A 55,948-nucleotide genomic window follows, 5' to 3' on the forward strand; every position below is an offset into this window, starting at 1 on the left:
ACTCGGCAAAATGACCCCGTAACTTCGGGAGAAGGGGTGCCCCGGTAGTGTGAATAGCACGAGGGGGCCGCAGTGAAAAGGCCCAAGCGACTGTTTAGCAAAAACACAGGTCTGTGCGAAGCCGCAAGGCGAAGTATACGGGCTGACGCCTGCCCGGTGCTGGAAGGTTAAGGGGAGCGGTTAGGGAGTAATCCCGAAGCTGTGAACCGAAGCCCCAGTAAACGGCGGCCGTAACTATAACGGTCCTAAGGTAGCGAAATTCCTTGTCAGGTAAATTCTGACCCGCACGAATGGCGTAACGACTTGGGCGCTGTCTCAACGAGAGATCCGGTGAAATTTTAATACCTGTGAAGATGCAGGTTACCCGCGACAAGACGGAAAGACCCCATGGAGCTTTACTGCAGCTTGATATTGGATTTGGGTACGATCTGTACAGGATAGGTGGGAGCCTTTGAAACCTGAGCGCCAGCTTGGGTGGAGGCGCCGTTGGGATACCACCCTGATCGTATCTAGGTTCTAACCTGGTACCGTAATCCGGTATGGGGACAGTGTCAGGTGGGCAGTTTGACTGGGGCGGTCGCCTCCTAAAGAGTAACGGAGGCGCCCCAAGGTTCCCTCAGAATGGTTGGAAATCATTCGAAGAGTGCAAAGGCAGAAGGGAGCTTGACTGCGAGACCTACAAGTCGAGCAGGGACGAAAGTCGGGCTTAGTGATCCGGTGGTACCGCATGGAAGGGCCATCGCTCAACGGATAAAAGCTACCCTGGGGATAACAGGCTTATCTCCCCCAAGAGTCCACATCGACGGGGAGGTTTGGCACCTCGATGTCGGCTCATCGCATCCTGGGGCTGAAGTAGGTCCCAAGGGTTGGGCTGTTCGCCCATTAAAGCGGTACGCGAGCTGGGTTCAGAACGTCGTGAGACAGTTCGGTCCCTATCTGTCGTGGGCGTAGGAAATTTGAGAGGAGCTGTCCTTAGTACGAGAGGACCGGGATGGACGTACCGCTGGTGCACCAGTTGTTCCGCCAGGAGCATGGCTGGGTAGCTACGTACGGACGGGATAAGCGCTGAAAGCATCTAAGCGTGAAGCCCCCCTCAAGATGAGATTTCCCAGCATGTAAGACCCCTTGTAGACGACGAGGTAGATAGGTTGGAGGTGGAAGTGCAGCAATGCATGGAGCTGACCAATACTAATCGGTCGAGGGCTTATCCTAAAAGCTTTCTTACAGAAAGCTTGCTACGGAAGCATATGCTTATATAAAATGTAGATTCGTTTCGTATCTAGTTTTCAGGTGATCAAGCACTTGAACGTTTGGTGGCGATAGCGGAGGGGTTCCACGCGTACCCATCCCGAACACGACCGTTAAGCCCTCCAGCGCCGATGGTACTTGGACCGAAGGGTCCTGGGAGAGTAGGACGTTGCCAAGCGAAGGACCACTGTTGATAACATCGACAGTGGTTTTTTTGTTCCTCCGCTCCTGTTGATAAGGGGCTTTTTTCATCCACAGGCTCCAATGTTTTTGACATTCCTTCATCTGAATTATGCACAGATAACGTTTTCGACTCCCCGTTTCGCCAAAAAACCATCCACAAATACACAAAATGATCCCCATAACCCACAGATGATCGTGAATAACCACGACAAGAATCCTGTTCTTTATATTAGTTGTCCCCAGGTAAACAGGATAGATTGCAGGATGGATTGACTTTGCACACAGGTTTTGCCATACTCGTCTTTGAATTCAATGATTGTCAGGACGATGATGCTCTGACTGAATTCGCAGGCACATCCTTAATAGGCGAGGTGGAAGCATGGAAATCCGGAATTTACGGGAAGATGAATTTGAGCAGAGTACTCGGCTAAGCGAATATGCTTTTCAATACAAGATGACTCCCGATCAGAAGCAGCTGGCCAAAGAACGATTTAAACCTGAGCAGGTGTGGGGCATTTTTGACGAAGATGAGCAACTGGCGGCTAAGCTGGTGTTAATCCCGTTTACGGTATCGGTTCAAGGTGAGAGTTTTCCTATGGGCGGGATTGCGAGCGTTTCCACATGGCCGGAAAACCGCCGGCAGGGTTATATTAAGCATCTGCTGACGCACGCGCTGCAGCAGATGAATGAGAACGGGCAGGTCTTTTCCATGCTGCATCCTTTTTCCTACCCGTTTTACCGGAAATACGGCTGGGAAATGTTCAGTGAGTACAAGAAATATGTCATTTCTACCGATAAATTGCCGGCAAAGGTCATCACTGAAGGTGCGATTCGGCGGGATATCAAGGACGTGGATGTTCTGGATACGGTCTATGCTGCATTTTCCAAACGTTATAATGGATTAATGGTTCGGACGCGGGAATGGTGGACCCGTTCGGTATTGGACGAGGATGGACATACCGCGGTATATTATTCGGCATCAGGTGCGCCGGAAGGATATGTTCTTTATAAGGTGGAAAACAAGGAGTTTACCATCGATGAACTCGTTTATGTCACGGATGAGGCACGCCGTGCGCTATGGACATATATCGCCAATCACGATTCAATGGTGACGCAGGTAATCGTCAATTTTATACCGATGGATGATAGTCTTACATATCATTTGGCCGATCCACGTATAAACCAGGAAATTGTCCCATATGGGATGGCCCGTGTCGTAAATATGAAGAAACTCGTCGAAGCTTATCCTTTTACAGCCTCCGGCGAGGGGGGATGCGAGCATCTAACTATTCAGCTGACGGATATGTATGCACCTTGGAATGAAGGCGTTTGGAGTTGGTCGTTCTCATCGGACGGAACCGCATCGGTCTCTCCCCTGGATTCATCTCAAGAACAGCAGGAAGAGGTCCTTAGCTGCGACATCCAGGCACTGACCGTCATGCTGACGGGGTTCAAACGGCCGGCTGAGCTATACCAATCCGGACGAATTGCAGGCAGTGCGAAGGCAGTGAGCATCCTGGAAGCGCGGATCCCCGTCCGACAGACCTTGTTTATGGACTTCTTTTAATTATGGAATAAAATACCTTTCTGTACAATTCTAATGAGACGGGATCCGGTCAGAATAATAGCCCTCTGCATACGCTGCAGGGGGTTATTTCGTATTGGTGCGGTATAAAAAGAAGGAGAACGTCAAAAATGAAAATACACCCTCTTGGCAAAACGTGAGAATATGTTATAATTTAGATCAAAGAAAGTCAAAGTCAACGTAAATTCAAATGTATGTTTGTTTACGGTTGAACTCACAATAGTGAATGCGCAAGGTTTAGATCAGTTATAACATATTCACCGGGTTAAGATCCAGATTCGAGCCCACGACCATTGGTTAAGTTTAAAGGAGATGGTTTGGGTATGCGAACGGACTAACGAATGACCATGAAGGTCTTGACGTTTTAACGTAATGGAGGATGAACAATGCGTAATATCTCTGATATTATTGAACAATATCTGAAGGGTATTCTGCATGATAGTCCCGAAGGAATGATTGAAATTCAGCGCAACGATCTGGCTGATCAGTTCTCATGCGTTCCATCCCAGATCAACTATGTGATCAGTACACGATTCACGCTGGAAAAAGGTTATCTTGTGGAAAGCAAGCGCGGTGGCGGAGGGTATATCCGGATTCAACGGATTGAACTCCCGCAATACTCGGCGCTTCATACGCATCTCCACCAAACGATTGGGGAACGCATCGATCAGAACGTGGCCGAAGGGCTGATCTATCAGTTGGAGGAGGCACGCATCCTTAGCAAACGCGAAGCGAGCATTATGCGCGCCGCGATATCCAGAGAGTGCCTGATGATCAAGCTTCCTTACCGGGATGAGATACGTGCTCGGCTGATGAAGGCGATGCTGATTTCTTTGTTAGGCAAATAGGCTTACGGAGAAAAAGGAGGTACATCGGTATGCTTTGCCAAGAATGTGGTAAGAGACCGGCGACTCTCCATTTTACCAAGATTGTGAATGGTGAGAAGACGGAGTTTCATTTTTGCGAATCCTGTGCCCGGGAGAAAGGGGAAATGATCCCCGGAACCTCTGGCGGATTTTCTATACACAGCCTGCTGTCTGGTCTCATGGACATTGACATGGCCGGCAAAGGGGCGGCAAGCAGCGCCAAGGCTGCTCAATCGCTGAGATGTGAAGAGTGCGGGATGACGTACTCGCAGTTCAGCAAAATCGGCCGGTTCGGCTGCAGCTCCTGTTATAAGTACTTCGGCAACCGCCTGGACCCTTTGCTCAAAAGAGTTCACGGCAGTACCGTACATGTCGGCAAGCTGCCCAAGAGAGGCGGCAGCAAAATTCAAGCCAAACGGAAAATCGACGGCTTGAAGCTCGAGCTTCAGCAGCGTATTCATGAAGAGGAATTCGAAGAGGCTGCGAAGCTGCGCGACCAGATCCGTATGCTTGAGAAAGAATTGTCGGAACAGTAAAGTTCACTCGAAGGAGGAGGAATGCGTGATGCCAAATCTCCGGTTCACCGAGAAAGCGCTGAGCGATTGGATGCGCGGCCAGGCCGATGCTTCCGAAATCGTCATCAGCAGCCGGGTTCGGGTTGCGCGCAACCTGCAGCATCTTCCTTTTCCGCTATTGGCCACCCGCCAGCAGTCGGAGGAAGTGCTCAAACGTCTGACGGGTATTCCCAGTGATCACCTTCAGTCTTTTGGAACTTTTTATACCGTGGAGCTCGACCACATCGATCCGCTGGACAAAAGGGTGCTGGTAGAGAAGCATTTGATCAGCCCCAATTTGGCGAATGAATCCCAGAACGGCGCGGTGATCCTCAGTGAGGACGAATCGGTCAGCATTATGATTAACGAAGAGGACCATCTTCGCATTCAATGTCTATACCCCGGTTTTCAAATCCGCCAAGCGTGGGAGAAGGCCTCGAGCATTGACGATAAATTTGAGGAATACATCGATTACGCCTTTGACGATAAGCACGGGTACTTGACCAGCTGTCCAACCAATGTGGGCACAGGCCTGCGGGCTTCGGTCATGATGCACCTCCCGGCGCTGGTGATGACCCAGCAGATCAACCGGATTTTATCCGCCGTTTCACAAGTTGGGCTCACCGTTAGAGGAATTTACGGGGAAGGCAGCGAAGCAATAGGTAACCTGTTCCAAATTTCGAATCAGATTACATTGGGACAGACCGAGAATGAAATCATCGACAACCTCCACAGCGTCGTGCTGCAGATTATTGAGCATGAGAAAAATGCACGCACGCGGCTTATGAACGATTCCAGACTCCGCATTACCGACCGCATCAAACGGTCCTACGGGATTTTATCCTACGCGGAAGTGATGGATTCGAAGGAGGCGGGGCAGCGTCTCTCCGACGTGCGCCTTGGGGTTGACCTCGGGATTCTCGAAGGACCGTCCATTTCGGTGATGAATGAACTGAATGTGATGACCCAGCCGGGCTTCCTGCAGAAAACCTACGGTCACGATATGAACACTGAAGAACGCGATATTTACCGGGCGAAGCTCATCCGGGAAACCCTCGGAAAGCGCTGAGCCTTTATGATATACAGCTTTACGATGAAGGACGCAAGTGTAGAAGCGATGATAAAACTCATGGAGGTGCAGGAGATATGATGTTCGGAAGATTTACGGAACGTGCGCAGAAGGTGCTGGCATTGGCACAAGAGGAAGCGGTTCGTTTAGGGCATAACAACATTGGTACGGAGCATATTTTGCTCGGACTGATCCGGGAAGGGGACGGCATAGCCGCTAAAGCTTTAATCGGACTCGGACTTGGCCTTGAAAAAATCCAGGATGAAGTGGAGACGCTCATCGGACGGGGACAGGAACAGCCGACGAATATCGCTTATACCCCTCGCGCCAAAAAAGTAATTGAGCTGTCCATGGACGAAGCGCGCAAACTGGGTCATACGTATGTGGGCACAGAGCACATCCTGCTCGGCCTCATTCGCGAAGGCGAAGGCGTGGCCGCCCGTGTGTTGAATAATCTCGGCATCAGCCTGAATAAGGCACGCCAGCAAGTGCTGCAGCTGCTGGGCAGCAGCGAAGCTGTATCCAGCCATCACGGCAACCAATCCAACGTCAGCACGCCGACGCTCGACAGCCTGGCCCGTGACTTGACTGCGATTGCCAAGGAAGGCAACCTGGATCCGGTTATCGGACGCAGCAACGAAATCGAAAGAGTCATCCAGGTCCTCAGCCGCCGGACCAAAAACAATCCGGTGCTGATCGGTGAGCCGGGGGTTGGTAAAACCGCCATCGCCGAAGGCCTGGCGCAAAAGATCATCAACAACGAAATCCCGGAAACGCTGCGTGACAAACGCGTGATGACGCTGGACATGGGATCGGTTGTAGCCGGTACGAAATACCGCGGCGAGTTCGAGGACCGCTTGAAGAAAATTATGGATGAGATCCGCCAAGCGGGCAACATCATCCTCTTTATCGACGAGCTGCATACGCTGATCGGTGCCGGCGGCGCGGAAGGTGCTATCGACGCATCCAACATTCTGAAGCCGTCGCTTGCCCGGGGCGAACTGCAGTGCATCGGTGCCACTACGCTGGATGAGTACCGCAAATATATCGAGAAAGACGCCGCTCTGGAGCGCCGTTTCCAACCGATCACGGTGGATCAGCCGTCTCCGGAAGAAGCGATTCAAATTTTGTTCGGCCTGCGCGACCGCTATGAAGCGCATCACCGCGTGAAGATTACGGATGAGGCGATCGTGGAAGCCGTGAAGCTGTCGGACCGCTACATTTCCGACCGGTTCCTGCCGGATAAAGCGATCGACCTGATCGACGAGGCGGGCTCCAAAGTAAGGCTTCACACATACACCATTCCGCCGAATCTGAAGGAACTGGAAAGCCGGCTTGAAGATATCCGCAAGGAAAAAGATTCGGCCGTGCAAAGCCAGGAATTCGAGAAAGCGGCAGCCCTTCGCGATACGGAGCAGAAGATCCGCGAAGAGCTGGACGTTACAAAGAACCAATGGAAAGAAAAACAGGGCCGTACGGACTCCGAAGTGACGCCTGAGGATATCGCCCAGGTTGTGGCCAGCTGGACCGGTATTCCGGTCAGCAAGCTGAAGGAAGAAGAAACGGAACGCCTGCTGAATATGGAGACAATCCTGCACGAACGCGTTATCGGCCAGGAAGAAGCCGTCAAGGCGGTCAGCCGCGCGGTAAGACGTTCCCGTGCCGGTCTGAAGGATCCGAAACGTCCGATTGGATCGTTCATCTTCCTTGGACCTACGGGTGTCGGTAAAACCGAGCTGGCCCGTGCTCTGGCCGAAGCGATGTTCGGCGACGAAAATGCGGTAGTCCGCATCGACATGTCCGAGTACATGGAGAAACACTCCACGTCCCGGCTGGTCGGAGCGCCTCCGGGATACGTCGGCTATGACGAAGGCGGCCAGCTGACTGAAAAAGTACGCCGCAAGCCGTACTCGGTCGTTCTGCTGGACGAAATCGAGAAGGCGCACCCTGAAGTGTTCAACATTCTGCTTCAAGTGCTGGAGGACGGCCGTCTGACCGATTCCAAGGGCCGCGTGGTGGACTTCCGCAACACGCTGATCATTCTGACCTCCAACGTCGGTGCAGAAGCGATCAAGCGGAACTCCACGATGGGCTTCACGGCAGCCGCTGACGCGGGCGCCGATTACAACAACATGAAGGATAAAGTGATGGGAGAGCTGAAGAAGAGCTTCCGTCCGGAGTTCCTGAACCGGATCGACGAAATCATCGTCTTCCACTCACTCGAAGAGAAGCACATCGCCGAAATCGTGACAACGATGACCGAAGAGCTGCGTAAACGCCTGCGCGAATTCAATGTCGACTTTATCCTGACGGATAAAGCCAAGGCATTCCTCGCCAAAGAAGGCTACGACCCGGCATTCGGTGCCCGTCCGCTTCGCCGGGCGATTCAGAAGCATATCGAGGATCGTCTGTCGGAAGAATTGCTCACGGGCCATGTGTCCAAGGGCGACTCGCTGATCATCGATGAAGAGAACGGCGCGCTGACGGTCAGCAAAAACGAAAATGTATCGGCCAATACACAGTCGTAAATGAGCCGGTGACCTCATAAGAAGCCTGAAACACAAGGGATTGCCCCGCCGGTTTTTATGGACCCGGCGGGTCGGTCCCTTTTTTATTTGTTTCGCAGTGATAAATCAATGTAAAGTTTTTGGATAGACTTTACGATAAATCTTAATAAATGGTAAACTTAAAATAATGCCAAAATTCTGAGGTAACGACATAATTAGACAAATTGGCGGCAGCAAAGGAGAGAGCATGGCCAAATCGAAAACGAAATTTTACTGTACCGAGTGCGGCTATGAAGCTGCCAAGTGGTACGGAAAGTGTCCGGGCTGCCAAGCCTGGAACTCGATGGTAGAAGAAACGGAAAGCATCATCAAGACGCAGGGGATGAATTCCCCGCTTTTTCATAGTAAAGAAAAGCCGCTTTCGATCATAAATATAGAGAGCAGCCAGGAAGCTAGGGTGCTGACCGGGATCGGCGAGCTCAACCGCGTTCTGGGCGGCGGGATCGTTCCCGGATCGCTCATTCTCGTCGGGGGCGACCCCGGCATCGGCAAGTCGACCCTGCTCCTGCAAACGTCGCACGCTCTGACGCAGTCCGGCCTGCGCGTGCTGTACGTGTCCGGTGAGGAATCGGTCCGTCAGACCAAGCTCCGGGCGGACCGCCTCGGCGCCCTGTCGCCGGAACTGTACGTTCTGTGCGAGACCAATATGGATCTGATCGAAGAGGCGATCGAGAGTGTAAAGCCTCAGTTTTTGGTGATCGACTCCATCCAGACGGTCTACATTCCCGAGGTGACCAGCGCGCCGGGAAGCGTGGCGCAGGTCCGGGAATGTACGGCCCGGTTTATGCGGGTAGCCAAGGGGCTCGGCATCGCCACCGTCCTTGTGGGGCATGTTACAAAGGAAGGGGCCATCGCCGGACCGAGGCTGCTGGAGCATATGGTGGACTGTGTGCTTTATTTTGAAGGTGAGCGTCATCATACCTACCGGCTGTTAAGAGCCGTTAAGAACCGCTTTGGATCGACTAATGAGATCGGCATTTTCGAGATGAACGAGGTCGGGCTGGTCGAAGTGGGAAACCCGTCGGAGCTGTTTCTGTCCGAGCGCCCGCTCGGCGTGGCGGGATCCACGGTCGTGGCCAGCATGGAGGGCACCAGACCCGTCCTGGTCGAGCTTCAGGCCTTGATCTCTTCCACGCATTTTCCGTCACCCCGGCGCATGTGCACCGGGATCGACCATCACCGGATGGGACTGATCATTGCGGTGCTGGAGAAGCGGATGGGCATGTTCCTGCAGAATCAGGATGCGTACCTGAACGTGGCGGGGGGCGTCAAGCTGGACGAACCGGCGGTCGATCTCGCCATCGCCGTCAGCATCGCCTCCAGCTTTCGGGATATTCCGACAAAGCCGTATGACGTCATGTTCGGCGAAGTCGGGCTGACCGGCGAAGTCCGGGGCGTCTCCCGTGTGGAACAGCGCGTCCGGGAAGCGGAGAAGCTGGGGTTCAAGCGGATTATTTTACCGGAGAAAAGTTTGAAAGGATGGAGGCACCCCAAAGGTATTGAAATCATCGGAGTGAGTACCGTTGCAGATGCACTAGCGGTCGCGTTAGATTAGGGGGCAAATGAAGATGAAAGAACCGAGCCAATTGGAGAAAATGAACGATTTATTGAAGCTCGTGGCACCCGGCACGCCGTTTCGCGACGGCCTGGAAAACGTGCTGCGCGCCAAAACCGGGGGACTGCTGGTGGTCGGCTACAGTCCCGAAGTGATGGAGGTTGTGGACGGTGGCTTCTCCATCAACTGCGATTTCTCGCCCAACTACTTATATGAGCTGGCCAAGATGGACGGGGCCATCATTTTGAGTGAAGACCTGAAGCGGATTCTGTATGCCAACACCCAGCTGATTCCGGACTCGTCCATATCTTCGATCGAAACGGGGATTCGGCACCGGACGGCCGAGCGGGTCGCCAAACAGACCGGCAAGCTGGTCGTGTCGATTTCCCAGCGCCGGAACATCATTACCTTGTACCAAGGGACGCTCCGCTACGCGTTGAAAGAGATCGGCGTCATTCTGACCAAAGCCAACCAGGCGCTTCAGACGCTGGAGAAGTACCGGGCGGTGCTGAACCAGTCGCTGACGAACCTGTCGGCTTCCGAATTCGAAGAGCTGGTCACCGTTCCCGAAGTGGTCAACGTCATTCAGCGTGTGGAGATGGTTCTGCGCATCAAGATGGAAATCAAGCGATACATCAACGAGCTGGGGAACGAAGGGCGCCTGATCAGCATGCAGATGGAAGAGCTCGTGAGCAACATGGAGGAAGAAGCCTGGCTTCTGTACAAAGACTATGCCCGTGACGACAACGATGAGAAGATCCGCGAGATGATCGCCGGACTGAAACGGGCGACCGACGACGAGCTGCTCGATATCCACTATGTCGTCCGCCTGCTGGGATATCCGTTGTCGGCTGCAACCTCAGAAGAGTCTGTAGCACCCCGTGGTTACCGCATCCTCAATAAAATTCCACGTCTGCCGAACGTCATCATTCACAACCTGGTGGAACGCTTTGAACGGCTGCCGCATATCATGATGGCTACGATCGAAGAATTGGATGAAGTGGATGGAATTGGCGAAGTCAGAGCCCGCAATATTAAAGAGGGACTGAAACGCTTGCAGGAACAAGTATTCATTGACAGACAAATTTAAATGCCATACAATCAATGGATGACATGGGGGTACTACGATATTTGAGGTGAGAAAATGTTTACGAAATCAATTCCGAACATGTGTACCTTGGGTAACTTGTTTCTCGGAATGGTAGGGATTATGCTGGCCCTAGACAACAAGCTGAGCTTGGCGGCCATCATGATTATCATTGCAATGCTTCTCGACGGATTGGACGGCCGGGTGGCCCGGGCGCTCAATGCACAGAGTGAGTTGGGCAAGGAACTGGACTCCCTCTCGGATGTAATTTCCTTTGGTGTTGCACCCGCTCTTATCATGTACATTTCTTGTTTCCACGATATGCATCATGCGCTGATCTGGACGGTAACCGCCGTATTTCCCATGTGCGGGGCGCTTCGGCTTGCCCGTTTCAACGTCCAATCAGGCAGCCCGGGATACTTTATAGGTCTGCCTATACCGGCAGCGGGCGGTGTGCTTGCTACATTATCTTTGTTCCGTGATGATATTTCCGCCCCCTATATGATCATCGCCATGCTGCTGCTGTCATACCTGATGGTCAGCACGGTCCGGTATCCGAACTTCAAGAAAATCGGCTTTCCGAAGAAGGCGATGATGTACGCGCCGTTCGTCATCCTTGCCGGAGTTGCGGTCGCCGTCACGTTCCCGGATCAGCTCTCCAAGCTGATTTTCCTGCCGTTGGTGCTGTATGCCGCTTACGGTGTGAAGGAGAACGTGAGAAGGTTGTCGCGGAGACGCCGGCGCCATCGCGAGCAGTCCGATAAAGTGTTCAACGACCACTCCTCATAAACGACGTCCTGTTTAATAGAACGGGATGTAAAAATAAAAAGCATTTATTTCCTGCCCGGAGCAGCGAGATAAATGCTTTTTTTGATGTATAAAAAATCTTGTCTTCTATGACATGTTAAACAGACCGAGGGTAGAGCATTTTTGCGATTCCTTCCGGACCACTTCATCCATATTGATATCGAGCAGATTGCACAGCGCCGACATATAGAACAGGTTCCGCCCCAGCTCGGTGCTGATCACCTCGCGGCAGTTCTCGCACAGCTCCCCTTGGACATGGGTCCGTACCGTTTCCTTGGCTTCCTCGAGGTTCAGTCCCGGAGCAAAGGTTTGTTTGGTGGCATGAAGTTCAATACAACCGCAATCGGTAATCGCCTTGGCGACGGACCGGTTAACGGAGGCACTGCTTTGTCCATTCTTTGACAATACATCCAGCAGACTGCGGTGACGGAGCAACAGTTCGGAAACCTGATCTTGAAAGTCTTGTAAACTTGGTGTGCCCATGTAACCTATTCACCTCTAACCTCTAGTTTTTTGAATTGAACTTATTATATTCCAGTCAATTCCCCATTTTCAACCAAAAACGAGACTTCTGTAGGATGGTACAAAAGAAAGGTTCAGCCGTCCAATAAAAATTGGAATATACAGGATTAGGTTGCTGCAAAATGGACCATACTGCTAATGAAATCTGCAACTATTAAAAATATGGATTTAAGGAGGTGAGGGAACTGATGCTGAGGAAATCGATCACGGCATTTGCCGGATTATGCGGGGCATGGATCGGATACTCGCTGCATCATGCAGCAGGCTGGTCGTTCCCTGGAATTGGAATTGATGATTCGCTGTGGGGCAGCCTGATGTTCGCTGTGGTTGGCGCAATTTTATTTATGTTGATTGGTTCCCTGTGTGCTCAAGCTGTATCGTATCGTCTGCATTCGTTTATCGCTTCGTTCTCGAACACGCCGATGAATGAACTGGCGGCCGGAGCGTCGGGTCTGATCGGAGGACTGCTGCTGGCTCTATTAATCTACCCCAGCCTTGCCTGGATTGGACATGCCGGGGATTTGCTGGCTGTCGGCGTGACGTTTGTGTGCGGTTATATGGGACTCCGGATTGGCTTGGAAAAGAAAGAGGAGCTCGCTTCCCTGTGGACTTCTGGCAAATGGAGCCGGGGCGAGCTGCCGGAGGAACGCCGGATTGAGGAGCATAAAATTCTCGATACGAGCGTCATCATCGATGGCCGGATCGCGGACATCTGCAAAACCGGTTTTATCGAAGGAACGATCGTCATTCCCGAATTCGTACTGGAAGAGCTTCAGCATATCGCGGATTCCTCGGACCTCTTGAAGCGGAACCGCGGACGCAGAGGACTCGATATTTTGAACAAGATCCAGAAGGAACTGGACGTCAGGGTGCTGATCTATGAAGGGGATTTCGAAGAAATTTCCGAAGTGGACAGCAAACTGGTGAAGCTCGCCAAAGTGCTGCAGGGCAAAGTGGTGACCAACGATTTTAACCTGAACAAGGTGTGCGAGCTGCAAGGCGTATCCGTACTGAATATTAACGATTTGGCCAACGCCGTGAAGCCGGTCGTCCTGCCGGGGGAAGAAATTATGGTGCAGGTGATCAAGGACGGCAAAGAGCATGGCCAGGGAGTGGCTTATCTCGACGACGGAACCATGATTGTGGTTGAAGGCGGACGCGACTATATAGGCAATATGATGGAAGTGCTGGTAACGAGCGTGCTGCAGACCTCCGCGGGGCGGATGATCTTCGCCAAACCGAAACTGTTGGAAAAAGCCCAGTAAACGCGGTATGATGGGGGTATACTCTTTTTCGGTCAGTTGTTGAGGAGGCTTTGCATCGACTTGGGCACAGAGAATCAGGTGGGCGTCATTGTGGTATCCGCGGGCCGCGGCTCCCGGATGGGGACGCAGGAAAGCAAGCAGTACCTTATGCTTGAAGACAAGCCCATCATTATGCATACGCTTGACATTTTTGAACAAATGCCGCTGGTGAAAGAAGTGGTCCTGGTCACCGGTGCGGACGATATTCCGCGCTGCGAGCAGTGGATCCAGGATTACGGACTTGGTAAAGTAACCAAGGTCATCGCCGGCGGAAGCGAAAGACAACAATCCGTATACAACGGCTTGATGGAAATTGGCACAGAATGGGTAATGGTTCATGACGGGGTTCGCCCGTTCGTGGAACCTGAACACATTGAGGCATGCTACCGGAAGGCACTCCAGGAAGGAGCGGCCGTGCTGGCGGTGCCGGTGAAGGATACCATCAAGCAGGTGAACGATTCGGGGACGATTCTGGCGACCCCTGATCGCCGGAGTCTGTGGGCCATTCACACCCCACAGGCTTTTCGTCTTTCCGATTTGAAAAGGGCTCATGAACGCGCCGCAGCGGACGGCTTCGCCGGCACCGACGACTCCATGCTCGTGGAGCGGCTGGGCATTCCCGTGGCGGTTGTGGAAGGCAGCTATACGAATATCAAAATTACGACGTCGGAAGATTTGGAGTACGCCGCATTTATGCAGAAACGCAAGGGAGAGAAAAAGGGATGATACGTGTAGGACAAGGGTTTGACGTTCACCAGCTGGTGGAGGGCAGGCCGTGCATCATTGGCGGAGTCACGATTCCGTACGAGAAGGGACTGCTGGGACATTCCGACGCGGACGTGCTGCTGCATGCCGTTGCAGATGCGATTTTGGGTGCGCTTGCGCTGGGGGACATCGGCAAGCATTTTCCCGATACGGATCCGGAATTCAAGGACGCGGACAGTTTGAAGCTGCTGCTGCATGTATGGGGCCTCGCCAAGGAGCGGGGGTATCGCCTGGGCAACATCGATTCGACCATTATCGCCCAGCGTCCGAAAATGGCTCCTTATATTCCGCAGATGGCTGAAGTCATCGCCAAGGCGCTGGATGCCGACGTGACGCAGGTCAACGTGAAGGCGACTACGACGGAGCAGCTCGGATTCACCGGTCGGGGAGAAGGCATTGCAGCCCAATCGGTTGTATGCTTGATCCAAGATGTGCTATCATCTTGAAGGATTTAAGCTGGAATAGGGTAAAGTATTTCTGAACGGACTTTTATTGATCAATGATATGACGGAGGGGATCAGGATGAGCAAAGTGCGCGTACGTTATGCACCGAGTCCAACCGGACATTTACATATTGGCAATGCCAGAACGGCGCTGTTTAACTATTTGTATGCCCGTAACCAGGGCGGAGAGTTTATTATCCGAATCGAAGATACGGACGTGAAGCGGAATATCGAAGGCGGCGAAGAAAGCCAGCTGAAGTATTTGAAATGGCTTGGCATGGACTGGGACGAAAGCGTTGATGTGGGCGGGGCGTACGGCCCTTACCGCCAGACCGAACGTCTGGACATTTACAAGAAATACTGGCAGGACCTGCTGGACCGCGGCTTGGCTTACCGCTGCTATTGCACCGAGGAAGAGCTGGAGAAGGAACGGGAAGAGCAGATCGCCCGCGGCGAGACGCCGCGCTATTCCGGCAAGCACCGTGACTTGACGCCTGAGCAGTGCCAGGCATTCGAAGCGGAAGGCCGGGTGGCCAGCATTCGCTTCCGGGTACCGGACAATAAAACGTACACGTTCAACGATATGGTCAAAGGAACGATTTCTTTCAATACCCAGGACACCGGTGACTTTGTCATTGTGAAAAAGGACGGCATTCCGACTTACAACTTCGCGGTGGTGCTCGACGACCATCTGATGGAAATTTCCCACGTCCTGCGCGGGGAAGACCATATTTCCAACACGCCGCGCCAGCTGATGATCTACGAGGCGTTCGGCTGGGAGCCGCCGCAGTTCGGTCATATGACGCTGATCGTGAATGAGAACCACAAGAAGCTCAGCAAGCGGGATGAATCGATCATCCAGTTCATCGAGCAGTACGACCAGTTGGGTTACCTCCCGGAAGCAATGGTGAACTTTATCGCCCTGCTGGGCTGGTCTCCGGAAGGCGAAGAAGAGATTTACAGCAGAGAAGAGCTGATCAAGATCTTCAATCCGGACCGCCTGTCGAAGAGCCCGGCCGTGTTCGATCAGAACAAGCTGGCTCACCTGAACAATACGTACATTAAGAATGCCGATATCGACCGGATTACGGAGCTGGCGATTCCGCACTTGCAGCGGGCGAGCCGCCTTCCGGCCGAACTGGATGAGGAGCAAAAGGCCTGGACGCGCAAACTGGTCGCCCTCTATCAGGAGCAGATGACAGCCGCATCGGATATTGTCGATCTGTCGGAGGTGTTCTTCCGCTCTCATCTGGAAATCGATCAGGAAGCCCTGCCAGTACTGGCTGAGGAGCAGGTACCTACCGTATTGTCCGCGCTGCTGGCGAAGATCGAAGCTTCGGAGGAGTATACCGCTTCGCATATTGCCGCGCTTATCAAAGAGGTTCAGAAGGAGACCGGCGTGAAAGGCAAGCAGCTCTTTATGCCGATCCGCGTCGCGCTAACCGGCCAGATGCATGGCCGCGATCTGAACGAGACGATCTTCCTGCTGGGCCGCGGACGCGTTATCGAGCGGTTGAAATCGCAAATTAAGGGAGCATAGGTGGATTCTTTCTTGTAATCACAGCATATTCTAACCCATAAGCTCCCTGAAACACTTCTTGTCAGTAAGACGACTTATCGGCTATAATTACAAGCAAAATCTATTCGGCCCCGCTGTTACAGGGAGTGCCGAATGATCCAATGTGCGATCAGCGAAGATCAGGAGAAGTACATTGATCACGCCATTGACAGAGAGGGTGACCGCAAGGGAGGCGCAAGTTTTCCTTTAGGCTGGAAGTTACCTATTGGCCGGCAGTGGAAATGCACCTGTGAGCTGCATGGATGAGCGGAGGAGGATCTCCCCCGTTAGACTGTGCCGGACGTCCGCCGTTATAAGGACAGAAAGTGGGGCTTTTCGTTTGCGATGCAGTCTGCCGGAATTATCGGCGGGCACGTCAGCAGCAAGGCCCAAGCAGAGTGGGACCGCGCGTATAACGTCTCTGCAGCATGATGCTGCAGGGGCGTTTTTTGTTGAAAGAATCTTCGCTGAGCGTGTTGGGCTTCGATGAACAAGCGTCGATGAAGAAACGTCGATGATCGCTTTTGTTGTCAGGACGAGAAGGGGTTGTGCCTCCACGTAACGATGGAGAACAGAAGAAGCAAAGAGGGGAACGGATATGTTCAAGCAAATGAAATCGGATATCCAAACCGTATTCGAGAATGATCCGGCGGCCAGAAGTCTGTTCGAGGTCATTTTCACCTATTCCGGACTGCATGCCATCTGGGCTCATCGGGTTGCGCATGCACTGTACAAACGCCGGTGGTTTACGCTGGCGCGCGTGATTTCCCAGGTCAGCCGTTTCATGACGGGGATCGAGATCCATCCCGGAGCGAAGATCGGCAAGCGCCTGTTCATCGATCATGGCATGGGTGTGGTCATCGGGGAGACCTGTGAGATCGGGGACGACGTCGTCATTTACCAGGGCGTTACCCTCGGGGGCACCGGGAAGGAAAAAGGCAAACGGCATCCGACTATCGGCAACAATGTCGTCATTGCGTCAGGCGCGAAAGTGCTGGGTTCGTTTACGGTCGGAGACCAGTGCAACATCGGAGCCAACTCGGTCGTTCTGAAGGAAGTCCCCTCGAACAGCACGGTGGTGGGCATTCCGGGAAGAATCGTGAAGCAGGACGGGCGCCGGGTGGACCGTCTCAGCCACCAGCTGCCTGACCCGATCGTCGATTCGCTGCGCAGCATGCAGCAGGAGATCGAACAGCTTCGCGGTGAATTGGAAAGACTACAAACGGAAAACAACCAGCTGCAGCAGGAGGAAACCCCGGCTGGAGCACGTTCGAAATAAAGAAGCAGCGAATTTCATGGATGAAAGGAAATGTGGATATGTCCCTTCAAATTTATAATACGATGATCCGGGCGAAAGAAGAGTTTGTGGCGAAGCAGCCGGGAAAGGTGAACATGTACGTGTGCGGTCCGACCGTATACGACTACATTCATATCGGGAATGCGCGTCCGATGATCTTTTTCGACGTCGTTCGCTCATATCTGGAGCAGATCGGCAACGAAGTCAATTACGTGGTGAACTTCACGGACGTGGACGACAAGCTGATCCGCAAGGCCGAACAGATGAACAGCACTGTGCCTGTGGTGGCGGATACGTTTATTAAAGCGTACTACGAGGACCTCGACGGGCTGGGCATCCATAAGGCGACGATCAACCCGAGGGTGACGGAGAACATGGATAACATCATCGCCTTTATCAAGGAGCTTGAAGACGAAGGCTTCGCTTATGAAAAAGGGGGCGACGTGTTCTACCGGACCGGCAAGTTTGCGGGTTACGGCAAGCTATCGCATCAGAAGCTGGAGGAGCTGCAGTTCGGCATCCGGATCGGCGTCGACGAGCGGAAGGAAAGCCCGGAAGACTTCGTGCTTTGGAAGGCGGCGAAGCCGGGAGAGATTTACTGGGCAAGCCCTTGGGGTGACGGCCGCCCTGGCTGGCATATCGAATGCTCGGCCATGGCCCGCCGCTACCTTGGCGACACCCTGGATATCCACGGAGGCGGACAGGACCTGCAGTTTCCGCATCACGAGTGCGAAATTGCGCAGTCGGAAGCTTTGACCGGCAAGCCGCTGGCCAACTACTGGATGCATAACGGGTACATCAAGATCAATAACGAAAAAATGTCGAAATCGCTCGGAAACGGCATTTTGGTCAAGGATCTGCGCGCCCAATATAAAAAAGAAGCGATCCGCTACTTCATGCTGTCCACGCATTACCGCAATCCGCTCAACTTCAACAGCGAAACGATGGATCAGGCGATGAAGAGCGTGGAGCGGATCGCCAACGCCGTCACGAATATGAAGCACCGCCTGAATACGGTGGCTCCGGACGGAAACGGTCCGGTCCGCGAATCCGTGCAGCAGAAGCTGGATGCGATTCTGGCTTCCTACTATGAAAAAATGAACGATGATTTCAATACGCCGGATGCGATTACCTCCGTATTCGAATGGGTCAGTGAAGCCAACCTGCTGCTTCAGGAGCCTGTGGCGAACCCTGCGGAACTGAAGGCGATGCTGGCGGCTTTTGACGAATTGAACGCGGTGCTGCGGCTCTATTTCGAGGAAAAGGCCGAGCTTCTGGACGAGGAAGTGGAGCAGCTGATCGCCGAGCGTGCCGAAGCCCGCAAGAACAAAAACTGGGGCCGCGCGGATGAAATCCGCGACGAGCTCGCGGCCAAGGGAATTCTGCTGGAGGATACGGCGCAGGGCATGCGCTGGCGCCGCAAATGAGCGGGGCGGACGGCAACGAACTGCTGCCGGAAAGTGCGGGAAGCTGGATGTTCAGCTACCCGCCATCCAAGCCGGCCCGGCTGATTCCGCCGATCGTCTTGGCTTATATTGGCGATGCTATCTATGAGGTGGCCATCCGCCAATATTTGATTTCCAAGACGAACCTGCGGCCCAATCAGCTGCACCGTTCGGCGACCGGACTCGTCTCAGCCAAGGCCCAGAGCCGGATTGTCGGTGCGCTGGAGGAGATGCTGACCGAAGAGGAACGCGACGTGGTCCGCCAAGGCCGCAACGCCAAGTCGGGCACCATTCCGAAAAATGCCGACGTGCTGGAATATCGGCATGCCACCGCGTTCGAGTCCCTGATCGGATACTTGTACTATACCGGGCAGTTCGAGCGCATGCAGGAGTTAATCGACACGGGGATCAAGTTTATAGAGCAGCAGCCCAAGAAGAAATAAGACGGCAGGCCATCATAGGCAATAAGAATCAGGAGGAAAATCGATGGAGGAAGAAATCATTGCCGGGAAGCATTCGGTCACCGAAGCGCTTCGATCCGGGCGGACGATCAATAAAATATGGATTGCGGAAAATGCCCAAAAGCATCTGACGCAGCCGATCATTTTCGAGGCCAAAAAGCTTGGCGTCGTCATTCAGCAGGTGGACAAACGTAAGCTGGACCAGATGGCGCCGGGTATGCAGCATCAAGGGGTAGTGGCGCAGGCGGCGCCTTACGCCTACGCCGAAGTGGAGGACATCCTGCAGGCCGCGGAAGCCAAGGGGGAATCGCCGTTCATCTTGCTGTTGGATGAGATCGAAGATCCGCACAATCTCGGCTCGATTCTCCGGACCGCAGACTGCACCGGCGTTCATGGGGTAATCGTGCCGAAACGCCGGTCGGCGCAGGTTACCGCGACCGTGTCCAAGACGTCCGCCGGCGCCGCCGAATACGTCCCGGTCGCACGCGTCACGAACCTGGGGCAGACCATTGAGGAGCTGAAAGAGAGAGGAATTTGGGTCGTCGGTACCGACGTGTCGGCTTCCTCCGAGATGTACGACACGAATGTGTTTGACGGCCCCGTCGCCGTGGTCATCGGTAACGAAGGGAAAGGCATGGGCAGACTGATCCGCGAAAAATGCGATGTTTTGGTGAAACTCCCCATGAAAGGTCAAATCAACTCGCTTAACGCTTCCGTGGCCGCGGGAGTCGTGATGTACGAAGTTCTGCGCCGGCGCCGCACCCAAGGTTAGCCGGAATGGCGGCTTTGCGCGATGTGCTTCTGGTCGATGGCTATAATATGATCGGCGGATGGCCGTCCCTTGCAGAGCTGTCGCAGATCAGCATGCAGGAGGCCAGGGACGAGCTGCTGGCCAGGCTGGCCGATTACCAGGCTTTTTCCGGAAGAAAAGTGATCGCGGTATTTGACGCCTACCGGGTGCCGGGTCTGGGCAAGTCCTTTTCGCAGAGCAAGGTCCAGGTGTACTTTACGAAGGAGAAGGAGACGGCGGACGAATGCATTGAGCGTCTCGTTGGAGAGCTGACCCGGCGAAGCAGGCAGATCTATGTGGCGACCAGCGATTTGATCGAACAGCATGTCATCTTCGCGCGGGGAGCGCTTCGCTTGTCCGCCAGGGAGCTGCTGATCGAAGTGGAGAACAGCGAGCAGATGATCCAGAAGCGGATCAAGGAAGATCAGGCCAGATCGACGCGCAATACGCTGGACAGCAAGCTGTCGCCGGACATCCGCGAAATCTTCGAACGATGGCGGCGGGAATAGCCAACTTTTGTATGAAATGACAAATTTGCAGCTCTTGACAATTTTGCTATCGCTGTTCTTTTTTGGATAATCCGTGGTTGACGGCTCGGAGAGCATCATTTATACTGTTCGTATATTTCACGAGTAACGGGTACCTTGCGTTGCAGCCGGGGGGTTTCTTGGTGAGCGTCGACCTTAAAGAGTTAATGTTATCTGATTATGATTACAAGACGGATGAGGACGTAGTCGAATATTTCCGCGAGGGTGACAGTGAAGCGCTGGAATACTTGATCAACAAGTATCGGAATTTCGTGCGGGCCAAAGCCAGATCTTATTTTCTGATCGGCGCCGACCGCGAGGATATCATCCAGGAAGGCATGATCGGTTTATACAAATCGATCCGTGATTTCAGAGGGGACAAGCAGTCCTCGTTTAAGGCTTTTGCCGAGCTGTGCATTACGAGGCAGATCATTACGGCGATCAAGACCGCGACGAGACAGAAGCATATCCCGCTGAATTCTTACGTGTCGTTGGACAAGCCTATCTATGATGAGGATTCCGACCGTACGCTGCTTGACGTGATTTGCGGCTCGCAGGTATGCGATCCGGAAGAGCTGATTATTAACCAGGAAGAGTTCGTCGGACTCGAGGACAAGATGTCCGAGATTCTGAGCGACTTGGAGCGCAAAGTGCTGATGCTGTATTTGGATGGCCGCTCCTATCAGGAAATTGCGGTGGATTTGAAACGGCATGTGAAATCGATCGATAATGCTCTGCAGCGGGTCAAGCGCAAGCTGGAGAGATATTTGGAAGTTCGCGACAATTGAACAGACGCTAAGGTGAAGAAAGGCTCGTAAGGAGTCTTTTTTTATTCACACCGGAAGTGCCGAGGTTTAACCTCTGGACGAATGAATCATACTGGTAAATGAATGCAGGCGGCTTATGATGAGAAAAAAGGCTTGAAACGACAGGGAATCGTGGTTTTTAAACGCGTATTGACAAGGCCATTCTTTCGTTGACATGGTTTGACCCTTGTGATAAAGTGTTTTAGGTAGGCCTAAATTCGCGTGTTTTAATGAATGAGAGAGCAAAGGCTTCGGCACGAGCTTAATCGTTCATTTCGCAGGAACGGTTTTTTTTCTTTTCAGCGATGAAAAGTTTAGGCTGTTTCCTACTAGGGATCAATATTGACTCTTCTGAAATAGAAGGACGTCTTCGGGAGGTGCACAGCATGCGGGTAATTATCACTTTGGCTTGTACGAATTGCAAACAAAGAAACTATACGACGACCAAAAACAAGCGAAATCACCCCGACCGCATGGAGATGAAGAAATTTTGCAAGTTTTGTAACGAGCAAACTCCTCATCGCGAAACCAGATAGTTTTTTGGAGGTGTAGTCGGCGTGAAAGGTTTCAAGTCTCTGTTTTCCTTTTTCTCTGAAAGCTGGGCGGAACTTAAAAAAGTTCGCTGGCCTAATCGTAAAGAGTTGACGAATTACACGCTTATCGTACTTGGCACCATTGCGATCGTCACGATTTATTTTTGGGTTCTAGATATCGGCATTTCCGCTGTGATCGAAGCGATTATTTAAGAAGGGTCCCGGGTGGCTTGATATGGAAAAAAGATGGTACGTAGTTCATACCTACTCTGGGTATGAGAATAAGGTCAAAGCCAATTTGGAAAAACGTGTTGAGTCCATGGGCATGGAAGACAAGATTTTCCGCGTTCTTGTTCCGATGGAAGAAGAAGTGGTAAACAAGGACGGCAAGAAAAAGGTCGTCATGAGAAAGGTTTACCCCGGATATGTCTTGGTGGAAATGATCCAGACTGACGATTCCTGGTACGTTGTACGCAATACGCCAGGGGTTACGGGATTTGTCGGTTCGACGGGTTCGGGTTCCAAGCCGACGCCTTTGCTTCCGGAAGAAGTGGAACAGATTCTGAAGCATATGGGTATGGAAGAGCCGAAGCCGAAGATCGAATTCGATATTAAAGAATCCGTACGTATCAAAGTTGGTCCTTTTGCGAATTTTGTTGGCTCGGTAGAAGAAATTCTCGTCGACAAGAGCAAGCTGAAGGTACACGTCAACATGTTTGGACGGGAAACCCCGCTTGAGCTGGATTATACTCAGGTGGAGAAGATATAAAGTTCTTCAGGTTTCTTGTGGGAGGGCTTCGAGGCCCGCTAACCACTTTTGAAGGAGGTGTCTTACATGGCAAAGAAGGTAATCAAGGTTGTTAAACTGCAAATCCCTGCAGGTAAAGCGAATCCGGCGCCGCCAGTAGGTCCAGCATTGGGTCAAGCAGGTGTCAACATCATGGCATTCTGTAAAGAATTCAACGCTCGTACCGCTGATCAAGCTGGTCTGATCATTCCGGTTGAAATTTCGGTATTTGAGGATCGTTCCTTTACGTTCATTACCAAAACTCCACCGGCTGCAGTTCTGCTTCGCGTAGCTGCCAAAATCGAGAAGGGTTCCGGCGAACCTAACAAGAAGAAAGTCGCTACCGTTAAACGCAGCACTGTCCGTGAAATCGCTGAGCAAAAAATGCCTGACCTGAACGCAGCTTCCGTTGAAGCAGCTATGCGTATGGTTGAAGGTACTGCGCGCAGCATGGGTATCACAATCGAAGACTAATTCGGTTTTTCTTGCGACACCCGGCCTATGAGGCCGGCACATGTGGGAGGAATATCCGCTAAAACCACAAAGGAGGAACAAACATGGCTAAACATGGTAAGAAGTATGTTGAAGCTGCCAAGCTGATCGACAGTGAAGCAGTATACGAGCCAGCAGAAGCTGTAGAGCTTGTGAAAAAGGCTGCGACTGCCAAGTTCGACGAAACCGTTGAAGTTGCAGTTCGTTTGGGCGTTGACCCACGTAAACAAGACCAAGCCGTTCGTGGTGTCGTTGTCCTGCCTCATGGCACGGGTAAAACACAACGCGTATTGGTATTTGCGAAAGGTGACAAAGCGAAGGAAGCGGAAGCGGCTGGCGCAGATTTTGTTGGCGATCAAGACATGATCAACAAGATCCAACAAGGCTGGTTCGAATTCGACGTCTGCGTCGCTACACCTGATATGATGAGCGAAGTCGGTAAACTGGGCCGTCTGCTCGGTGGTAAAGGCCTTATGCCTAACCCTAAAGCAGGAACAGTTACGTTCGATGTTGCCAAGGCTGTTCAAGAAATCAAAGCCGGTAAAATCGAATACCGTCTGGACAAAGCAGGTCAAATTCACGCACCGATCGGTAAAGTATCCTTTGATGCGGTCAAACTGAATGAGAACCTCAAATCTCTCATCGACGCACTCAACCGTGCTAAACCAGCTGCTGCAAAAGGTGTTTATCTGAAGGGGATCGCCGTATCCTCGACGATGGGACCAAGCGCACGCGTGAATACAGCAACCTTTAAATAAGTTATCGTTGACTCGTTCTGAGTTATCTGTTACTATATAAAAGTTGTTGTTTAGGTCCTTGTGACCGACCACTAAAGTTGAATATGCTTACCGTAGACAGTAGGTGCCTAAGGGCTTAATTTCCTACCGAGGTGTTGTGATAGAATATATATGATTTTCCTGCGCTTTGCCCGGACAATCATCATTCATCAGGCCTTCGTAAATCTACGGAGGCTTTTTACTTGCCTATGAAATCGGAGAAGCCAAGAGTACTCAGACTCGAAGCGGACTCCGACGTAGATCGAACTGGCGGCCGGCAAGTCCGGCTGGACAGTCATTGAAACTTTCAGGAGGTGTAGACATTGGCAAACGCAAAAGTGATTCAAGCGAAACAAGAAGCTGTAGATGCGGTAACTGCGAAATTGCGCGAAAGTGCAACGACAGTAGTGGCCGACTACCGTGGATTGAACGTTGCCCAAGCTACCGAACTGCGTAAGCAGCTTCGCGAAGCGGGTGTTGAATTCCAAGTGTTGAAGAACACTTTGCTGCGCCGTGCGACTGCCGCTGCTGAGCTGACTGAACTGGACGAAGTATTGACCGGTCCAACAGCTATCGCATTCAGTGCAGAAGACGCCGTAGCACCAGCTAAAATCCTTAACGATTTTGCTAAGAAGAACGAAGCTTTGAAACTGAAAGGTGCCGTGGTTGAAGGCCGTGTAGTCGGCGTTGACCAAATCAAGGCGCTGGCAGAACTGCCATCCCGCGAAGGTCTCCTTTCCATGCTCCTCAGCGTGCTTCAAGCTCCAGTTCGCAACTTCGCGCTTGCAGTTAAGGCTGTGGCTGAGAAAGAAGAACAAGGAGCGTAAGCTTCCCGTTCTGACAGCTTAAAAGCAAACAAAAAATAATTTTATTATAAAATGGAGGTTCAACCATGAGTAAAGAGCAAATCTTGGAATCAATCAAAGGTATGACTGTTTTGGAACTGAACGACCTGGTTAAAGCAATCGAAGAAGAATTCGGCGTAACTGCTGCAGCTCCAGTAGCTGTAGTTGGTGGCGGCGCTGGCGCAGCTGAAGCTGCTGAGCAAACTGAATTCGACGTAATCCTGGCTAACGCTGGTGCTTCCAAAATCAACGTTATCAAAGCCGTTCGCGAAATCACAGGTCTTGGCTTGAAAGAAGCTAAAGAACTCGTTGACAACGCTCCAAAACCACTGAAAGAAAAAGTGGGTAAAGAAGAAGCTGAATCCGTTAAAGCTAAATTGGAAGAAGCAGGCGCTACTGTAGAAGTGAAGTAATTCCTTCTCAGTTGAAGCACATAGCAAACCCCTTGATCATTCAAGGGGTTTGTTTTTGTAAAACCGCATCCCTTGTGACTAAACGACTAGAACCAGGGGATCCTGTGTAATGAAACCAAGGATTCGGAGGGAAAGCATGTCACAGCATTACTATTCCAACCAGCCCGAAGCCGGACATGACCGGCGGAGTCTGGAAGAGCGACTGCGGGGTGCAGTCTACAAGTTCACGAGCGATGCCGGGGTGTTTTCCAAGAAGGGAATTGATTTTGGCAGCAAGGTGCTGATCGAAGCGATGGATATTCCGCAGGGGGCCGAGGTTCTGGATGTGGGCTGCGGGTACGGTCCTATCGGACTGGTGGCGGCAAGACTGGCCGGGGATGGGCATGTGACGATGCTGGATGTGAACAGCCGTGCAGTGGAACTCGCCAAGGAAAATGCCAGGCTGAACGGAATTACGAACGTGACGATTCTGGAGAGCGATCTGCTGCAGCAGGTAGATGGGAAAGCTTTCGATGTCATCCTGACCAATCCGCCGATTCGTGCCGGCAAGGAAACGGTGCATCGGATTTTCGAGCAGGCGTATGAGCATCTTCGTGAAGGAGGAACCTTGTGGATCGTGATTCAGAAGAAGCAGGGGGCACCGTCGGCAAAGGCGAAGCTGGAGAGCTTGTTCGCACAGGTGGAGGAAGTCACCAAGGATAAAGGGTACCGGATTTTTAAGGCTACAAAATCTTTTCAGTAATATGCAATAGGACTATTGACTTGAAAAATCATGTGTGATATTATTATAAAATGTCAGTATTAGGATAGGCTTCTTGTCTTTAGTTGGCTGAAATGTCAATAGTTTTTATGCGGAGATATGCATAAAATAGGGCATGTCCACGTATAATATGTACATTTTGGGCAAATCTACTGGATATGAAGTCACTTCTATGTTTAGAAGGCAAGACCATGGATAAGTTGCTCTTTGTTCGAAAGCATTCGGGTAAGGGCTTTTCTTTATTTGTGGATGAATCCTCTGCATGAATCCATTATAAGGTTCCAAACAGAGGTTCGCAATCAATTTTTAAAGTGAGTAGACATGAGGGGTGAGTTAAAGTTGGCAGGACATCTTGTTCAGTATGGTCGACGCACTCGGCGAAGTTATGCACGAATTAATGAAGTACTTGAGATTCCGAACCTGATCGAAATCCAACAGAAATCATATGAATGGTTTTTGGAGGAAGGATTGCGCGAAATGTTCCAGGATATCTCGCCAATTCAGGATTTTACGGGCAATTTGGTGCTGGAGTTCATCGACTACAGCCTGGGCGAACCCAAATACACCGTCGATGACGCGAAAGAGCGTGACGTGACGTATGCGGCACCGCTTCGGGTGAAAGTACGGCTCATCAACAAAGAAACCGGAGAAGTCAAAGAACAGGAAGTATTCATGGGAGATTTCCCGCTGATGACGGAGACCGGTACATTTATTATCAACGGTGCAGAACGGGTCATTGTCAGCCAGTTGGTACGCTCTCCTAGCGTCTATTTCAGCACGAAAGTCGATAAAAACGGTAAGAAAACCTACACTGCAACGGTGATTCCAAACCGTGGTGCCTGGCTCGAACTGGAGACGGATGCGAAAGACATCATGTATGTCCGGATCGACCGTACCCGTAAAATCCCGGTTACCGTTTTGCTGCGGGCGCTTGGTTTCGGCAGCGACGCCGAAATTTTGGACCTGCTCGGCAACGACGAATACATCCGCAACACGCTGGACAAAGACAACACCGATTCCACGGAAAAAGCGCTCATCGAAATTTACGAACGCCTCCGTCCGGGCGAGCCGCCTACCCTCGACAATGCGAAGAGCTTGCTGGTAGCGCGCTTCTTTGATCCAAAGCGTTATGACCTGGCCAATGTCGGCCGCTATAAAATCAATAAAAAGCTGCATATCAAGAACCGTCTGTTCAACCAGCGTCTTGCTGAATCACTGATCGATACCGATACCGGTGAGATCATTGCCGAAGCCGGACAAATGGTGGACCGCCGCCTCCTTGACGAAATCCTGCCGCACCTGGAGAAGAATGTCGGACACAAGACGTACCATGTTGCCAATGGTGTGCTTGATGCCGATGACATTCCGATGCAAAGCATCGACGTATTCTCCCCGATCGAAGACGGCAAGGTCGTCAAAGTGATTGCAAACGGGAATATTGATAAATCGGTTAAACATATTACGCCTGCTGATATTATTTCCTCGATCAGCTACTTTATTAACCTGCTGCATGGCATCGGCGACACGGACGATATCGACCACCTTGGTAACCGTCGTCTGCGTTCTGTCGGTGAACTGCTGCAGAACCAGTTCCGTATCGGTCTGTCCCGTATGGAACGCGTCGTACGCGAAAGAATGTCCATCCAGGATGCGAATGTCATCACGCCGCAAGCCCTGATCAACATTCGACCGGTTATCGCGTCGATCAAAGAGTTCTTCGGAAGCTCCCAGCTGTCCCAATTTATGGACCAGACCAACCCGCTTGCTGAACTGACGCACAAACGCCGTCTGTCTGCGCTCGGACCCGGCGGTTTGACGCGTGAGCGCGCGGGCTTTGAAGTCCGTGACGTCCATCACAGTCACTACGGCCGGATGTGTCCAATCGAGACGCCGGAGGGTCCGAACATCGGTTTGATCAACTCCTTGTCTACGTTCGCACGGATTAACGAATACGGCTTTATTGAAGCTCCGTACCGTTGGGTCGATCCGAAGACGGGGATTGTAACAGACCAGATCGACTACCTGACGGCCGATGAGGAAGACAACTATGTGGTCGCACAGGCGAACGCAGTGCTGAATGAGGACGGCAAGTTTGCGGATGAAATGGTTATCGTCCGTTACAATAAGCAGTCCGACAACATTTTGCCGATGCCGAGCGAACGCGTGGATTACATGGACGTTTCGCCGAAACAGGTCGTATCGGTCGCAACGGCGCTCATTCCGTTCCTCGAGAACGATGACTCCAACCGCGCCCTGATGGGATCGAACATGCAGCGTCAGGCTGTGCCGCTTCTCGTGCCTAAAGCTCCGCTTGTAGGTACAGGAATGGAACACAAGTCTGCAAAAGATTCCGGGGTATGTATCGTTTCCAAATATGACGGTGTAGTTGAACGTTCTTCCGCCAACGAAATCTGGGTGCGCCGCATCGAGACCGTGGACGGCAAAGAAGTCAAAGGCGACATCATTAAACATAAATTACACAAATTTATGCGTTCGAACCAAGGCACATGCATCAACCAGCGTCCGATCGTGAAGAGAGGCGACGTCATCAAGAAGGGCGACATCCTCGCGGACGGACCTTCGACGGAAATGGGCGAGTTGGCTCTTGGTCGTAACGTTGTCGTAGCATTCATGACCTGGGAAGGTTATAACTACGAGGATGCCATCCTCCTCAGCGAGAAGCTGGTGAAGGAAGATGTGTACACTTCGATTCACATCGAGGAATACGAATCTGAAGCGCGCGACACCAAGCTCGGACCGGAAGAAATTACCCGCGATATTCCGAACGTAGGCGAGGAAGCTCTTAAGAACCTCGACGAGCGCGGCATTATCCGGATCGGTGCCGAAATCAGCGCCGGCGACATTCTCGTCGGTAAAGTTACTCCGAAAGGCGTAACGGAGCTGACGGCGGAAGAACGCCTGCTGCACGCCATCTTCGGTGAGAAGGCGCGTGAAGTGCGCGACACCTCCCTGCGCGTACCGCATGGTAGTGACGGGATTATCGTGGACGTCAAAGTGTTTACCCGTGAGAACGGCGACGAGCTGCCTCCTGGTGTAAACCAACTGGTTCGGGTGTACATCGCTCAGAAACGTAAAATTTCTGAAGGTGACAAAATGGCCGGTCGTCACGGTAACAAAGGGGTCGTAGCCCGCATCCTGCCTGAAGAAGATATGCCGTTCCTGCCGGACGGTACGCCGGTACAGGTCGTACTGAACCCGCTGGGGGTACCTTCCCGGATGAACATCGGGCAGGTTCTGGAAGTCCACTTGGGCTTTGCGGCCATGCGTCTTGGTATTCACGTGGCTACGCCGGTATTCGACGGTGCCAATGAATATGACGTATTTGACACCATGGAAGAAGCCGGCATGCAGCGCAACGGTAAGACGCGTCTGTACGACGGCCGCACGGGCGAGATGTTCGAACGTGAGGTTACCGTCGGTGTCATGCACATGATCAAGCTGGCCCACATGGTTGACGATAAAATCCATGCCCGTTCAACTGGACCATACTCGCTCGTTACGCAGCAGCCTCTGGGTGGTAAAGCCCAGTTCGGCGGACAGCGCTTCGGTGAGATGGAAGTTTGGGCGCTGGAAGCATACGGCGCCGCATATACACTGCAAGAGATCCTGACCGTCAAATCCGACGATGTGGTCGGCCGGGTGAAAACCTACGAGTCCATCGTTAAAGGCGAGAACGTTCCGGAACCGGGTGTTCCTGAATCGTTCAAGGTTCTGATCAAAGAGCTTCAATCCCTCGGTATGGATGTTAAGATCCTGAGCGGTGACGAGCAGGAGATCGAGATGAAAGAGCTCGATGATGAAGACGAGGCAGCCGGCGATAAGCTGAGCCTCAACCTGGAAGGCGAAGAAGTCGGAGTGGAATAAAGACCGTGTGAAGGCGGGCGGGGATACCGTCCGTCCTCATTCACGGTTTAAATCATTAGGACTAGGTTAAGGAGGGTTGCTCCTTGTTGGACGTTAACAATTTCGAATTCATGAAGATCGGGCTTGCATCCCCGGAAAAAATTCGTTCATGGTCCCGCGGAGAAGTGAAAAAGCCGGAAACCATCAATTACCGTACGCTCAAACCGGAGAAAGAAGGCCTGTTCTGCGAACGGATTTTTGGACCGCAAAAAGACTGGGAATGCCATTGCGGCAAATATAAGCGTGTCCGTTACAAAGGCGTAGTCTGCGATCGCTGCGGCGTAGAAGTTACCCGCGCGAAGGTGCGCCGCGAACGGATGGGCCATATTGAGCTGGCAGCTCCTGTATCCCATATCTGGTACTTTAAAGGCATTCCGAGCCGTATGGGTCTCGCTTTGGATATGTCGCCAAGATCTCTGGAAGAGATCATTTACTTTGCATCTTATGTAGTAACCGACCCTGGAGATACGCCTCTGGAGAAGAAACAGCTTCTGTCCGAGAAAGAATACCGCAGCTACCGTGAAAAATACGGCTATGGTTTCCAAGCGGGTATGGGTGCTGAAGCGATCAAGAAGCTGCTGCAGGATCTCGATATCGAAAAGGAACTCGAGTTTCTGAAGGAAGAGCTGCGCACGGCTCAAGGCCAACGCCGTAACCGTGCGATCAAGCGTCTGGAAGTCATCGAGGCTTTCCGCAACTCCGGCAACAAACCAGAGTGGATGATCATGGACGTATTGCCGGTTATCCCTCCGGAACTGCGCCCGATGGTACAGCTGGACGGCGGACGCTTTGCAACGTCTGACCTGAACGACCTGTACCGCCGCGTGATCAACCGGAACAACCGCTTGAAGCGTCTGCTTGACCTGGGAGCTCCGGACATCATCGTTCAGAACGAAAAACGGATGCTGCAGGAAGCGGTTGACGCCCTGATCGACAACGGCCGCCGCGGTCGTCCGGTTACTGGACCAGGCAACCGTCCGCTGAAATCCCTCAGCCACATGCTGAAAGGTAAGCAAGGACGTTTCCGGCAAAACCTGCTCGGTAAACGCGTTGACTATTCCGGTCGTTCCGTTATCGTCGTCGGTCCGTACCTGAAAATGTATCAGTGCGGTCTGCCGAAGAAAATGGCGCTGGAACTGTTCAAGCCGTTTGTCATGAAAGAACTTGTAAACAAGGGCCTCGCCCATAACATTAAGAGCGCCAAACGTAAGGTTGAGCGCGTAAGTCCGGAAGTCTGGGACGTTCTCGAAGAAGTCATTAAAGAGCATCCGGTTCTGCTGAACCGTGCCCCTACGCTTCACCGTCTCGGTATCCAGGCGTTTGAACCGATCCTGGTGGAAGGTCACGCGATCCGTCTGCATCCGCTCGTATGTACGGCTTACAACGCCGACTTCGACGGTGACCAGATGGCGGTTCACGTTCCGCTGTCCGCAGAGGCACAGGCTGAAGCCCGTATCCTCATGCTGGCATCCGGCAACATTTTGAACCCTAAAGACGGTAAACCGGTCGTAACTCCTTCGCAGGATATGGTTCTCGGATCCTTCTATCTGACCATGGACAACAAGGAAGAGAAAGGTTCCGGCATGATCCTGAGCTCTGTGAACGAAGCCGTATCGGCTTACCAACGCGGAACCGCAGGTCTGCATGCACGGGTAGCCATTCCGGTAAAAGCGCTCGGCAAAACGAGCTTTACCGACAAGCAGCAGGACGCAATGCTCTTGACGACCGTCGGACGCATCATTTTCAACGAAATTTTCCCGAGCAGCTTCCCGTACATTAACGAAGCAACCCGCGACAATCTGTTCAACGGGACCCCGGAAAAATATTTCGTCTATGAAAAAGGCGCGGACATCCGCGAGCGCATGTACGACCTGCCTATAAGCAGCGCTGTTGGTAAAGAGTATCTGGGCCAAATCATTGCCCGCTGCTTCGAGATTTACCACACGACGGAAACTTCCGTTATTCTGGATAAAATCAAGCAGCTCGGCTTCACGTATTCGACGCGTGCCGGCGTAACCGTTGCGGTATCCGACGTTATCGTTCCTGATGAGAAACAGGCGATCCTGAAGGAATCCGACGAGAAGGTTGCTGTCGTTACGAACCAATACCGCCGCGGCTTGATTACGAACGAAGAACGGTACGACCGCGTTATCGATATTTGGTCCAAGGCGAAGGATGACATTACGGACATCCTGATGAAATCCATGGACCGCTTTAACTCCATCATGCTCATGGTTGATTCCAAAGCACGGGGTAACAAATCGCAGATTACTCAGCTCGGCGGTATGCGGGGTCTGATGGCGAACCCATCCGGCCGGATCATCGAACTCCCGATCAAATCCAACTTCCGTGAAGGCCTGACCGTCCTCGAGTACTTCCTGTCGACGCACGGTGCCCGTAAAGGTCTGGCGGATACCGCGCTGCGTACAGCGGACTCCGGTTACCTGACACGCCGTCTGGTTGACGTTGCCCAGGACGTTATCGTCCGTGAAGAAGACTGCGGTACCGATAAAGGCTTTACCGTCAGCCGGATTCAGGATGGTAAAGAGGTTATCGAGGATCTGTATGACCGTATTGAAGGACGCTACTGCTTCGAGACGGTTCGTCATCCGGAAACCAAGGAAATTCTGGTTAACCGCAACGAGCTGATCGATTCGGATAAAGCGAACCTGATCGTCAACTCCGGCGTAACAAAACTGCAAATCCGTTCGGTACTCAGCTGCCGTGCCCGTCATGGCGTATGTAAGAAGTGCTACGGACGCAACCTGGCCACAGGCAAATTCGTGGAAATCGGGGAAGCTGTCGGCATCATCGCGGCGCAATCCATCGGTGAACCAGGAACCCAGCTTACCATGCGTACGTTCCATACCGGTGGTGTCGCAGGGGACGATATTACCCAAGGTCTTCCGCGTATTCAGGAGCTTTTCGAAGCCCGGAATCCGAAAGGTCAAGCAACCATTAGTGAAATCGACGGCGTCGTGAAGGAAATCCGCGAAGCGAAAGACCGTCGTGAAATCGAAGTCCAAGGTGAAGCGGAAACGAAAGTGTACTCCGTTACTTACGGTTCCCGTCTGCGCGTAAGCGAAGGTCAGGAAATCGAAGCCGGCGACGAGCTGACAGACGGTTCCATTGACCCGAAAGAAATGCTGCGCATTAAAGGCATCCGCGGGGTGCAGAACTACATTCTGCAGGAAGTACAGCGCGTATACCGTAACCAGGGCGTAGAAATCAATGATAAGCACGTCGAAGTAATGATCAAGCAGATGCTGCGTAAAATCCGTATCGTCGATGCGGGAGATACACCGCTTCTTCCTGGATCATTCACCGACATTCATGAATACGAAGCAGCGAACAAAGAAGCAATCCTGTCCGGAAAAGAGCCTGCGGTGGCCAAACCGGTTCTGCTCGGTATCACCAAGGCTTCCCTGGAGACCGATTCCTTCTTGTCCGCGGCATCCTTCCAGGAGACGACCCGCGTCCTTACCGATGCGGCGATCAAAGGCAAGGTTGACCAGCTGCTCGGCCTGAAAGAAAATGTCATCATCGGTAAATTGATCCCTGCAGGTACCGGTATGAACCGTTACCGCAGTGTCAAATTCGATGATCCGAACATCGAAGATCAGGACTCCAAGGAGCTTGAAACGGCAACAGTAGAGTAATAGACTGCTAATCAGGCGGTTTTGCGCGGAGGCGGCATGAAAAAAGGCTGCTTCCGCGAAAACTTTCCTGAAACATTCTTGACATCGCCTAATGCAAGTGCTAATATAGCAAAGGTGCGTGAGTAGTTAAGTACCCCTGTGCTTTTGGAGGAATCGCAAGATGTCTAATGATAAAGGATTACAGGATGCTCATGTCAAGATCGGTGCCAAACAAACGATGAAACTCGTAGAATTGGGCCAAGCCGCCGAAGTGTTTGTGGCGGAAGATGCGGAACACCGGCTCGTTTCAAAGGTTGAAGCTCTTTGCACTAAGCATGGAGTGAAGATCACCTATGTGGATACTATGCATCATTTGGGTAAAGCATGTGGAATTGAAGTGGGCGCAGCGATGGCCGCTATCGTTAAATCATAGTTGTAAGGAACGTTTTTGTTGGGGAAATCAACAGAGTTCTTCCGGCAAAGACTTTTCATTTGTTCTTTTATGAACCGCCTGGGTCTGTGGACTTAAAAAGAGGTTTGTAATGAGGATAAGTATTATGGGAAGGGGGTGGCTAACATGCCAACAATTAACCAGCTAGTTCGTAAAGGACGTCAAGCTAAGATCTACAAGTCGAAGTCCCCTGCATTGCAGAAAGGATACAACGCTCTGAAGCGTGAAGAGACAGGACTTAGCGCTCCTCAAAAACGTGGTGTCTGCACCCGTGTAGGTACAATGACTCCGAAGAAACCGAACTCCGCGCTTCGTAAATATGCCCGTGTTCGCTTGACGAACCGCATCGAGGTGACTGCTTACATTCCGGGGATCGGACACAACCTGCAAGAGCACAGTGTGGTATTGGTTCGCGGTGGACGGGTAAAAGACCTTCCAGGTGTTCGTTACCATATCGTTCGCGGTGCGCTTGATACTGCAGGTGTGAACAACCGGATGCAAGCTCGTTCCAAATACGGCGCGAAACGTCCGAAAGCTAAAAAATCGTAATTGATTTCTATAAGATTTCAAGACTTGAGAAAGGGGGATATCCATGCCACGCAAAGGTCCAGTTAGTAAGAGAGACGTATTGCCAGATCCGGTGTACAACAGCAAACTGGTTACACGCCTTATCAACCGCATCATGCTGGATGGTAAAAGAGGTGTTGCCCAAAGCATCCTTTACAATTCGTTCAAGCTGATTCAAGAACGTACGGGTAAAGATCCTATGGAAGTGTTTGAAGCAGCCATCAAAAATATCATGCCAGTACTGGAAGTTAAAGCTCGCCGTGTCGGCGGTGCCAACTACCAGGTGCCGATTGAAGTAAAACCTGAAAGACGTACGTCTTTGGGATTACGTTGGCTCGTGAACTACTCCCGCAACCGCGGTGAGAAGACAATGGAAGAGCGTTTGGCGGCTGAGATCATCGACGCTTCCAACAACACAGGCGCTTCCGTTAAGAAACGCGAGGACACTCACAAAATGGCTGAAGCGAACAAAGCGTTTGCTCACTACCGCTGGTAGAATTCGGCTCAATAAATTACACTTCAATTTTGAAGGGAGACTATTTTCATGGCAAGAGAGTTCTCCTTGAAAAATACACGCAACATCGGGATCATGGCGCATATTGACGCTGGTAAAACGACCACCACAGAGCGGATCTTGTTCTACACAGGCCGTACGCACAAAATCGGTGAAGTTCACGAGGGTGCAGCTACAATGGACTGGATGGAGCAGGAACAGGAGCGCGGGATCACGATTACTTCCGCTGCGACGACCGCTTCGTGGAAAGGTCACCGCGTTAATATCATTGACACCCCAGGGCACGTTGACTTCACAGTTGAAGTTGAACGTTCCCTTCGTGTATTGGATGGGGCAGTAGGTGTTTTCAGTGCGAAAGAGGGCGTTGAGCCTCAGTCTGAAACCGTATGGAGACAGGCTGACCGCTACGGCGTTCCGCGGATCGCATATGTAAACAAGATGGATATTATCGGTGCCGACTATTTGAACGTCGTTAACGACATGCGCGATCGTCTGCAAGCGAACGCAGTAGCGATTCAATTGCCGATCGGTGCAGAGAACGACTTCGTAGGCATCATTGACCTGGTTGAGCAAAAAGCTCATATGTACAAAGACGACCTGGGTCAAAACATTGAGGTGGTCGACGTTCCGGCCGAGTTCCAAGACAAAGTCGCAGAACTTCGCGCTGAACTGATCGAAAAAGTCGCAGAACTCGACGAAGACTTGACAATGAAGTATCTGGAAGGTGAAGAAATCACCATTCCGGAGCTGAAAGCAGCCCTCCGCAAAGGGGTTTGCGAAGTTAAGATCTTCCCGGTTATCTGCGGTTCCTCTTACCGCAACAAAGGGGTTCAGCTGATGCTGGACGCTGTTATCGATTATCTGCCAGCTCCAGTTGACGTACCATCGATTCAAGGTCACCTTGAAGACGGTACGGAAGTTGAGCGTCATTCTTCCGATGAAGAACCGTTCGCTGCTCTGGCGTTCAAAATCATGACAGACCCTTATGTGGGTAAACTGACATTCTTCCGCGTATACTCTGGTATCCTTCAATCCGGCTCTTACGTATTGAACGCTACCAAAGGCAAACGCGAACGTATCGGACGTATCCTTCAGATGCACGCGAACAGCCGTCAAGAGATCAGCGAAGTTTACTCCGGTGACATCGCGGCTGCCGTAGGCTTGAAAGATACCGGTACGGGCGACACACTCTGCGACGAGAAAGCTCCGGTTATCCTGGAATCCATGAACTTCCCGGATCCGGTTATCGAAATCGCGGTTGAGCCTAAAACCAAAGCCGACCAAGACAAAATGGGCGTTGCTTTGGGCAAATTGACAGAAGAAGATCCTACGCTGCGTGCTCATACAGATGAAGAAACTGGCCAAACAATCTTGGCTGGTATGGGTGAGCTTCACCTCGACATCATCATTGACCGTATGCGTCGTGAATTCAAGGTAGAAACCAACGTGGGTAAACCACAGGTTGCATACCGTGAAACCTTCCGTCAAGCTGCACGCGTTGAGGGTAAATTCGTTCGTCAGTCCGGTGGTCGTGGTCAATACGGTCACGTCTGGGTTGAGTTCGAACCTCTCGAAGCAGGTACTGGCAGCCAGTTTGATAGCAAAATCGTCGGTGGCTCTGTACCAAGAGAATACGTCCAGCCTGCACTGAATGGTATCGAAGAAGCCATGAAGAATGGTGTTCTTGCCGGCTTCCCGCTTGTAGACATCAAAGCTACAATCGTAGACGGTTCCTACCATGATGTCGATTCCAATGAGATGGCGTTTAAGATTGCCGGTTCCATGGCGCTTAAAGCGGCTAAAGACAAGTGTAAACCTGTCCTGCTCGAGCCAATCATGAAAGTCGAAGTTACGGTGCCTGAAGAATACATGGGCGACGTAATGGGTATGCTGAACTCCCGCCGCGGACGTATCGAAGGTATGGATAGCCGTTCCGGTGCTCAGATCATCCGTGCGAAAGTGCCTCTTTCCGAAATGTTCGGATACTCGACGACACTTCGTTCCGGTACCCAAGGACGCGGCGTGTTCTCCATGGAACTCTCCCACTACGAAGAAGTTCCTAAGAACATTGCTGAAGAAATTGTTTCGAAGTCCAAAGGATCTGACGAGTAATTTCTGCTTTTGAGTTTTAAACCCTGACCGGTACGATTACATCCAGAACTGCTTGCATAAACACCGGTCAGTTCAAACATAAAACCTATATTCAATCCATTTAAGGAGGAATTGTTCAAATGGCAAAGGCTAAGTTTGAACGTACTAAACCGCACGTTAACATCGGAACTATCGGTCACGTCGACCATGGTAAAACAACTCTGACTGCTGCTATCACGACTGTATTGTCCAAAACTTACGGTGGTGCTGCAGTAGCATTCGATCAAATCGACAAAGCTCCAGAAGAGCGCGAACGCGGTATCACAATCTCCACTGCACACGTGGAATACGAAACACCTAACCGTCACTATGCACACGTTGACTGCCCAGGTCACGCCGACTATGTTAAAAACATGATCACTGGTGCTGCTCAAATGGACGGAGCGATCCTGGTTGTATCCGCAGCTGACGGCCCAATGCCGCAAACTCGCGAACACATCCTGCTCTCCCGTCAGGTAGGCGTACCTTACATCGTTGTATTCCTGAACAAATGCGACATGGTTGAAGACGCTGAACTTCTTGAACTGGTTGAAATGGAAGTTCGTGACCTGCTGAACGAATATGAGTTCCCAGGCGACGACACTCCAATCATCCAAGGTTCTGCTCGTGAAGCTCTGCAAAACCCAGACGGCGAGTGGGCACAAAAAATCATCGAAATGTTCAACATCATCGATGAGTACATCCCTCTTCCAGAGCGCGACACTGACAAACCTTTCCTTATGCCAGTCGAGGACGTATTCTCCATCACTGGTCGTGGTACGGTTGCTACAGGCCGTGTAGAACGCGGAACTGTTAAAGTGGGCGACGAAGTTGAAATCGTTGGTATCGCTGAAGAAACTAAGAAATCCGTCGTTACGGGCGTTGAAATGTTCCGTAAATTGCTGGATTCCGCTCAAGCTGGTGACAACATCGGTGCCCTGCTTCGCGGTGTAGACCGTAACCAAATCGAGCGCGGTCAAGTACTTTGCAAACCGGCTTCCGTTAAACCGCATACTGAGTTCGCTGCTCAAGTATACGTTTTGACTAAAGAAGAAGGTGGCCGTCATAAGCCTTTCTTCACTGGATACCGTCCTCAGTTCTACTTCCGTACAACGGACGTAACTGGTGTGGTTAACCTTCCAGAAGGAACTGAAATGGTTATGCCTGGCGACAACATCACTGTAACCGTTCAACTGATCGCTCCAATCGCGATTGAAGAAGGAACGAAGTTCACGATCCGTGAAGGTGGACGTACAGTAGCTGCTGGTGCCATCGCAACAATCAGCAAATAATTAAAAGGCAAATTGCCTTCTATATAGCAACGATGTGCTGGAACGAGTAACGCTGTGTTGTAAACGCAAGAGATACAGAGGAATCCTCTCCTAGCGGGAGGATTCCTTTTCTTTATATATAGGAAGAAAAGAACAACAACACCTTTTCATTAAAAGCTTGCATTATGCCCATTCTTTATATATAATAGTGAATGTTGTTCTGAGACGTTGCGATGATGTGAGAGGTTACTGACACACCCGGCCCCTTTGCCATGGAGCGGTGGGTTAGAAAATTTTCACGGAGTATGTCCGATACCAAATTGGGCGATAGAAGGAGGGACTAAAATGGCAAAGCAAAAAATTCGTATTCGTTTGAAAGCTTACGATCACAGAATTCTTGATCAATCCGCTGAGAAAATCGTTGAAACTGCAAAACGTTCGGGTGCTGGTGTATCTGGACCGATTCCGCTTCCAACTGAGAAACAAATCATTACTATTCTCCGTGCGGTACACAAGTATAAGGATTCTCGGGAGCAATTCGAAATGCGCACACACAAGCGTCTGATCGACATTGTTAACCCAACTCCACAAACTGTGGATGCTCTTATGCGCTTGGACCTGCCGTCCGGTGTAGATATCGAAATCAAATTGTAATTCGAAATGAATTAAGACGGGAAAAGAGGTGTCAACATGAAAGGTATCTTAGGAAAAAAACTCGGAATGACTCAAGTATTTACTCCAGAAGGTAATGTAATTCCTGTGACGGTTATCGAAGCAGGTCCTTGTGTTGTTCTGCAAAAGAAAGATCTTGAGAACGATGGCTACGAAGCTATTCAAATCGGTTTCGCCGATAAGAAGGAGAAGCGTGCAAACAAGCCAGAAGCAGGACATGCTAAAAAAGCTAACACTGCACCTAAGCGCTACGTTCGCGAAATTCGCGGTGTTGACCTCGGAGCATTCGAGGTTGGCCAAGAACTGAAGGCGGATGTCTTCGCAGAAGGCGAATTTGTTGACGTAACCGGTACTTCCAAAGGTAAAGGCTTCCAAGGCGTTATCAAACGTTGGGGACAAAGCCGCGGACCAATGGCTCACGGCTCGCGTTACCATCGCAGACCGGGTTCCATGGGCTCGATCCAGGCTAACCGTGTTCCTAAAGGGAAGCGTCTGCCAGGTCACATGGGTAATGCTACGGTAACTGTACAAAAACTTGAAGTTGTTAGAGTTGACGTTGAACGCAACGTATTGCTCGTTAAAGGTGCTATTCCTGGACCTAAAAACAGCTTCGTTAAAATTAACGAAACGGTGAAGAAATAATCACCTAAGGAAAGGAGGAACACATAATGCCAAAAGTAACCCTGTTTAATGTCAGCGGTAGCGAAGTAGGAGAATTGGAACTGAACGATGCGGTATTTGGCGTAGAGCCGAACGTACACGTGATGAACCAAGCGGTATTGCTGCAAAGAGCATCTTTGCGTCGTGGTACACACAAAGTGAAGGGCCGTTCTGAAGTACGCGGCGGCGGACGTAAACCTTGGAAACAAAAAGGAACCGGCCGTGCTCGTCAAGGTTCGATCCGTTCACCACAATGGAAGGGCGGCGGTACTGTATTCGGTCCAACACCACGCAGCTACTCGTTCAAGCTTCCTAAGAAAGTTCGTCGTCTGGCTATTAAATCTGCATTGTCTTCCAAAGTGATCGCTAACAATCTGATCGTTCTGGACCAACTCGCTCTGAACACGCCTAAAACAAAGGAATTCGCAGCGATCCTGAACAATCTGAAAGTAGAACGTAAGGCCCTGATCGTAGCTCCTGGCTATGATGATAATGTGGCTCTTTCCGCACGGAATATTCCTGGCGTGAAATTTGTTGCAGCAGACGGCATTAATGTTCTTGACGTACTTCTGTACGACAAACTGATCATTACGAAAGAAGCAGTTCAGAAGGTAGAGGAGGTGCTCGCGTAATGAAAGATCCTCGTGATATTATCAAACGTCCGGTGATCACTGAACGTACGGCTGAATACATGGGCGACTTGAAGTATGCCTTTGAAGTAGATATCCGTGCGAACAAGACCGAGATCAAACAAGCTGTTGAATCGATCTTTAAAGTGAAAGTAACGAATGTAAATACAATGCGCGTCCCTGCTAAGCCGAAACGTTATGGCCGCTACAACGGTTATACAACCGAGTGGAAAAAAGCCATCGTAACGCTGAGCAAAGACAGCAAAGCGCTCGAGTTTTTTGAATCTGTAGAGTAAGGAGGAAATCACGTGCCTATTAAAAAGTATAAGCCGACATCCCCGGCTAGACGTAACATGTCCGTGTCTACTTTTGAAGAGATCACGACAAATCAGCCGGAGAAATCGTTGCTTGCACCGCTCAGCAAAACAGCTGGCCGCAACAACCAAGGTAAAATTACGGTTCGTCACCACGGCGGCGGACACAAGCGTAAATACCGCATCATCGACTTCAAACGTACGAAAGACGGCATACCAGGTACCGTTGCTACGATCGAGTATGACCCGAACCGTACTTCCAATATTGCTCTGATCCACTATGCAGACGGAGAGAAGCGTTACATCATCGCTCCTAAAGGTCTGAAAGTGGGAGACAAGATTGAATCCGGTCCAAACGCCGACATCAAAATCGGTAACGCACTTCCAATGGAGAACATTCCGGTAGGTACTGTTATCCACAACATCGAACTGCAGCCTGGCAAAGGCGGACAATTGGTTCGCGCAGCCGGTACCGAAGCTCAGCTTCTTGGTAAAGAAGATAAATACGTATCCGTACGTTTGTCTTCGGGCGAAGTTCGCAGACTGCTTAAAGTTTGCCGTGCTACAATCGGTTCCGTTGGTAACGAAGACCACGAGCTGATCAAAATCGGTAAAGCTGGCCGCAGCCGCTGGCTCGGACAACGTCCTGAAGTTCGCGGGGTAGTTATGAACCCTAACGATCACCCTCACGGTGGTGGTGAAGGCCGCGCTCCAATCGGACGTAAATCGCCAATGTCTCCATGGGGCAAACCAACCCTTGGTTACAAAACGCGTAAAAAAGGCAAAGCTTCTGACAAATATATCGTTCGCCGCCGCACAAAATAATGCACGCTGTGCATAACTTTGTGAAGTGCCGAAAGTAACGAGAAGATTGGATGAAGGGAGGATTTTATAGATGAGTCGCAGTTTGAAAAAAGGGCCTTTCATTGACGGGTACCTGCTGAAAAAAGTAGAAGTGATGAACGAATCGAACAAGAAGGCGGTTATCAAAACTTGGTCCCGTCGCTCTACGATTTTCCCACAATTTATCGGTCACACGTTCGGTGTATACGACGGACGCAAGCACGTTCCGGTATACGTAACGGAAGACATGGTAGGACACAAGTTGGGTGAATTCGCTCCAACACGTACCTACAAGGGTCATACGGACGATGACAAGAAAACAAGAAGATAATTTCTAAGCTCTTTGTTTGAGAGGGGGTAAAACAAATGGAAGCAAAAGCACATGCCAGATCTATTCGGATTGCTCCTCGTAAAGTCAAGCTCGTTGTTGACTTGATCCGCGGTAAGCAAGTTGGTGAGGCCATCGCCATTCTCCGCCACACTCCGAAATCGGCTTCCCTGGTTGTGGAGAAGCTGCTGAACTCAGCGATCGCCAATGCTGAGCATAACTACTCGATGGATATTAACAGTTTGGTTGTGAGCCAGGTTTTCGTTAACCAAGGCCCAACAATGAAGAGATTCCGTCCACGCGCCATGGGTCGTGCGAGCCGGATCAATAAACGCACCAGCCACATTACTTTGGTGGTATCTGAAAAATAAGGAGGGATAACGTGTGGGCCAAAAGGTAAATCCAGTCGGACTCCGTATCGGGATCATCCGTGATTGGGAATCGAAATGGTATGCTGGCAAAGATTTCGGTAATCTTTTGCTGGAAGATGTCAAAATCCGTGAATACCTGAAAAATAAATTGAAGGATTCTGCTGTTTCTCGCATCGAGATCGAGAGAGCGGCAAATCGTGTGAACGTCACTATCCACACTGCGAAACCAGGCATGGTTATCGGTAAAGGTGGTTCCGAAGTTGAAGTACTTCGCAGCCAAGTTACGAAAATTGCAGGCGGTAAAAAAGTTCACATCAACATCTCTGAAATTAAACATGCTGACCTGGACGCTGTCCTGGTTGCAGAAAGCATTGCTCAGCAATTGGAACGCCGTGTTTCTTTCCGTCGTGCTCTGAAACAAGCGATCCAAAGAACGATGCGTTCAGGCGCTAAAGGAATCAAAACTCAAGTGGGCGGACGTCTTGGCGGCGCCGAGATCGCTCGTTCGGAAGGCTACAGTGAAGGAACTGTTCCACTTCATACGCTTCGTGCTGACATCGACTACGGTACGGCTGAGGCGCATACAACTTATGGCCGTCTCGGCGTAAAAGTATGGATCTATCGTGGAGAGGTTCTTCCTACGGCTAAGAAACAAGCTGCTCAGGAAGGAGGCAACTAATCATGTTGGTACCAAAACGTGTAAAACACCGCAAGCAACAACGCGGTCACATGAAGGGTATGGCAAAAGGCGGAACTGAACTGAACTTCGGTGAATTCGGTTTGCAAGCTCTGGAGCCAACTTGGATCACGAACCGTCAGATTGAAGCAGCGCGTATTGCGATGACGCGTTACATCAAGCGTGGCGGTAAAGTATGGATTAAGATTTTCCCTGACAAGCCGATCACTCAAAAACCTCTTGAGGTTCGTATGGGTAGCGGTAAAGGTAACGTTGAGAAATGGGTCGCAGTTGTCAAACCAGGCAAGATTATGTTTGAACTTGGAGGCGTGTCTGAGGAAATCGCTCGCGAAGCGATGCGTCTCGCCGCTCACAAGCTGCCGATCAAAACGAAGTTTGTGAAACGTGAAGAATTGGGTGGTGAAGCAAATGAAAGCTAATGATCTGCGTAACTTGACCACTGCAGAAATCGAGCAAAAGATTGCGGGCTTTAAAGAGGAACTCTTTAACCTCCGTTTTCAATTGGCTACCGGACAGCTTGATAACCCAACTCGGATCCGTGATGTACGCAAGGAAATAGCTCGTGCTAAAACCGTCATCCGTGAAAGAGAACTTGGGATTAGTTAATAGATCACAGCCGTGCTCGTCTGTAATCAGGAAGGAGGCTAACTATGAGCGAAGAACGCAATGCTCGTAAAGTGCAAATCGGTAAAGTTGTCAGTGACAAAATGGATAAAACCATTGTTGTAGCCGTTGAAACTTACAAAAAGCATGATCTCTACCACAAGCGCATTAAATACACGAAGAAATTTAAAGCGCATGATGAGAACAACACAGCACAAATCGGAGATACCGTTAAAATCATGGAAACTCGTCCACTCTCTAAAGACAAACGTTGGAGACTGGTAGAAGTCGTTGAAAAAGCGGTTATCATCTAAAGATAGAGTTAGTTTTTCCGAAAGGAGGAAATTTCAATGATTCAACCATTTACACGTCTTCAAGTAGCTGACAACTCCGGTGCGAAGGAACTGATGTGTATCCGCGTGCTGGGTGGTACGGGACGTCGTACAGCAGCCATCGGTGATTTGATCGTTTGCTCCGTCAAACAAGCAACACCAGGCGGCGTTGTCAAAAAAGGTGATGTTGTTAAAGCTGTTGTGGTTCGTACGAAGCGTTCTGTACGCCGCAAAGACGGATCTTACATCTCTTTTGACGAAAACGCAGCGGTTGTTGTTAAAGAAGACAAAAGCCCGCGCGGAACTCGTATTTTCGGACCAGTGGCTCGCGAACTTCGCGACAAAGATTTCATGAAAATCGTTTCCTTGGCACCGGAAGTAATCTAATAGCTGATTCCCGGACAGTGAGCTGTTACGGGATCCCGATAAATCGCTGACATGCAGTCATAGGAGGTGTAACAAAATGCCGAAAGTGAAAAAGGTTCTGGAATCGCACAGCAACAAACTGCACGTGAAGAAAGAAGATACGGTTATGGTCATCAGCGGTAAAGACAAAGGCAAAAAAGGCCGTGTCATCGCAGCGTATCCTCGTGAAAACCGTGTGCTTGTCGAAGGCGTGAACATGGTGAAGAAACACCAAAAGCCGAACCAATCCAACCCTCAAGGCGGAATCATCGAGCAGGAAGCACCGATCCATGTATCCAACGTGATGCATATCGATCCGAAGAGCGGCAAAGTAACCCGTATCGGTTACAAAACGCTGGATAACGGTAAAAAGGTCCGTGTTGCGAAGAAGTCCGGAGAGGTTATCGACTAATCGAATCGTTAAGAAAGGAGGTTCATAATTCATGGCAGCAAGAATGAAAGAACGTTTTTTGAATGAAGTTACTCCTGCTTTGATGCAGAAGTTCAGTTATTCTACGGTAATGCAGGTACCTAAAATCGAGAAGGTTGTCATCAACATGGGTGTGGGTGATGCCGTATCCAACTCGAAAGTACTGGATGCCGCAGTTAATGATATGCAGCTGATTGCTGGTCAAAAGCCGGTAATTACTCGTGCTAAAAAATCCATCGCCGGATTCAAACTGCGTGAGAATATGCCGATCGGTGTGAAGGTAACACTGCGCGGAGAGCGTATGTACTACTTCCTGGACAAATTGTTCAACGTTACCCTTCCACGTGTCCGTGACTTCCACGGCGTGTCTACCAAAGCATTTGATGGACGCGGCAACTACACACTTGGCCTCAAGGAACAGCTGATCTTCCCTGAGATCGAGTATGATAAAGTTGATAAAGTCCGTGGTATGGATATCGTTATCGTAACGACGGCTAAAACTGACGAAGAGTCCCGCGAGCTGCTCGCTCAATTGGGAATGCCTTTTGCGAAGTAATTCGCAAATCCATTTCTCCGAAAATTTTTAGGAGGTGTCAGGCTAAGTGGCAAAAACTTCGATGAAAGTAAAACAACAACGTACGCCTAAGTTTAAAGTGCGTGCTTATACACGCTGCGAACGTTGCGGTCGTCCACATTCGGTACTGCAAAAGTTCAAAATTTGCAGAATTTGTTTCCGTGAATTAGCTTATAAAGGCCAGATCCCTGGCGTGAAAAAAGCAAGCTGGTAAGAAGTTTACAATCGGGAAGGAGGTTCACACAAAATGACTATGTCTGATCCAATTGCAGATATGCTGACTCGTATTCGTAACGCCAACACTGTGCGTCACGAAACGGTTGAAATGCCTGCTTCGACGATGAAAAAACAAATCGCTGACATTTTGAAGCGTGAAGGTTTCATCCGTGATGCAGAATATATCGATGACAACAAACAAGGGATTATCCGTGTTTTCCTGAAATACGGTGCCAACAATGAACGCGTCATCTCCGGTTTGAAGAGAATCAGTAAACCAGGTCTGCGCGTGTACACGAAGAGCAACGAAATTCCTCGTGTCCTCGGCGGTTTGGGTATTGCGATTATCTCCACATCCAAGGGAGTTATGACCGACAAAGAAGCTCGTCAATCCAAAGCTGGCGGAGAAGTTGTCTGCTACGTTTGGTAATACACGTCACAGAACAAGGAGGTGCAACACATGTCCCGTATTGGTCGCAAACCAATCGCAGTACCAAGCGGTGTGGATATCACACTGAACAATTCCGTTATTACGGTTAAAGGACCGAAAGGATCTTTGACTCGTGAACTTCATAAAGACATGAAGGTAACGGTAGAAAACAACGAAATCGTCGTTGAGCGCCCATCCGACAACAAAGCGCATCGTTCGCTTCACGGCACGACCCGCAGCGTTGTCAACAACATGGTGAGCGGAGTAACTGAAGGCTTTTCGAAATCTCTGGAGTTGGTTGGGGTCGGATATCGTGCAAGCAAGTCTGGAGATAAGATCGTCCTGAACGTTGGTTACTCTCATCCGGTTGAAATCACTCCAGAACCAGGTATCGAGTTCGAAGTGCCTGCAAATACGAAAATCATCGTTCGCGGTATCGATAAAGAGCGCGTAGGTGCATACGCCGCTAAAATCCGTTCCGTTCGCGAGCCTGAGCCTTACAAAGGTAAAGGGATTAAGTATGAAGGTGAGCGCATTATCCGTAAGGAAGGTAAAGCAGGTAAGAAGAAATAAGCAGTTATTTCTTAAGCCTTCTTTACCCCGTGCGTCTTAAAGTGAAGCTGTCATGGCAAAACTGAAAGGAGTGAAAGGGAAGACATGATTACAAAAGAGGATAAGAACAAAGCTCGTCTCAAACGTCATCTGCGTGTACGCAAGAAGATCGAAGGTACTGCTGAACGCCCACGTTTGAACGTATTCCGTTCTTCTAAACATATCTACGCTCAACTGATCGACGACGTAGCTGGCGTAACCATCGTTTCTGCGTCTACAGTTGATAAAGAGCTTAGCGGTTCCGTGAAAAACGGCGGCAGCGTTGAGGCTGCTCGTCAAGTCGGCGAACTCGTTGCTAAGCGTGCAAAAGAAAAAGGTCATACTTCAATCGTATTCGACCGCGGAGGATACCTGTACCATGGACGGATTCAAGCTCTGGCTGACGCAGCTCGCGAAGCAGGCTTGGAATTCTAAGAATTTCTAAAAAGGAGGTAAACGACTTGCGTGTAGATCCTAACACTTTGGAACTGACTGAAAGAGTGGTTAATATTAACCGCGTTGCTAAAGTAGTAAAAGGCGGACGCCGTTTCAGCTTCAGCGCGCTGGTAGTTGTCGGTGACGGCAAAGGCTGGGTTGGTGCTGGTATCGGTAAAGCAGGCGAAGTTCCTGATGCCATCCGCAAAGGCATCGAAGATGCTAAGAAAAATCTGATTCACGTTCCTCTCGTTGGAACATCAATTCCTCACCTGGTCACTGGCCACTTTGGTGCTGGACGCGTTCTTTTGAAACCAGCGTCTGAAGGTACTGGAGTTATCGCCGGCGGTCCTGTACGTGCCGTACTGGAGCTGGCAGGTGTAGGTGACATCTTGACAAAATCTTTGGGTTCTTCGAACTCCATGAACATGGTCAACGCGACTTTGGAGGGCTTGTCCCGCCTGAAGCGTGCTGAAGATGTAGCCAAATTGCGTGGCAAATCTGTCGAAGAGCTGCTCGGTTAAGGAGGGAATGTCATGGCTAAACTTCAAATTACCCTCGTCCGCAGTTTGATCGGCCGTCCTGAAACTCAGCGCACGACTGTAAAAACTCTCGGCTTGCGTAAATTAAATTCGACGGTGGTTCATAACGACAATCCTGCAATTCGCGGAATGATCAACAAAGTGAGCCACTTGGTATCTGTTACTGAAATTGAAGGTTAATCTTGCAACAAGATTAACCTAGAAATATTAAGGAGGTGCAACGAACGATGAAGTTACACGAACTTTCCTCAGCTGCTGGATCCCGCAAAGAACGCAAACGTGTTGGCCGTGGTACAAGTAGCGGTACTGGTAAAACATCTGGCCGTGGTCACAAAGGTCAAAACGCTCGTTCCGGCGGCGGTGTGCGTCCTGGCTTCGAAGGTGGGCAAAACCCATTGTATCGTCGTCTGCCGAAACGTGGATTTGTAAATCCTACGCGGAAAGAGTATGCGATCGTGAACATCGAGGAACTGAACAGCTTTGCAGAGGGTACTGAAGTAACTCCTGAGTTTTTGGTGGAAAGCGGCGTCGTGAAAAACACGAAGAGCGGCATCAAAATTCTTGGTAATGGCGAAGTAACCGTAAAATTGACTGTAAAAGCAAACAAGTTCTCTCAATCTGCGGTAGAGAAAATCGAGGCTGCCGGCGGTAAAACCGAGGTGATCTAATGTTTAAGACCCTGAAGAATATATGGCGGGTTGAGGACCTACGCAAGAGAATCTTGTTCACCTTGTTTGTACTGATCATTTACCGTATCGGTTCATTCGTTCCTGTTCCAGGCGTTGATAAAACGGTCCTGGAGCAAACGAATCAGCAGGGTAGCGAGTTGTTTGGTCTCTTAAACACGTTCTCGGGAGGAGCGCTTCATCAGTTCTCCATCTTTGCCCTCGGGATCGTGCCGTATATTACCTCGTCCATCATCGTGCAGTTGTTGTCGATGGATGTCGTCCCGAAACTTGCCGAATGGGCTAAACAAGGCGAGCACGGGAAGAAGAAGTCAGCGCAATTGACACGCTATGGTACGATAGTATTGGGCCTGATTCAGTCGTTTGCGATGGCCATCGGTTTTAACCGGTTGTACGGTACGCAAATGATTCCTAACGCCACCTTCGTGGATTACCTGCTCGTTGCGATCGTATTGACCGCAGGTACGGCATTCCTGATGTGGCTTGGTGAACAAATTACTGAAAAAGGAATCGGTAATGGTATTTCCATTCTGATTTTTGCAGGGATTGTCGCTAACATCCCGATGTATATCCGGAGTACAGCGAGTTCCAACTTTATTCAAGATGGTCAGGTATTTATGAATACACTCAAGACGATCATCATACTTATTGTGATCGTGGCGATTATTGCGGGTGTCATTTACATCCAGCAAGCGATTCGTAAAATTCCTGTGCAGTACGCAAAACGTGTGGTAGGCAACAAAATGTACGGCGGACAGAATACGCATATTCCGCTCAAGATCAATGCTGCGGGCGTTATTCCGGTCATCTTCGCTGTCTCCTTGCTGCAGTTTCCTACGATTATTGCGAGCTTCTGGTCAACTCATGCTTGGGCCCAATGGATCCAAACGAACTTGAGATATGACTACCCTCTTGGTATGGTACTGTATGTTCTGATGATCATTGGTTTCACTTTCTTCTACACATTCGTGCAGATGAATCCAAACCAAATGGCTGATAACATGAAGAAAAACGGTGGCTACATTCCTGGCATTCGTCCTGGTAAAGCGACTGAGAAGTACCTGACCCGCGTAATGTCCCGGTTAACGATGACCGGCGCCATCTTCCTGGCCGTTATTTCTCTGCTTCCGATCGGTTTCGGTACGCTTGCCGGTCTGCCGAACTCGGTGAAAATCGGGGGAACTTCACTGCTCATCGTCATCGGTGTGGCATTGGATACAATGAAGACCATCGAAAGTCAATTGATTAAGCGCCATTACAAAGGCTTTATCAATAAATAGTAATAGGTCCCGGTGAAGTCCATTGAACTTCCCGGTGCTTATTGCGTTGTTTCTTGTAACGGTAGTGTTTGGAGGGAGAGAGAAACGTGAACATACTATTCATGGGCCCTCCTGGGGCAGGTAAGGGAACACAGGCGGAAGTCATTGTCAATGAATTCGGCATTCCCCATATTTCGACAGGCGATGCATTTCGTTTGGCGATTAAACAGGGAACTCCCATCGGGAAGAAAGCCAAAGAATACATGGACCAAGGACTCCTGGTACCGGATGATGTAACGATCGGCATTGTTGAAGAACGTCTGCAGCAGTCCGATTGCGAAAAAGGTTTTTTATTGGACGGCTTTCCAAGAACCCTTTCGCAAGCGGAAGCGCTGGATGAAATTCTTAGCAGACTGAACACGAAGCTTGATCATGTCATCAACCTGAAAGTTGACCGCGACAAGCTGATGGCGCGCCTTACGGGACGCCGGATCTGCAAGAACTGCGGTGCAACTTATCATGTGATTTTCAACCCGCCAAAACAGGAAGGTGTATGTGATAAATGCGGAGGCGAACTGTATCAGCGCTCGGATGATAACGAAGAGAGCGTAGGTACCCGCCTGGACGAATATATCAACAAAACAGCACCGCTCCTTACGTTTTATGAGAACAAAGGTCTTTTGCGTCAGATCGATGGGGATCAGGAAATCGGTACGGTATCTGATGAAATCGTATCGGTACTGCGAGGTTAATTGTAATGATCATTTGTAAGTCCGAAACGGAACTTGGCTTTATGAGGGAGGCCGGACGGATCGTTGCGGAAACGCATCGCCTCATGGCCAAACACATCGAGCCGGGGATCACTACCGGAGAACTTGATCGGATTGCAGACCACTACATTCGCAGTCAACATGCGCTGCCGTCTTTTAAAGGCTACAATGGTTTTCCTGCCAGCATTTGCGCTTCAGTCAATGATCAATTGGTGCACGGATTTCCCGGCAAACGCAAATTAAACGAAGGCGACATTATTACGCTAGACATCGGTGCGCAGTACCGTGGTTACCATGGAGACTCCGCTTGGACCTATCCTGTAGGGAGCATTTCGGAGGAAGCCCAGCGTCTGCTGGACGTCACCGAAAGGTCTTTATATGCAGGCTTAGAGCTTGTCAAACCTGATGTGCGCCTGTTTACGATCTCGCATGCCATTCAACGCGTGATTGAAGATGCCGGCTTCTCGGTTGTCCGGGAGTATGTCGGGCACGGTGTTGGGGCAGAACTGCATGAAGAACCACAAATTCCGAACTTTGGCACGCCGGACCGAGGGCCTCGGCTTAAACCCGGCATGGTGTTGGCGATCGAACCGATGGTCAATGCCGGATCAAGGTATGTTAAGACGCTGGAAGACAACTGGACGGTCGTTACGGTTGACGGCTCCCTGTGTGCCCATTTTGAGCATACGGTGGCTGTGACGCCTGACGGCATGGAGATTTTCACAAAACTGGATGTGTAGGTGATCGTTCTTGAGCAATCAAAGCAGCCCGCAAATCGGTCAAATTGTGAAGATCCTGAAAGGCAAGGATGCCGGACAGCTCGCCGTGGTCGTATCCATAGCTGACAGCAGATTTGTGTATATAGCTGACGGGGACAAACGAAAGTTTGACCAGTGCAAGAAGAAGAATCTATTGCATCTGGAACCCCAAAAGTTTATCAGCAGTGAGGTTGTTGACAGTTTAAAAGAAAGCGGTCGGGTCACAAACGGAAAGCTGCGTTATGCAGTGATGAAGTTTATGAAGTCCACCGAATCCCAAGCTGAAGAGAAAGGAGACTGACTGTGGCCAAAGAAGATGTTATTGAAGTGGAAGGCACGGTTCTTGAACCATTGCCGAATGCAACGTTCAAGGTCGAACTGGAGAACGGTCATCAGATTCTTGCCCATGTTTCCGGTAAGCTGCGGATGCACTTTATCCGTATTCTAACAGGCGACAAAGTGGTCGTTCAGTTATCGCCTTATGATCTAACCAAAGGTCGTATAACTTATCGTAAATAGCAATTCCGTTTCCTTTAGGGGAAACGTTCAGGATGTTAAACATCCCGTTTGCAGCAATTAACGTAGTGAACATTTTATCCGGACCTGGTCCGGTTGACTCCGAGTCATCCTACGAAGAGAGTTTTGCTTGGCAAAACTTTAGGGAGGTAATGAACATGAAGGTAAGACCTTCTGTAAAGCCTATGTGCGAAAAATGCAAAGTCATTCGTCGCAAAGGTACTGTAATGGTTATCTGTGAAAATCCGAAGCACAAACAAAAACAAGGTTAAGAGAAGGGGGTGTAGCGTAAAATGGCTCGTATAGCTGGTGTGGATTTGCCACGTGACAAACGCGTTGAGATCGCCTTGACTTATATTTTCGGAATCGGTAAAACGACTTCCCAGAAAATTCTGAGCGAAACAGGCATCAATCCGGACACTCGTGTTCGTGATTTGACGGAAGATGAAGTCAGCAAATTGCGTGAAACGATCGACAAAGGGGTTAAGGTTGAAGGTGACCTGCGTCGTGAAATTTCCTTAAATATTAAGCGTCTCGTTGAAATCGGATGCTATCGTGGTGTGCGTCATCGCCGCGGTCTGCCGGTTCGTGGACAACGTACTAAAACCAATGCTCGTACACGGAAAGGCCCTCGTCGTACTGTAGCGAACAAGAAGAAATAATAAGGGGGGATAAAAGACAATGGCTAAACCGAAAAAAGTCGTACGTACTAAACGTCGTGACCGTAAAAATATTGAATCTGGCGTGGCTCATATCCGTTCCACGTTCAACAATACGATCGTAACGATCACGGATCCTCACGGTAACGCAATTTCTTGGGCAAGCTCCGGCGGCCTCGGATTCAAAGGTTCCCGTAAATCCACTCCGTTTGCTGCGCAAATGGCTGCTGAAACAGCTGCCAAAGCTGCAATGGAACATGGTATGAAGGCAGTTGAGGTTATGGTTAAAGGTCCAGGTGCAGGCCGTGAAGCAGCGATCCGTTCTTTGCAAGCTGCTGGTCTGGAAGTCAACCTGATCAAAGACGTAACTCCAATTCCTCACAACGGTTGCCGCCCGCCAAAACGTCGTCGTGTCTAATTGATAGTCAACCTGGGAATGTGGTATAAAACCGGCACAATCTGCTAATAATGGTTGTTTAGGCATACTACATGGATACACTTGAACAAGGTGACAGTTTCATATAGGAGCGACGTTTGAAGGAGGGGTACTTGCGTGATTGAAATCGAAAAGCCGAAAATTGAGACCGTAGACGTCAGTGAAGACGGAGCCTATGGAAAATTTGTGGTAGAGCCGCTGGAAAGAGGATATGGAACGACTCTGGGGAATTCACTTCGCCGGATTCTGCTCTCCTCGCTGCCTGGCGCGGCCGTTACATCTGTTCAGATTGACGGTGTGCTTCATGAATTCTCAACGGTTCCGGGCGTCATGGAAGACGTAACGGAAATTATTCTGAACCTGAAGGCTCTTTCCCTGAAAATTCATTCGGACGAAGAGAAAGTGTTCGAAATCGATGCTGAGGGCGAAGGAGTCGTGACGGCAGGAGACATCCGGGCGGACAGCGATGTGGAAATTCTCAATCCGGACCTGCATATTGCTACACTGGGTCCTGGATCGAGACTCCATATGCGTATTTTTGCTAACCGCGGTCGTGGCTATGTCCAAGCAGATAAGAATAAACGTGATGATCAACCCATTGGCGTCATCCCGGTCGATTCTATCTATACCCCGATTAGCCGCGTGAATTACGGCGTGGAGAATACGCGGGTTGGTCAAGTGACCAACTACGACAAATTGACGCTTGAAGTATGGACTGATGGCAGCATCAGACCAGAAGAGGCGGTTAGCCTCGGCGCCAAAATTTTGACCGAGCATTTGATGCTGTTCGTGGGTCTCACGGACGAAGCGAAAGATGCGGAAATCATGGTCGAAAAAGAAGAAGACAAAAAAGAAAAAGTGCTTGAGATGACAATCGAAGAGCTGGATCTCTCCGTACGTTCTTACAACTGTCTCAAACGTGCCGGTATCAATACGGTGCAAGAGCTGACCACGAAAACCGAAGAAGATATGATGAAAGTCCGCAACCTGGGCCGCAAATCTTTGGAGGAAGTTCAAGAGAAGCTCGAAGAGCTCGGTTTGGGACTCCGTACAGAAGAATAGCATCTTAGGATTGTTAGCGAAGGAGGGGAAAACATGGCATACCAAAAGTTGGGCCGCGATTCCAGCGCACGTAAAGCTTTGTTCCGTGACCTGGTAACCGACCTGTTCTTATACGAGCGTATCCAAACGACAGAAGCGAAAGCGAAAGAAGTTCGCACGATCGCTGAAAAGCTGATCACGAAAGCAAAGAAGGGTGATCTTCATGCCCGTCGCCAAGTGGCAGCATTCGTTCGTCGTGAAACGGTAGATGGGGAGCAAGACGCAATCCAAAAACTGTTCAGCGAGCTGGCTACACGTTACGCTGAGCGTCCAGGCGGATACACACGTATCCTGAAGCTCGGACCTCGTCGCGGTGATTCCGCGCCTATGGTTTATTTGGAACTGGTTGACCGCGCGTAAACTGATGAGGATGAGGAAAGGGTGGAAGGAATCCATGATTCTGATCAAACCCTTTTTTTCACTTCTAGGGACGTGTCTAAGGAGCTCCTGAAGGGAGCTTCTTTTTCTGAAAAGAAGCAACCGGTTCATCCGAGCCAGAATACAGGAACGGCTCCGCCGTGATATCGCGGTGGGGCCGTTTTTGTGTAAAAACGTACGAATGGATAGGATTCCCCGTTCATCGGGAAACCATGCGGTATCGGATTCAGGAGGTTTAAGAAATGCGCAACCTATGCATGAAGGTCAGTTATGACGGTACGGATTACTGCGGATTCCAGACCCAGCCGGACGGCAGCACGGTCCAGGATGCCCTGGAGAAGGCGATCAGGCTGCTGACAGGGGAAGAGGTCAAGATCCATGCTTCCGGGCGAACAGACGCCGGCGTGCATGCTCGCGGCCAGGTGTTTAACTTCATCACCTCTTCCGATATTCCCGTCGAGCGCTGGTGCATCGCCCTCAACTCGAGGCTGCCCCAAGACATTATCGTCTGGGAGGCGGCCGAAGTTCCGCTGGAGTTCCACTCCAGAAGGTCGGCCAAACGGAAAACGTACCGGTATACCATCAATGCCAACCAGTTTCCGGATCTGTTCCAGAGACGAACCCAATTCCATCATCCCGTCAAGCTGGACATTGCGGCAATGGCGGAAGGATTGAAGCATCTGATCGGGACTCATGACTTTACTTCCTTTGCTTCGCGCCATTCTACGAAGCCTTCCCATATCCGGACGCTGTATGAGGCCGAGCTCGTGGTAGATGATTCCATGTGCCGTCCAGGGACTCGGGATCAGGGGCTAATCCATATCTACGTCACAGGGAGCGGCTTTCTTCAGCATATGGTCCGTATTATCGTGGGAACGCTGCTGGAGATCGGGAAAGGCCGCAAGAAGCCAGGAGATATGCCGGCGATCCTCGAAGCCAAAGACCGGTCCAAAGCGGGGCCTACAGCTGTCGCCAAGGGACTGATTTTATGGAACGTCGAGTATGAAGCGGCTGATGAAAATAATTTAAAATCAGCTTGCGATTTGCCTGGGTTTACTGTAAAATAAAAGTTGTGTTTTCTTAATGGCTTTCCCACAGCCCCAGTTAAGAGATTCACATTCCTAACATGAAAATTAACTTTTTAACAATGACAATTGAACGAAGATAAATGTTTTCGGACGAAACCAAGGAGGAACTATTCATGCGTACGACCTATATGGCCAAGCCAAATGAAGTAGAGCGCAAATGGCACATCATTGATGCCGAAGGCAAAACGCTCGGACGTCTGGCGAGCGAAGCTGCGGCCCTGATCCGCGGTAAACATAAGCCTCAATTCACCACTCATGTTGACACAGGTGACTTCGTTGTCATCATCAACGCTGAGAAGGTTCACCTGACAGGCAAGAAGCTTCAGAACAAGAAATACTACCGTCACTCCCTGCATCCAGGTGGTTTGAAAGTGACAAACGCTCAGGATCTGCTGAACAGCAAGCCAGAACGTGTATTGGAATCCGCTGTTCACGGTATGCTTCCTAAAACTCGCATGGGCGAGAAAATGAAGCTGAGACTGAAAGTATACGCAGGTACTGAACATCCGCATGCAGCACAAAACCCAGAAGTTTACGAACTTCGCGGCTAATTAAAAGGAGGACAGTTTCATGGCACAAGTACAATACTATGGGACAGGTCGTCGTAAACATTCGGTAGCTCGTGTTCGCCTTGTACCGGGTGAAGGACGCATTGTCATCAATAAACGTGATATCAACGAATACT

The 55,948-nt window shown here is 50.6% G+C and carries 68 protein-coding genes, 2 rRNA genes and 1 other annotated feature (2 of these 71 only partly in view); of the genes, 69 read left to right on the forward strand and 1 reads right to left on the reverse strand.

Features of this window, described 5'->3' with window-relative positions:
- From GCU45_RS19345 to pssA, 10 genes are all read left to right on the forward strand, one after another.
- A 23S ribosomal RNA gene (locus GCU45_RS19345) occupies positions 1-1,212 on the forward strand (it extends 1,718 nt beyond the left edge of the window).
- A gap of 97 nt (positions 1,213-1,309) precedes the next feature.
- Positions 1,310-1,426 (forward strand): 5S ribosomal RNA (gene rrf, locus GCU45_RS19350).
- 384 nt (positions 1,427-1,810) lie between these two features.
- Positions 1,811-2,998: a GNAT family N-acetyltransferase gene (locus tag GCU45_RS19355; RefSeq protein WP_152400020.1), complete on the forward strand. Its 1,188-nt coding sequence runs from the start codon at positions 1,811-1,813 to the stop codon at positions 2,996-2,998.
- Between the two features lie 404 nt (positions 2,999-3,402).
- Positions 3,403-3,864: a CtsR family transcriptional regulator gene (locus GCU45_RS19360; protein ID WP_076176703.1), complete on the forward strand. Its 462-nt coding sequence runs from the start codon at positions 3,403-3,405 to the stop codon at positions 3,862-3,864.
- Between the two features lie 29 nt (positions 3,865-3,893).
- On the forward strand, positions 3,894-4,418 hold the full coding sequence (locus GCU45_RS19365; protein ID WP_152400021.1) for a protein-arginine kinase activator protein McsA: 525 nt from the start codon (positions 3,894-3,896) through the stop codon (positions 4,416-4,418).
- A 28-nt stretch (positions 4,419-4,446) separates the two neighbouring features.
- Positions 4,447-5,505: a protein-arginine kinase McsB gene (locus tag GCU45_RS19370; RefSeq protein ID WP_145165258.1), complete on the forward strand. Its 1,059-nt coding sequence runs from the start codon at positions 4,447-4,449 to the stop codon at positions 5,503-5,505.
- 77 nt (positions 5,506-5,582) lie between these two features.
- Positions 5,583-8,033 carry an ATP-dependent protease ATP-binding subunit ClpC gene (clpC, locus tag GCU45_RS19375; RefSeq protein ID WP_152400022.1) on the forward strand — a complete coding sequence of 817 codons (2,451 nt, stop codon included), beginning with the start codon at positions 5,583-5,585 and terminating at the stop codon, positions 8,031-8,033.
- 226 nt (positions 8,034-8,259) lie between these two features.
- Positions 8,260-9,627 carry a DNA repair protein RadA gene (gene radA, locus GCU45_RS19380; RefSeq protein WP_089549786.1) on the forward strand — a complete coding sequence of 456 codons (1,368 nt, stop codon included), beginning with the start codon at positions 8,260-8,262 and terminating at the stop codon, positions 9,625-9,627.
- Positions 9,628-9,640: 13 nt separating this feature from the next.
- Positions 9,641-10,717 (forward strand): DNA integrity scanning diadenylate cyclase DisA, encoded by a 1,077-nt coding sequence (disA, locus tag GCU45_RS19385; RefSeq protein WP_076176708.1) that lies wholly within the window; start codon positions 9,641-9,643, stop codon positions 10,715-10,717.
- 54 nt (positions 10,718-10,771) lie between these two features.
- Positions 10,772-11,503, forward strand: coding sequence for a CDP-diacylglycerol--serine O-phosphatidyltransferase (gene pssA, locus GCU45_RS19390; RefSeq protein WP_076176709.1), 732 nt, complete (start codon positions 10,772-10,774; stop codon positions 11,501-11,503).
- A 105-nt stretch (positions 11,504-11,608) separates the two neighbouring features.
- Here pssA and GCU45_RS19395 read toward each other — a convergent pair whose 3' ends face one another.
- Positions 11,609-12,004 carry a nucleoside triphosphate pyrophosphohydrolase family protein gene (locus GCU45_RS19395; protein ID WP_076176710.1) on the reverse strand — a complete coding sequence of 132 codons (396 nt, stop codon included), beginning with the start codon at positions 12,002-12,004 and terminating at the stop codon, positions 11,609-11,611.
- Positions 12,005-12,231: 227 nt separating this feature from the next.
- On the opposite strand from GCU45_RS19395, the gene GCU45_RS19400 reads away from it, so the two are divergent.
- The 59 genes from GCU45_RS19400 to rpsI form a co-directional block, all read left to right on the forward strand.
- Positions 12,232-13,308: a PIN/TRAM domain-containing protein gene (locus GCU45_RS19400; protein ID WP_076176711.1), complete on the forward strand. Its 1,077-nt coding sequence runs from the start codon at positions 12,232-12,234 to the stop codon at positions 13,306-13,308.
- Positions 13,309-13,362: 54 nt separating this feature from the next.
- Entirely contained in the window at positions 13,363-14,073 is a 711-nt protein-coding gene (gene ispD, locus GCU45_RS19405) for a 2-C-methyl-D-erythritol 4-phosphate cytidylyltransferase (protein WP_425281301.1), read from the forward strand.
- The gene (ispF, locus tag GCU45_RS19410; protein WP_105441910.1) at positions 14,070-14,558 is read left to right on the forward strand and encodes a 2-C-methyl-D-erythritol 2,4-cyclodiphosphate synthase; all 489 of its coding nucleotides are present in this window, start codon (positions 14,070-14,072) and stop codon (positions 14,556-14,558) included. The genes ispD and ispF overlap by 4 nt, the downstream gene beginning before the upstream one ends.
- Positions 14,559-14,634: 76 nt before the next feature.
- Positions 14,635-16,095: a glutamate--tRNA ligase gene (gene gltX / locus GCU45_RS19415; RefSeq protein WP_152400023.1), complete on the forward strand. Its 1,461-nt coding sequence runs from the start codon at positions 14,635-14,637 to the stop codon at positions 16,093-16,095.
- Between the two features lie 616 nt (positions 16,096-16,711).
- Complete coding sequence (gene cysE / locus GCU45_RS19420) at positions 16,712-17,392, forward strand: serine O-acetyltransferase (RefSeq protein ID WP_152400024.1); 681 nt, start codon at positions 16,712-16,714, stop codon at positions 17,390-17,392.
- Positions 17,393-17,430: 38 nt separating this feature from the next.
- On the forward strand, positions 17,431-18,837 hold the full coding sequence (cysS, locus tag GCU45_RS19425) for a cysteine--tRNA ligase (protein ID WP_152400025.1): 1,407 nt from the start codon (positions 17,431-17,433) through the stop codon (positions 18,835-18,837).
- A complete protein-coding gene (locus GCU45_RS19430) occupies positions 18,834-19,298 on the forward strand; it encodes a Mini-ribonuclease 3 (RefSeq protein ID WP_145030018.1) in 465 nt (154 codons plus the stop codon). Before cysS ends, GCU45_RS19430 begins: the two co-directional genes overlap by 4 nt.
- 43 nt (positions 19,299-19,341) lie before the next feature.
- On the forward strand, positions 19,342-20,088 hold the full coding sequence (gene rlmB / locus GCU45_RS19435) for a 23S rRNA (guanosine(2251)-2'-O)-methyltransferase RlmB (RefSeq protein ID WP_152400026.1): 747 nt from the start codon (positions 19,342-19,344) through the stop codon (positions 20,086-20,088).
- A 5-nt stretch (positions 20,089-20,093) separates the two neighbouring features.
- A complete protein-coding gene (locus GCU45_RS19440) occupies positions 20,094-20,615 on the forward strand; it encodes an NYN domain-containing protein (protein WP_076176718.1) in 522 nt (173 codons plus the stop codon).
- Positions 20,616-20,776: 161 nt separating this feature from the next.
- Entirely contained in the window at positions 20,777-21,421 is a 645-nt protein-coding gene (sigH, locus tag GCU45_RS19445) for an RNA polymerase sporulation sigma factor SigH (RefSeq protein ID WP_076176719.1), read from the forward strand.
- A 404-nt stretch (positions 21,422-21,825) separates the two neighbouring features.
- Positions 21,826-21,975: a 50S ribosomal protein L33 gene (gene rpmG / locus GCU45_RS19450; RefSeq protein ID WP_076176720.1), complete on the forward strand. Its 150-nt coding sequence runs from the start codon at positions 21,826-21,828 to the stop codon at positions 21,973-21,975.
- Between the two features lie 21 nt (positions 21,976-21,996).
- Entirely contained in the window at positions 21,997-22,185 is a 189-nt protein-coding gene (secE, locus tag GCU45_RS19455) for a preprotein translocase subunit SecE (RefSeq protein ID WP_076176721.1), read from the forward strand.
- 22 nt (positions 22,186-22,207) lie between these two features.
- Positions 22,208-22,741, forward strand: a complete 534-nt coding sequence (gene nusG / locus GCU45_RS19460; protein WP_076176722.1) for a transcription termination/antitermination protein NusG — start codon at positions 22,208-22,210, stop codon at positions 22,739-22,741.
- Positions 22,742-22,807: 66 nt separating this feature from the next.
- Positions 22,808-23,233 (forward strand): 50S ribosomal protein L11, encoded by a 426-nt coding sequence (gene rplK / locus GCU45_RS19465; RefSeq protein WP_076176723.1) that lies wholly within the window; start codon positions 22,808-22,810, stop codon positions 23,231-23,233.
- A gap of 83 nt (positions 23,234-23,316) precedes the next feature.
- Positions 23,317-24,009 (forward strand): 50S ribosomal protein L1, encoded by a 693-nt coding sequence (gene rplA / locus GCU45_RS19470; RefSeq protein WP_145950217.1) that lies wholly within the window; start codon positions 23,317-23,319, stop codon positions 24,007-24,009.
- Between the two features lie 72 nt (positions 24,010-24,081).
- Positions 24,082-24,238: a sequence feature (ribosomal protein L10 leader region), on the forward strand.
- 112 nt (positions 24,239-24,350) lie between these two features.
- Complete coding sequence (gene rplJ, locus GCU45_RS19475) at positions 24,351-24,854, forward strand: 50S ribosomal protein L10 (RefSeq protein ID WP_076176725.1); 504 nt, start codon at positions 24,351-24,353, stop codon at positions 24,852-24,854.
- A 65-nt stretch (positions 24,855-24,919) separates the two neighbouring features.
- Positions 24,920-25,285, forward strand: a complete 366-nt coding sequence (gene rplL, locus GCU45_RS19480) for a 50S ribosomal protein L7/L12 (protein ID WP_076176726.1) — start codon at positions 24,920-24,922, stop codon at positions 25,283-25,285.
- Between the two features lie 136 nt (positions 25,286-25,421).
- Positions 25,422-26,027, forward strand: coding sequence for a class I SAM-dependent methyltransferase (locus tag GCU45_RS19485; RefSeq protein WP_152403213.1), 606 nt, complete (start codon positions 25,422-25,424; stop codon positions 26,025-26,027).
- Positions 26,028-26,384: 357 nt separating this feature from the next.
- Positions 26,385-29,930 (forward strand): DNA-directed RNA polymerase subunit beta, encoded by a 3,546-nt coding sequence (gene rpoB / locus GCU45_RS19490; protein WP_145950219.1) that lies wholly within the window; start codon positions 26,385-26,387, stop codon positions 29,928-29,930.
- Positions 29,931-30,013: 83 nt separating this feature from the next.
- The gene (gene rpoC, locus GCU45_RS19495; RefSeq protein WP_152400027.1) at positions 30,014-33,628 is read left to right on the forward strand and encodes a DNA-directed RNA polymerase subunit beta'; all 3,615 of its coding nucleotides are present in this window, start codon (positions 30,014-30,016) and stop codon (positions 33,626-33,628) included.
- A gap of 160 nt (positions 33,629-33,788) precedes the next feature.
- Positions 33,789-34,040, forward strand: a complete 252-nt coding sequence (locus tag GCU45_RS19500; RefSeq protein WP_152400028.1) for a ribosomal L7Ae/L30e/S12e/Gadd45 family protein — start codon at positions 33,789-33,791, stop codon at positions 34,038-34,040.
- A 144-nt stretch (positions 34,041-34,184) separates the two neighbouring features.
- Positions 34,185-34,607, forward strand: coding sequence for a 30S ribosomal protein S12 (gene rpsL, locus GCU45_RS19505; protein ID WP_076176731.1), 423 nt, complete (start codon positions 34,185-34,187; stop codon positions 34,605-34,607).
- Positions 34,608-34,650: 43 nt separating this feature from the next.
- Positions 34,651-35,121, forward strand: a complete 471-nt coding sequence (gene rpsG / locus GCU45_RS19510; RefSeq protein WP_145030011.1) for a 30S ribosomal protein S7 — start codon at positions 34,651-34,653, stop codon at positions 35,119-35,121.
- Positions 35,122-35,169: 48 nt separating this feature from the next.
- Positions 35,170-37,251: an elongation factor G gene (gene fusA / locus GCU45_RS19515; protein WP_152400029.1), complete on the forward strand. Its 2,082-nt coding sequence runs from the start codon at positions 35,170-35,172 to the stop codon at positions 37,249-37,251.
- A gap of 119 nt (positions 37,252-37,370) precedes the next feature.
- Positions 37,371-38,561 (forward strand): elongation factor Tu, encoded by a 1,191-nt coding sequence (gene tuf / locus GCU45_RS19520; protein ID WP_145030007.1) that lies wholly within the window; start codon positions 37,371-37,373, stop codon positions 38,559-38,561.
- 324 nt (positions 38,562-38,885) lie between these two features.
- Positions 38,886-39,194, forward strand: a complete 309-nt coding sequence (gene rpsJ / locus GCU45_RS19525) for a 30S ribosomal protein S10 (RefSeq protein WP_005544556.1) — start codon at positions 38,886-38,888, stop codon at positions 39,192-39,194.
- Positions 39,195-39,230: 36 nt separating this feature from the next.
- Positions 39,231-39,854 (forward strand): 50S ribosomal protein L3, encoded by a 624-nt coding sequence (rplC, locus tag GCU45_RS19530; RefSeq protein ID WP_076176735.1) that lies wholly within the window; start codon positions 39,231-39,233, stop codon positions 39,852-39,854.
- A 26-nt stretch (positions 39,855-39,880) separates the two neighbouring features.
- Positions 39,881-40,504, forward strand: a complete 624-nt coding sequence (gene rplD / locus GCU45_RS19535; RefSeq protein WP_076176736.1) for a 50S ribosomal protein L4 — start codon at positions 39,881-39,883, stop codon at positions 40,502-40,504.
- On the forward strand, positions 40,504-40,797 hold the full coding sequence (rplW, locus tag GCU45_RS19540) for a 50S ribosomal protein L23 (protein ID WP_076176737.1): 294 nt from the start codon (positions 40,504-40,506) through the stop codon (positions 40,795-40,797). Before rplD ends, rplW begins: the two co-directional genes overlap by 1 nt.
- 12 nt (positions 40,798-40,809) lie before the next feature.
- Positions 40,810-41,640, forward strand: coding sequence for a 50S ribosomal protein L2 (gene rplB, locus GCU45_RS19545; protein ID WP_076176738.1), 831 nt, complete (start codon positions 40,810-40,812; stop codon positions 41,638-41,640).
- Between the two features lie 70 nt (positions 41,641-41,710).
- Positions 41,711-41,989 (forward strand): 30S ribosomal protein S19, encoded by a 279-nt coding sequence (gene rpsS, locus GCU45_RS19550; protein WP_076176739.1) that lies wholly within the window; start codon positions 41,711-41,713, stop codon positions 41,987-41,989.
- Between the two features lie 35 nt (positions 41,990-42,024).
- Positions 42,025-42,357 (forward strand): 50S ribosomal protein L22, encoded by a 333-nt coding sequence (gene rplV, locus GCU45_RS19555; protein WP_094600174.1) that lies wholly within the window; start codon positions 42,025-42,027, stop codon positions 42,355-42,357.
- A gap of 13 nt (positions 42,358-42,370) precedes the next feature.
- On the forward strand, positions 42,371-43,036 hold the full coding sequence (gene rpsC, locus GCU45_RS19560) for a 30S ribosomal protein S3 (RefSeq protein WP_105441900.1): 666 nt from the start codon (positions 42,371-42,373) through the stop codon (positions 43,034-43,036).
- A gap of 2 nt (positions 43,037-43,038) precedes the next feature.
- Positions 43,039-43,473: a 50S ribosomal protein L16 gene (rplP, locus tag GCU45_RS19565; protein WP_076176742.1), complete on the forward strand. Its 435-nt coding sequence runs from the start codon at positions 43,039-43,041 to the stop codon at positions 43,471-43,473.
- Positions 43,463-43,660, forward strand: a complete 198-nt coding sequence (gene rpmC / locus GCU45_RS19570; protein WP_076176743.1) for a 50S ribosomal protein L29 — start codon at positions 43,463-43,465, stop codon at positions 43,658-43,660. Before rplP ends, rpmC begins: the two co-directional genes overlap by 11 nt.
- 44 nt (positions 43,661-43,704) lie before the next feature.
- Positions 43,705-43,971 carry a 30S ribosomal protein S17 gene (rpsQ, locus tag GCU45_RS19575; protein WP_025336666.1) on the forward strand — a complete coding sequence of 89 codons (267 nt, stop codon included), beginning with the start codon at positions 43,705-43,707 and terminating at the stop codon, positions 43,969-43,971.
- A 36-nt stretch (positions 43,972-44,007) separates the two neighbouring features.
- Positions 44,008-44,376, forward strand: a complete 369-nt coding sequence (rplN, locus tag GCU45_RS19580) for a 50S ribosomal protein L14 (protein WP_076176744.1) — start codon at positions 44,008-44,010, stop codon at positions 44,374-44,376.
- A 76-nt stretch (positions 44,377-44,452) separates the two neighbouring features.
- Positions 44,453-44,806: a 50S ribosomal protein L24 gene (rplX, locus tag GCU45_RS19585; RefSeq protein WP_076176745.1), complete on the forward strand. Its 354-nt coding sequence runs from the start codon at positions 44,453-44,455 to the stop codon at positions 44,804-44,806.
- Positions 44,807-44,837: 31 nt separating this feature from the next.
- Positions 44,838-45,380, forward strand: coding sequence for a 50S ribosomal protein L5 (gene rplE / locus GCU45_RS19590; protein WP_076176746.1), 543 nt, complete (start codon positions 44,838-44,840; stop codon positions 45,378-45,380).
- Between the two features lie 46 nt (positions 45,381-45,426).
- Positions 45,427-45,612, forward strand: coding sequence for a type Z 30S ribosomal protein S14 (locus GCU45_RS19595; RefSeq protein ID WP_013312154.1), 186 nt, complete (start codon positions 45,427-45,429; stop codon positions 45,610-45,612).
- 33 nt (positions 45,613-45,645) lie between these two features.
- Positions 45,646-46,044 carry a 30S ribosomal protein S8 gene (rpsH, locus tag GCU45_RS19600; RefSeq protein ID WP_076176747.1) on the forward strand — a complete coding sequence of 133 codons (399 nt, stop codon included), beginning with the start codon at positions 45,646-45,648 and terminating at the stop codon, positions 46,042-46,044.
- Positions 46,045-46,074: 30 nt separating this feature from the next.
- Positions 46,075-46,617 (forward strand): 50S ribosomal protein L6, encoded by a 543-nt coding sequence (rplF, locus tag GCU45_RS19605; protein ID WP_076176748.1) that lies wholly within the window; start codon positions 46,075-46,077, stop codon positions 46,615-46,617.
- Positions 46,618-46,701: 84 nt separating this feature from the next.
- Positions 46,702-47,070 (forward strand): 50S ribosomal protein L18, encoded by a 369-nt coding sequence (gene rplR, locus GCU45_RS19610; protein ID WP_152400030.1) that lies wholly within the window; start codon positions 46,702-46,704, stop codon positions 47,068-47,070.
- Between the two features lie 26 nt (positions 47,071-47,096).
- Positions 47,097-47,594 (forward strand): 30S ribosomal protein S5, encoded by a 498-nt coding sequence (gene rpsE / locus GCU45_RS19615; RefSeq protein WP_076176750.1) that lies wholly within the window; start codon positions 47,097-47,099, stop codon positions 47,592-47,594.
- 12 nt (positions 47,595-47,606) lie between these two features.
- Positions 47,607-47,792, forward strand: coding sequence for a 50S ribosomal protein L30 (rpmD, locus tag GCU45_RS19620; protein ID WP_076176751.1), 186 nt, complete (start codon positions 47,607-47,609; stop codon positions 47,790-47,792).
- A gap of 47 nt (positions 47,793-47,839) precedes the next feature.
- Positions 47,840-48,280: a 50S ribosomal protein L15 gene (gene rplO / locus GCU45_RS19625; RefSeq protein WP_076176752.1), complete on the forward strand. Its 441-nt coding sequence runs from the start codon at positions 47,840-47,842 to the stop codon at positions 48,278-48,280.
- Complete coding sequence (gene secY / locus GCU45_RS19630; RefSeq protein ID WP_076176753.1) at positions 48,280-49,578, forward strand: preprotein translocase subunit SecY; 1,299 nt, start codon at positions 48,280-48,282, stop codon at positions 49,576-49,578. The genes rplO and secY overlap by 1 nt, the downstream gene beginning before the upstream one ends.
- A gap of 86 nt (positions 49,579-49,664) precedes the next feature.
- Positions 49,665-50,309 (forward strand): adenylate kinase, encoded by a 645-nt coding sequence (locus GCU45_RS19635; protein WP_076176754.1) that lies wholly within the window; start codon positions 49,665-49,667, stop codon positions 50,307-50,309.
- Positions 50,310-50,314: 5 nt separating this feature from the next.
- A complete protein-coding gene (map, locus tag GCU45_RS19640; protein WP_094600163.1) occupies positions 50,315-51,067 on the forward strand; it encodes a type I methionyl aminopeptidase in 753 nt (250 codons plus the stop codon).
- A gap of 10 nt (positions 51,068-51,077) precedes the next feature.
- Positions 51,078-51,386: a KOW domain-containing RNA-binding protein gene (locus GCU45_RS19645; protein ID WP_076176756.1), complete on the forward strand. Its 309-nt coding sequence runs from the start codon at positions 51,078-51,080 to the stop codon at positions 51,384-51,386.
- A 2-nt stretch (positions 51,387-51,388) separates the two neighbouring features.
- Entirely contained in the window at positions 51,389-51,604 is a 216-nt protein-coding gene (infA, locus tag GCU45_RS19650) for a translation initiation factor IF-1 (RefSeq protein ID WP_017692098.1), read from the forward strand.
- A gap of 155 nt (positions 51,605-51,759) precedes the next feature.
- Positions 51,760-51,873, forward strand: coding sequence for a 50S ribosomal protein L36 (gene rpmJ, locus GCU45_RS19655; RefSeq protein ID WP_026688601.1), 114 nt, complete (start codon positions 51,760-51,762; stop codon positions 51,871-51,873).
- 21 nt (positions 51,874-51,894) lie between these two features.
- Complete coding sequence (gene rpsM, locus GCU45_RS19660; RefSeq protein WP_076176757.1) at positions 51,895-52,263, forward strand: 30S ribosomal protein S13; 369 nt, start codon at positions 51,895-51,897, stop codon at positions 52,261-52,263.
- A 19-nt stretch (positions 52,264-52,282) separates the two neighbouring features.
- Positions 52,283-52,678, forward strand: coding sequence for a 30S ribosomal protein S11 (rpsK, locus tag GCU45_RS19665; protein ID WP_009589209.1), 396 nt, complete (start codon positions 52,283-52,285; stop codon positions 52,676-52,678).
- Positions 52,679-52,813: 135 nt separating this feature from the next.
- The gene (locus tag GCU45_RS19670) at positions 52,814-53,758 is read left to right on the forward strand and encodes a DNA-directed RNA polymerase subunit alpha (protein WP_076176758.1); all 945 of its coding nucleotides are present in this window, start codon (positions 52,814-52,816) and stop codon (positions 53,756-53,758) included.
- A gap of 33 nt (positions 53,759-53,791) precedes the next feature.
- On the forward strand, positions 53,792-54,157 hold the full coding sequence (gene rplQ, locus GCU45_RS19675) for a 50S ribosomal protein L17 (protein WP_076176759.1): 366 nt from the start codon (positions 53,792-53,794) through the stop codon (positions 54,155-54,157).
- Positions 54,158-54,417: 260 nt separating this feature from the next.
- On the forward strand, positions 54,418-55,242 hold the full coding sequence (gene truA / locus GCU45_RS19680; RefSeq protein ID WP_152400031.1) for a tRNA pseudouridine(38-40) synthase TruA: 825 nt from the start codon (positions 54,418-54,420) through the stop codon (positions 55,240-55,242).
- A gap of 134 nt (positions 55,243-55,376) precedes the next feature.
- Complete coding sequence (gene rplM, locus GCU45_RS19685) at positions 55,377-55,814, forward strand: 50S ribosomal protein L13 (protein ID WP_076176761.1); 438 nt, start codon at positions 55,377-55,379, stop codon at positions 55,812-55,814.
- A 19-nt stretch (positions 55,815-55,833) separates the two neighbouring features.
- Positions 55,834-55,948: the 5' end (the start) of a 30S ribosomal protein S9 gene (gene rpsI, locus GCU45_RS19690; RefSeq protein WP_076176762.1), read on the forward strand. Its footprint extends 278 nt past the window's final position; 115 of the gene's 393 nt are visible here — the first part of the coding sequence; the start codon lies at positions 55,834-55,836; the stop codon falls past the right edge of the window.

This window comes from Paenibacillus cellulositrophicus (assembly GCF_009363095.1).
In the GTDB taxonomy this organism is placed as follows: Bacteria; Bacillota; Bacilli; order Paenibacillales; family Paenibacillaceae; genus Paenibacillus_AQ; species Paenibacillus_AQ favisporus.

Excerpts from the sequence above, each read along its gene's own strand:
- rpsJ (WP_005544556.1), top strand. The coding sequence starts at position 38,886 with ATGGCAAAGCAAAAAATTCGTATTCGTTTGAAAGCTTACGATCACAGA.
- GCU45_RS19370 (WP_145165258.1), top strand. The coding sequence starts at position 4,447 with ATGCCAAATCTCCGGTTCACCGAGAAAGCGCTGAGCGATTGGATGCGC.
- rpmG (WP_076176720.1), top strand. The coding sequence starts at position 21,826 with ATGCGGGTAATTATCACTTTGGCTTGTACGAATTGCAAACAAAGAAAC.
- clpC (WP_152400022.1), top strand. The coding sequence starts at position 5,583 with ATGATGTTCGGAAGATTTACGGAACGTGCGCAGAAGGTGCTGGCATTG.
- truA (WP_152400031.1), top strand. The coding sequence starts at position 54,418 with ATGCGCAACCTATGCATGAAGGTCAGTTATGACGGTACGGATTACTGC.
- rplQ (WP_076176759.1), top strand. The coding sequence starts at position 53,792 with ATGGCATACCAAAAGTTGGGCCGCGATTCCAGCGCACGTAAAGCTTTG.
- rpsS (WP_076176739.1), top strand. The coding sequence starts at position 41,711 with ATGAGTCGCAGTTTGAAAAAAGGGCCTTTCATTGACGGGTACCTGCTG.
- rplD (WP_076176736.1), top strand. The coding sequence starts at position 39,881 with ATGCCAAAAGTAACCCTGTTTAATGTCAGCGGTAGCGAAGTAGGAGAA.
- rpsL (WP_076176731.1), top strand. The coding sequence starts at position 34,185 with ATGCCAACAATTAACCAGCTAGTTCGTAAAGGACGTCAAGCTAAGATC.
- rplC (WP_076176735.1), top strand. The coding sequence starts at position 39,231 with ATGAAAGGTATCTTAGGAAAAAAACTCGGAATGACTCAAGTATTTACT.
- rplO (WP_076176752.1), top strand. The coding sequence starts at position 47,840 with ATGAAGTTACACGAACTTTCCTCAGCTGCTGGATCCCGCAAAGAACGC.
- rpmC (WP_076176743.1), top strand. The coding sequence starts at position 43,463 with ATGAAAGCTAATGATCTGCGTAACTTGACCACTGCAGAAATCGAGCAA.
- rplX (WP_076176745.1), top strand. The coding sequence starts at position 44,453 with ATGCCGAAAGTGAAAAAGGTTCTGGAATCGCACAGCAACAAACTGCAC.
- rplF (WP_076176748.1), top strand. The coding sequence starts at position 46,075 with ATGTCCCGTATTGGTCGCAAACCAATCGCAGTACCAAGCGGTGTGGAT.
- GCU45_RS19355 (WP_152400020.1), top strand. The coding sequence starts at position 1,811 with ATGGAAATCCGGAATTTACGGGAAGATGAATTTGAGCAGAGTACTCGG.
- GCU45_RS19400 (WP_076176711.1), top strand. The coding sequence starts at position 12,232 with ATGCTGAGGAAATCGATCACGGCATTTGCCGGATTATGCGGGGCATGG.
- ispF (WP_105441910.1), top strand. The coding sequence starts at position 14,070 with ATGATACGTGTAGGACAAGGGTTTGACGTTCACCAGCTGGTGGAGGGC.
- rplV (WP_094600174.1), top strand. The coding sequence starts at position 42,025 with ATGGAAGCAAAAGCACATGCCAGATCTATTCGGATTGCTCCTCGTAAA.
- map (WP_094600163.1), top strand. The coding sequence starts at position 50,315 with ATGATCATTTGTAAGTCCGAAACGGAACTTGGCTTTATGAGGGAGGCC.
- pssA (WP_076176709.1), top strand. The coding sequence starts at position 10,772 with ATGTTTACGAAATCAATTCCGAACATGTGTACCTTGGGTAACTTGTTT.
- cysS (WP_152400025.1), top strand. The coding sequence starts at position 17,431 with ATGTCCCTTCAAATTTATAATACGATGATCCGGGCGAAAGAAGAGTTT.
- nusG (WP_076176722.1), top strand. The coding sequence starts at position 22,208 with ATGGAAAAAAGATGGTACGTAGTTCATACCTACTCTGGGTATGAGAAT.
- cysE (WP_152400024.1), top strand. The coding sequence starts at position 16,712 with ATGTTCAAGCAAATGAAATCGGATATCCAAACCGTATTCGAGAATGAT.
- GCU45_RS19440 (WP_076176718.1), top strand. The coding sequence starts at position 20,094 with ATGGCGGCTTTGCGCGATGTGCTTCTGGTCGATGGCTATAATATGATC.
- fusA (WP_152400029.1), top strand. The coding sequence starts at position 35,170 with ATGGCAAGAGAGTTCTCCTTGAAAAATACACGCAACATCGGGATCATG.
- rplW (WP_076176737.1), top strand. The coding sequence starts at position 40,504 with ATGAAAGATCCTCGTGATATTATCAAACGTCCGGTGATCACTGAACGT.
- tuf (WP_145030007.1), top strand. The coding sequence starts at position 37,371 with ATGGCAAAGGCTAAGTTTGAACGTACTAAACCGCACGTTAACATCGGA.
- rpmJ (WP_026688601.1), top strand. The coding sequence starts at position 51,760 with ATGAAGGTAAGACCTTCTGTAAAGCCTATGTGCGAAAAATGCAAAGTC.
- GCU45_RS19500 (WP_152400028.1), top strand. The coding sequence starts at position 33,789 with ATGTCTAATGATAAAGGATTACAGGATGCTCATGTCAAGATCGGTGCC.
- radA (WP_089549786.1), top strand. The coding sequence starts at position 8,260 with ATGGCCAAATCGAAAACGAAATTTTACTGTACCGAGTGCGGCTATGAA.
- rlmB (WP_152400026.1), top strand. The coding sequence starts at position 19,342 with ATGGAGGAAGAAATCATTGCCGGGAAGCATTCGGTCACCGAAGCGCTT.
- rplN (WP_076176744.1), top strand. The coding sequence starts at position 44,008 with ATGATTCAACCATTTACACGTCTTCAAGTAGCTGACAACTCCGGTGCG.
- rplP (WP_076176742.1), top strand. The coding sequence starts at position 43,039 with ATGTTGGTACCAAAACGTGTAAAACACCGCAAGCAACAACGCGGTCAC.
- rplM (WP_076176761.1), top strand. The coding sequence starts at position 55,377 with ATGCGTACGACCTATATGGCCAAGCCAAATGAAGTAGAGCGCAAATGG.
- rpsQ (WP_025336666.1), top strand. The coding sequence starts at position 43,705 with ATGAGCGAAGAACGCAATGCTCGTAAAGTGCAAATCGGTAAAGTTGTC.
- GCU45_RS19365 (WP_152400021.1), top strand. The coding sequence starts at position 3,894 with ATGCTTTGCCAAGAATGTGGTAAGAGACCGGCGACTCTCCATTTTACC.
- rpsM (WP_076176757.1), top strand. The coding sequence starts at position 51,895 with ATGGCTCGTATAGCTGGTGTGGATTTGCCACGTGACAAACGCGTTGAG.
- disA (WP_076176708.1), top strand. The coding sequence starts at position 9,641 with ATGAAAGAACCGAGCCAATTGGAGAAAATGAACGATTTATTGAAGCTC.
- secY (WP_076176753.1), top strand. The coding sequence starts at position 48,280 with ATGTTTAAGACCCTGAAGAATATATGGCGGGTTGAGGACCTACGCAAG.
- gltX (WP_152400023.1), top strand. The coding sequence starts at position 14,635 with ATGAGCAAAGTGCGCGTACGTTATGCACCGAGTCCAACCGGACATTTA.
- rplK (WP_076176723.1), top strand. The coding sequence starts at position 22,808 with ATGGCAAAGAAGGTAATCAAGGTTGTTAAACTGCAAATCCCTGCAGGT.
- rpsK (WP_009589209.1), top strand. The coding sequence starts at position 52,283 with ATGGCTAAACCGAAAAAAGTCGTACGTACTAAACGTCGTGACCGTAAA.
- rplA (WP_145950217.1), top strand. The coding sequence starts at position 23,317 with ATGGCTAAACATGGTAAGAAGTATGTTGAAGCTGCCAAGCTGATCGAC.
- GCU45_RS19360 (WP_076176703.1), top strand. The coding sequence starts at position 3,403 with ATGCGTAATATCTCTGATATTATTGAACAATATCTGAAGGGTATTCTG.
- rpmD (WP_076176751.1), top strand. The coding sequence starts at position 47,607 with ATGGCTAAACTTCAAATTACCCTCGTCCGCAGTTTGATCGGCCGTCCT.
- rpsH (WP_076176747.1), top strand. The coding sequence starts at position 45,646 with ATGACTATGTCTGATCCAATTGCAGATATGCTGACTCGTATTCGTAAC.
- rplE (WP_076176746.1), top strand. The coding sequence starts at position 44,838 with ATGGCAGCAAGAATGAAAGAACGTTTTTTGAATGAAGTTACTCCTGCT.
- GCU45_RS19395 (WP_076176710.1), bottom strand. The coding sequence starts at position 12,004 with ATGGGCACACCAAGTTTACAAGACTTTCAAGATCAGGTTTCCGAACTG.
- rplL (WP_076176726.1), top strand. The coding sequence starts at position 24,920 with ATGAGTAAAGAGCAAATCTTGGAATCAATCAAAGGTATGACTGTTTTG.
- GCU45_RS19485 (WP_152403213.1), top strand. The coding sequence starts at position 25,422 with ATGTCACAGCATTACTATTCCAACCAGCCCGAAGCCGGACATGACCGG.
- GCU45_RS19430 (WP_145030018.1), top strand. The coding sequence starts at position 18,834 with ATGAGCGGGGCGGACGGCAACGAACTGCTGCCGGAAAGTGCGGGAAGC.
- rpsG (WP_145030011.1), top strand. The coding sequence starts at position 34,651 with ATGCCACGCAAAGGTCCAGTTAGTAAGAGAGACGTATTGCCAGATCCG.
- rplR (WP_152400030.1), top strand. The coding sequence starts at position 46,702 with ATGATTACAAAAGAGGATAAGAACAAAGCTCGTCTCAAACGTCATCTG.